Origin of the sequence: Curtobacterium sp. NPDC089689 (assembly GCF_044749145.1) — a bacterium.
Taxonomy (GTDB): Bacteria; Actinomycetota; Actinomycetes; order Actinomycetales; family Microbacteriaceae; genus Curtobacterium.
The window spans coordinates 434,871-490,157 of sequence record NZ_JBIVHJ010000002.1 but is presented as its reverse complement, the minus strand read 5'-3'; the positions used below and the strand labels follow the sequence as shown (position 1 = coordinate 490,157).

Genomic DNA, 55,287 nt, shown 5'->3' with positions numbered 1-55,287 from the left:
GTTGCCGACGACGGGGTTGTCGACCTGCACGGCCGCGACCCGGTACTTCCCGAGCGCACCACCGAGGTCCATCGTCGCGGGTTCGACCCCGACCTTGACCTGCCCGAGCCGCTGCAGTTCGTCCGCCGTCAGCTGCGAGCGGGAGCTGTCCTCGTTGATGACGATGCCGGCCGCCACGCCGCCCGTGCCGTAGTAGGCGGTCAGCGTGCCGGCCGCCTGCCCGAGCGGTGCCAGGGCGTCGTCGTTCGGCCGCTGCCCGTTCTGCCCCTGCTGTCCCTGCCCGAACTTCGTGCTCGCGCGCTCGGTCGCCTTCGACAGCTGGGAGTCGATGGTGCCGGTCTGGATGGACGCGAGCGCGATGATGCTGCCCGCGCCGATCACCGCACTGACGGCCACGACGAGGGCGACGATGCTGAGGACCAGCCGTCGGCGGAGGGTCACTGCGCCGGACCTCAGGACGTCGGCTTGATGACGTACCCGACGCCGCGCACGGTGTGGATCATCGGGGTCTCGCCGGCGTCGATCTTCTTGCGCAGGTAGGAGATGTAGATCTCGACGACGGAGCTCTTGCCACCGAAGTCGTACGACCACACGCGGTCGAGGATCTGCGCCTTCGAGAGCACACGGCGGGGGTTCCGCATGAGGAAGCGGAGCAGCTCGAACTCGGTCGCGGTGAGCTCGATCGGTCGACCGGCCCGCGAGACCTCGTACGACTCCTCGTCGAGCACGAGGTCACCGACGACGATGCGGGAGTCGCCGGCCTCGGAGATCGAGATCTGCGAGCGGCGGATGAGGCCGCGCAGTCGTGCCACGACCTCCTCGAGCGAGAACGGCTTCGTGACGTAGTCGTCGCCGCCGGCGGTCAGGCCGGTGACGCGGTCCTCGACGGAGTCCTTCGCGGTGAGGAACAGCACCGGGGTGTCGTCGTTGTTCTGGCGCAGCCTGCTGAGGACCTGCAGGCCGTCGAGGTCCGGCATCATCACGTCGAGCACCATCGCGTCGGGCTTCCACTCCCGCGCGGTGGTCAGGGCGTCCTGTCCGCCGTTCGCGCTCTTGACGTCCCAGCCCTCGTAGCGGAGCGCCATGGACAGCAGGTCGGTGAGGCTGGCCTCGTCGTCGACGACGAGGATGCGCAACGGGGATCCGTCGGCACGCGTGAGGCGCGGGGCTGCGGCAGGCTGGGAGATGGTCACGTACTCGAGTATCGAGAGTTTCCTATGAGCGCTCTGAGATGCACCGATGCGCCGACTGTGGATCGCTGATCAGCCCGACAGCGCGGACCCGGACGCGCGCTCGGGGAACGCTCCGTACGGTGACGACGTGCTGCACTCCTCTGCCTGGTCCGCGGCTGCGCGCGACGTCGACGTCCGGGACCTGGTCCCACCGGACTGGAGGCACGACTCGCCCCCGGCGGAGCGGCTGGCGGTCGCGCAGGCGGTCGCCGCCACCGCGCCGCTGGTGTCCGCGGGCACGGCGGGCCCGGTCCTCGCGACGCTCGCGGGGCTCGCCGCGGTCGACGTCGCGCTGGCGCGAACCGTCGAGCCGCACCTCGACGCGCTCGGCATCCTGGCCCAGGCCGGCATCGACGCCCCCGAGGGGTCGACGTGGGGGGTCTTCGCCGCCGAGGCACCGGGCGTCCGGGTCACGGCGGAGCTGACCGACGACGGCCTCGCCGTGTTGTCCGGGACGAAGCCGTGGTGCTCGCTCGCGTCGTCGCTCTCGCACGCGCTCGTCACCGCCCACGTCGGTGAGGAGCGGCAGCTGTTCGCGGTCGGCCTCCGGCAGAGCGGGGTGACGGTGCACGACGAGGCCTGGGTCGCCCGTGCTATGCCGGACGTGCCGAGCGGACCGGTCGACCTCGACACGGTGCGGGCGACGCCGGTCGGGGCCCCCGGCTGGTACCTCAGCCGTCCGGGGTTCGCGTGGGGTGGCATCGGCGTCGCGGCGTGCTGGTGGGGCGGTGCGGTCGGGCTCGCCCGCGAGCTCCGGTCCCTCGCTGCGTCCCGACCGGACTCCGAGCTGCTGCAGGCGGCGCTGGGTGCGACGGTCGCCGACCTCGCGGACGCGGAGGACGCCCTCGCCGACGCGGCCGCACGGATCGACGCCGCGGCCGGCACCGACTCGGCCGGGGTCGGCGTGGACTGGTCGTTCGAGGCGCAGGTCGTGCGGTCCCGGGTCCGACGCGCGGTCGACGCCGTCCGACAGCGGGTCGTCGCGACGATCGGGCCGGCGCCGCTCACCGCCGACCCCGCGGTCGCTGCGCGCGTGGCGGACCTCGAGCTCTACGTGCTGCAGGACCACGGCGCGCGCGACCTCGCCCGGGTCGGCCGTGCGGTGCTCGACCGTGGCGGTGTCGCGTGGTGAGCTTCGACCACCGGGAGCCCGGGACCGACCCGGCGCGGTGGACGTCCTTCCTCGACACGGTCCGCGCCGAGCCGGTCGACCCGGGCCGGTTCGACGCCGTGCTCGTGGTCGCGCCGCACCCCGACGACGAGACCCTCGGCGCCGGCGGCCTCGTCGCGACCGCCGGCGACCGGGGGCTGCCGGTCGAGGTGCTGCTCGTCACCCGCGGCGAGCGCTCCCACCCCGACTCCCCCACCACCGGCGAACAGGACCTCGGCGCGCGTCGGGAGCGGGAGTTCCGGGACGCGCTGGCGGCCCTGCACCCGGCAGCGACGGCGACGCCGCTCGGAGTGCCGGACGGCGGTGTCCGGGAGCACGCCGACCTCCTCCGGGCGGCGCTCCGCGACCGGGTCACCGCCGTGCCCGGACGCGTGCTCGTCGTCGCACCGTGGCGGGGCGACGGACACCGGGACCACCGGATCGCGGGCGAGGTCGCGGCCGCCGTCGTGGCCGACGCCCCGCGAGCAGCCCTGCTGGAGTACCCGGTCTGGGCCTGGCACTGGGACGACCCAGACGCCTCCGCGGCACCCTGGGACCGTGCTCGCGCGCTGGCGCTGTCGTCGGACGTGCTCGACCGGAAGCGCGCCGCCCTCGCTGCCCACCGGTCGCAGACCCGGCCGCTCTCGCCGGCCCCGGGCGACGAGGCGATCGTGGACGGGCGCCACGCCGCGCACCACCTCCGGCCGACCGAGTGGTTCTTCGCGGTGGACGCCGCCACGGTGTCCCGCTCGCGGGAGTCCTTCGACGCGCACTACGCCCGCAAGCCCGAGGGCTGGGACTTCGACGGCTCCTGGTACGAGCGTCGGAAGCGCGCGGTGACGGTGGCCGCGCTCCCCCGCGAGCGGTACCGGTCCGCCCTCGAGCTCGGCTGCGCCACCGGGGTGCTCACCGCGACCCTGACCGAGCGGGCCGATCGGGTGCTCGGCACGGACATCTCCGAGGCACCGCTCGCCCGGGCGCGGGTCCGTGCACCGGGGGCCCGGTTCGTGCGGGCAGCGCTCCCCGACGAGTGGCCGGACGGACGCTTCGACCTCGTCGTGCTGTCCGAGATCGGCTACTACCTCGCCCCGGCGGACCTCGACCGCACGATCGACCGGGTCCTGGGCTCACTCGACGACGACGGGGTCCTCGTCGCCTGCCACTGGCGGCACCCGGACGACGAGGCGGTGTCCGACGGGGACACCGTCGACGCCCGGATCGCCGAACGCTGGCCCCGGCCGGCACTCGTCCGACACGTCGAGGAGGACTTCGTGCTGAGCGTCCTGGCCGGCCCCGCGGTGTCCTCGGTCGCCCGGTCCGAGGGGCTCGTCCGGTGACGCGCCTCGACGTGGTCGTCCCCGCGCACGACGAGGAGGACACCATCGCCGCCTGTGTCGACGCGCTCGCGGTCGCGGTGCGCGTGCTCCACCGGGAGCGGCCCGCCGTCGAGGTCGGCGTCACGGTGGTCCTCGACGGGTGCACGGACCGGACCGCGCAGGCCCTGGGGGTCCGGGCCACGGCCGACCCGACCTGGCGGAGCACGACCCTCGACGTCGTCGTCACGGCCCCGGTCGGGGTGGGGCGGGCACGCAGCACCGGGGCTCGCCACGCCCTCCGTACCGGCGGGCCCGACGCCGAGCACTGGCTCGCGCACACGGACGCGGACTCGCGGGTGCACGCGTCGTGGCTCGTCCAGCATGCCGACGCCCTCGCCGCCGGGGCGCACGTGCTCGTGGGTGCCGTCGTCCCGGAGCCCGAGGACCTCGAACCGGCCGTGCTCGCGAGGTGGCGGCTCGCACACCCGCCGGGTGCGACGCTCGGTCACGTGCACGGCGCGAACCTCGGTGTGCGGGCCGATGCCCACCGCGCGCTCGGCGGCTTCGACCCGGTGCCCGAGCACGAGGACGTGCGGCTCGTGGAGCGGGCGCGGGCTCTCGGTCTCGACGTCCGGGCGACGACGGCGTTCCCGGTCGTGACGAGCGGACGGTTCGTCGGCAGGACGCCCGGGGGTTACGCCGAGCACCTCCGCGTCACGTACGGCGACGCCGGCTGAGGCTTCATCGGATCTTCTTGGGATCCGGCAGCGCGGCTCATCGACTGCCTCCCTACGGTCTCCTCGTCCCCAACACCGAGGAGAACCATGTTCCTGACCTACCTCAGGCGCGAGCTCACGAACCGCAGGAAGCAGACGGTCATCATCGCCGTCGGCATGGCGCTCGCCATCGCCCTGGTCGTCATCGTGTCGTCGATCGCGAGCGGCGTGAAGACCGCGCAGTCGAGCGTCCTGTCGTCCGTGTACGGCGTCGGCACCGACATCACCGTCACGAAGACCGAGCAGCCGTCGTCGTCGAGCACCGGACGGCCGTCGTTCGACTTCGGCAGCCGCTCGGGCAGTGACAGCGGCTCGACCGACCTCTCGCAGTCCCGACTCGCGGTCGCCCGCGGGACGAGCACGTTGAACGCGTCGAACCTCTCCACGGTCACGTCGACCGCCGGGGTCAAGGCGGCGACCGGCGTCCTCACGCTCGAGAACACGACCTTCTCCGGCCAGGTACAGCAGAACAGCAGCGGGAGCAGCTCGTCCGGCAGCAGCAGTGGTTCCGACGACAGCGCCGCGCAGCAGGGTCCGCCGAGCGGCGGCGAGGGCGGTGGCTTCGGGGGCGGCTCGTTCGACGTCGACTCGTTCACCGTCACGGGCATCCCGGTCTCCGGCGACACCGTCGGGCCGCTCACGAGCACCGAGACCACGAAGGGCCGGACGTTCACGTCGGCCGACGCCGGCAAGGACGTCGTCGTGCTCGACAGCTCGTACGCGAAGAGCGAGGACAAGACCGTCGGGGACACCCTCGAGATCGGCGGCACGAAGTTCACCGTCATCGGCATCGTGGCCTCGACCGGCTCGTCGAGCACCACCGGGTCGAACACGTACGTGCCGCTCGACACCGCGCAGTCGCTCGCCGACCTCGACGGCAAGGTCACCTCCATCTACGTCTCCGCGGAGTCCTCGTCCGACGTCAGCACGATCAAGACCGCGCTGCAGTCCAAGCTGTCGAGCGCGACCGTCTCGACCGAGGCCGACCTCGCGTCGAGCGTCTCCGGCTCGCTGAGCACCGCGTCCACGCTCGTGTCGAACCTCGGCACGTGGCTGTCGGTCGTCGTCCTCGCCGCGGCGTTCCTCATCGCGATCCTCTTCACCATCTCCGGCGTCACGCGGCGCACGCGGGAGTTCGGCACCCTCAAGGCCATCGGCTGGTCGAACGGCCGGATCACCCGGCAGGTCGCGGGCGAGTCGCTCGTCCAGGGCCTGATCGGCGGAGTGATCGGCGCCGCTGCCGGGCTCGTCGGCATCCTCGTGGTGAACGTCATCGCCCCGACCGTCTCGGCGAGCGCCTCGACGTCGACGCGCGGCGGCGCCGGAGGCGGCGGGTTCCCCGGTGGTGCGGCGACCCAGGCAGCAGGCGGCGGGACCACCGGCGGCGCACCGGCAGGCGGCTTCGGCGGCGGCGGGACCACGGCGAGCACGTCGGACGTCGTGCTGCACGCGCCCGTGACCGTCGAGGTGATCCTCCTCGCCATCGGCCTCGCCGTCCTCGGCGGTCTCCTCGCCGGAGCACTCGGCGGTTGGCGCGCGAGCCGGCTCCGGCCCGCCGAGGCGCTGAGGAGCGTGGGCTGATGCCCGCGCCGCACACCGGCACGCACGCCGTCCGACCCGCACCGCACACCGGCACGCACGCCGTCCGACCCGCACCGCACACCGGCACGCACGCCGTCCGACCCGCACCGCACACCGGCACGCACGCCGTGCCGTCCGGACCGACACCGGCCGCCGCGCCGGCACCCGCCACCCCCGACCCGACAGGAGCCACCGTGACCACCACGACGACCGCAGCGTCCGCGACGGAGGCGAGCCGAGCCTCCCGGCCGATCTACCGCCTGCAGAACGTGAGCAAGACGTACCAGCAGAAGCAGCGCACCGTCACCGCGCTGACGAACGTCGACCTGACGATCCCGCAGGGGCAGCTCGTCGCGGTCCAGGGACCGACCGGCGGCGGGAAGTCGACGCTCCTGCAGATGCTCGGCGCCCTCGACCGGCCGACCGCCGGGAGCGTCATGCTGGGCGAGCACGACGTGGCGAAGCTCGGCGACGGTGCGCTCACCGACCTCCGGGCGACCGAGATCGGGTTCGTGTTCCAGAACTTCAACCTCATCCCGACGTTGACCGCGCTGGAGAACGTCGAGACCGCGTTCGCCGGGGCGCTCGCGAACCGCTCGCGGTCCGAAGTGCGCGATCGTGCGACGGCGGCGCTCCGGGAGGTCGGCCTCGGCGAACGGCTCGACCACCTGCCGGCCGAGCTGTCCGGTGGGCAGCAGCAGCGCGTCGCGATCGCCCGAGCGCTCGTGAAGAACCCGTCGGTGCTGCTGGCGGACGAGCCGACCGGCGCGCTCGACGAGGGGACGCGCGACGAGATCATGGGCCTCATCGAGCGGCAGTGGAAGGAGCGCGGGTTGACCGTGGTCATCGTGACGCACGACTCGTGGGTGGCACGTCGCGCGGAACGCCGGCTGCACATCAAGCAGGGCCAGGTCCGCGAGGTGTAGCGGGCGCGGCCGTGGCGCGGGCCGGGTCTCGGTCTGAGCGACACCTCTCGCGGCGTTCACCGCGAGGAGTGTCGCTCAGACCGAGACTCGGCCGCGCCGCTTGCGAGACTCGGCGCCGCGCTAGCCGCCGACCGGGTAGTCGCAGTACGCGAACCACCGTGAGTCCGGCGACCACGGCGGCACGTTCACGGTCCCCTGGCCGCCGTCGAGCGTGACGAGCGTCTCCGGCAGCACGGCGATCCGCGCGCCCCGTGCGAGGACGCCCGGCAGCAGCCGCAGCTCCACGCGCTGGTCGGCCGGGTGCCCCTGCACGCCCGGCTCGTACGAGAGGTACAGCAGGTGCGCACCGTCCGGGGACAGGTGCGGGAACCAGTTCACCCGGTCGTCGCTCGTGATCTGCACCGGCTCGTCCTGCCCCGGCCAGAGGCTCGCGAGCTGGGCGGTCCCCGGGGTGAAGCGTTCGGTGTTGAACAGCCAGGTTCCGCCGTCGGGTGTGATCGTGCACCCGTCGTCGGGGAACCCGTCGCGTGTGCGGAACGTCGGCTCGCCGGTGGTCGGGTCGACACTGGCGACGTCGGTCGTCCACACGCCCTCGGGGCTGAGCTCACCGACGATGGCTGCGAGGGCGGTCCCGTCCGGCGCGATCCCGTGCAGGTAGAACTTCCGCGTCGTCGGGAGCACGGTCGTCGTGTCGGTGAGCTGCTCCGCGGAACCACCGTCGGGCAGCGGCACCCGGTAGAGCTCCCCGTTCCGTGCGCTCACCACGAGCGAGCCGTCGGAGGGGTCGAGCACGTGGTCGTTGTTGATCTCCTCGACCCCGGGCATCGGCACCGGCACGAGTGCGCCCTCGTCGAGCACGCGGTCGTCGCCCGGGTCGGGCAGCCGCAGCAGCCAGAGGTCGCCGTTCCCGTTCAGCACGAGCGTGCCGTCGTCGAGGACGTTGGGCGCCTCGACGAGCACCGTCTTCGACTCGAACACGAGGCGGCTCGTCCGCGCCGCGACGTCGTACACGTGCACGCGGCTGGTCTGGCCCGGCAGCAGCTGCCGTCCGCGGGGTTCGCTCATGGGTCCATCCTGTCGGGTTCGGGTGGCGGAGGTCGCGGTGCCGGGATCATGTCGCTCTCGCGAGAGCGACATGCTGCCGGCCTCCGCCGGCGGGCATCTGTCGCTTACGCGTCCGAGCGTGGCGGCGGGCTCACGAAAGCGACGGTCTGCGCGCCTCCGCGCCCACCGACCTGTCGCTTTCCGACAGCGACGGGCACCGCGGCAGACGGACGGGAGGGGGGGGGGGGGGGGGGGGCCCCCCCCCCCCCCCCCCTCCCGGGGTGGTCGCGGCTACTTCACCGCGCCGGCGGTCAGGCCGGCCACGAACTGTCGCTGCACGATGAGGAACGCGACCACGACCGGGATCGACACGACGAGCGACGCCGCCATGATCTGGTTCCAGTACACGTTCGTCTGGGTGGAGTACTGCTGCAGGCCGACCGCGAGCGTCGAGCCGTTGCCGTTCGTCATGACCGAGGCGAAGAGGACCTCGCCCCAGGCGGTCATGAACGAGTAGATCCCGACCGCCACGAGCCCGGGACGGGCCGAGGGCAGGATCACCCGGAACAGCGCACCCATCGGTCCGGAGCCGTCGACCATCGCGGCCTCGTCGAGCTCCCGCGGGATGGTCTCGAAGTAGCCTGCGAGCATCCAGATCGAGAACGGCAGCGTGAACGTCAGGTAGGTGATGATCAGGCCGAGCCACGACCCGACGAGCTGGATGCCGAGCGCGTTCCCGAGGTTCGTGAAGATGAGGAACAGCGGGAGCAGGAACAGCACGCCCGGGAACATCTGGGTCGACAGCACCGCGGTGGTGAAGGTGCTCTTGCCCTTGAAGTTCCAGCGCGAGACGCCGTACGCCGCGAACGTGGCGATGATCAGCGAGAACACCGTCGCGACCGTGCAGACCACGAGCGAGTTGATGAAGTACTGCCCCAGCGGCACCGTCGACCACATGTCGATGAACGGCTGGAAGGTGATGTTCGTCGGGATCCACGTGAAGTCGTTCTGCACGTCACCGAGCGGCTTGATCGCCGTCGTGATCATGACGTAGAGCGGGACGACCGTGAACAGGGTCAGCAGGACCAGGGTGACGATCTTGAAGGACTTGGCGCCGACTGTCTCACGCACGGACGGACCTCCGGTTGGTCACGGCGAGGTAGATGCCCGTGACGATGAGCAGGAAGATGAGGAGCAGGACGCTCATCGCGGCACCGGAGCCGAAGTTCCAGGTGATGAACGACGCGTTGTAGATGTGGAAGCTCAGCAGGTCCGCGGCCGGGGGCTGCGCGGTCGAGCCGAACAGGACGAACGGCGTGTTGAAGTCGTTGAACGTCCAGAGGAACATCACGAGCACGAGCGTCACGTTGACCGGACGCACCATCGGCAGCGTGATCGAACGCCACTGGCGGAACGGCTTCGCACCGTCCACCGAGGCGGCCTCGTACACGTCGTTCGGGACGGACTGCAGCCCGGCCATGAGCATGAGGAACGCGAACGGCCAGGTCTTCCAGATCGCCACGACGACGACCGAGATGAAGGCGTTCGACCCGATGAGCCAGAACGGCCCCTGCCCGCCGAACAGCCCGAGCTGGTCGACCAGGACGTGGTTGATCGCACCGGAGTCACGCTGGAACATGAACTTCCAGGTGATGATGCCGGCGTACATCGGCAGCGCGTACGGCACGAGGAAGAGCGTGCGGAACAGGCCACGGCCCTTGAACGGCTTCTGCAGCGCGACCGCAGCGGCCATGCCGAACGTCCACGAGAGCCCGACCACGAGCACGGTGAAGCCGCACGTGATGAGGAACGAGTTGAGGACGCCCTTGCCGATCGCCTGGTCGAAGTCGACGACGACCGAGTAGTTCCGGAAGCCCGCGAACGGCGCGGCACCCCAGTTGGCGATGAAGTACTTGGTGAGCTGGATGAAGGAGATCCAGATGCCCACGAGCATCGGGACGATGTGGATGAGCAGCTCGAAGAGGATCGCCGGAGCCACGAGGGCGTACGGCAGCCAGTGGCGCTTGGGCTTCCGACCCGGCTGGGGCCCCGACAGGGTCGGCGCCTTCGTGTGGGTCAGGTCGATGCGCTCGGATTCAGGCAGGACCGAGGTGGACATGCGGGGCCTTTCGGCGAGGTGGAGGATCGGGTGCGCCGCGCAGGCCGGGGCAGCGGCGGGGAGGCGCGGCGTGCGTGAGCCGATCGGCTCACCCCCGGCGCGTGGCCGGGGTGGGAGGCGCTGGTGCTCGCGTCACGGGGTGGACGCGAGGGGCGGAGGCCCGGGCGCGTCCTGACGGACGCGACCCGGGCCTCCAGGCGGATCAACCGGCAGCCTGGGACACCTGGTCCTGGGCGGTCTGGAGCGCCGACTTGATGTCGCTGTCGGAGACCGTTCCACCGGTCGCGATCTTGGCGAACATGTCGTTCATCGCCTTGCCGACCGTCGACTCGAACTGGTCCTCGGCGGGCACCAGCGGGAGCGGCTTCGCCTTGTTGTTGTAGATGTCGAGGAACGTCTTCGTCTGCTCGTCGGTGACCGAGTCAGCAGCGGAGGCGAGCACCGGCAGGGCCGAGTACGGCTTGTCGAGCGTGGCCTGCGTGTCCGCGCTCGTCATGTACTTGACGAACTTCAGGGCGCCGTCCTTGTTCTTCGTGTTCTTGAAGATGGACAGGTTGATGCCGGCCGGGAACGACGCGATGTCCTTTTCGCCCTGCGGTGCCGGGAAGGGCACCACGCCGAAGTCGTCCTTCGACATGCCGTTCGACGTGATCGTGCTGTTCGCGTTGTTCTGCGTCAGCATCATCGCGGCCTTCTTGTTCGCGAAGTCCGAGACCGCCTGGGTGCCGTTGTCGTACTGCGCGTTCGAGGTGTTGACGACCTTGTCCGACTGCATCAGGTCGAGGTAGCGCTTGATGCCGTCGACGTTCGCCTTCTGCGTGAAGGTCGGCTTGCCGTCCTTGTCGAACCACTCGCCGCCGTTCTGCGCCGAGTTGATGAACGCGAAGTGCGAGTTCTCGGTGTACGAACCACCGGCGATGGTGAAGCCGTACTTGCCGCCCGTGGTGAGCTTCTTGGCGTCGGTGACGAGGTCCTCCCACGTCGTCGGTGCCTCGAGGCCGGCGTCCTTGAACATCTGCTTGTTGTAGTACAGGCCGTACGCGAGGCCGTAGAGCGGGACGCTCGTGACGGTCTTGCCGGGCGCGCCACCGGTGGAGAGCGCGACCTTGCCGAACTTGTCGGCACCGCCGATCGCCTTCATCTCCGAGTCACCGAACTCCTGGAACGCGCCGGTGGCCTGGAGCGAGGTCGCCCATGTGTTGCCGATGTTGACGACGTCCGGGCCCTGGCCCGAGGTTACGGCGGTCTGGATCTTGTTCTGCAGGTCGTTCCAGCCGATGACCTGGAGGTTGACCTTGATCCCGGTCTCCTTGGTGAACTTCTCGAGGACCGGGGTGAGCACCTCCTTGTCGTTCTGGAGGGACGTCCCCTGGTTCGACGCCCAGTACGTGAGCGTCTTGGAGTCGCCGGACGAACCGGAGCCTCCGGAGGAGCAGGCCGCGAGGCCGGTCACGGTGAGTGCCGCGGCCGCGGTGATGGCCAGTGCGCGGATGGCAGTGCGCATGACTCTCTACTTTCTCGTCGTTGAGATGGTGCAGGGATGGTGCTGTCGGGTGCTGCTGTGTGCGGGGTGTCGCCCGGCCGTCAGGCCAGGGTCGACTCCGCGGGGTCCCAACCCTCGGGGAGGGTCGGAGAGGGGTCGACGGTGCTCTCGACGAGCACCGCCTCCCCACGTTCGGCGCTCTCGGCGATGGAGACCATCACGTCGAGGACGTGGAAGGCGAGGGCACCGGGGACCCGGTTGCCGACACCGGCGCGGATGGAGCGGGCGAGGTCGACCACGCCCGTGCCGCGCGAGTAGGTGGAGCCGATCGCGGGGATCGTCTCGGGCTCGTCGGCGCCGGCCGCGTACAGCTCGGTGTCGCCGTCGAAGTTGTTCGGGTCCGGGAACACGATCGTGCCCGTCTCCCCCGCGATCTCGACGAAGCCGGTACGGCCGCGGGTCGACTCGAACGAGAAGACGCTCTGCGCACTCCCGCCGTTCTCGAACTCGATGAGCGCAGAGTGGTTCGTCGGGACCTCGACGGGGAACTCCGTGCCCGCCTTCGGCCCGGAGCCGATGACGCGGGTCGCACGGGCCTTCGACGCGGTGGCCGTGACCTTCGAGACGGGGCCGAACACCTGCACGAGGGTCGTGAGGTAGTACGGGCCGATGTCGAACAGCGGGCCGGCGCCGACCGCGAAGAGGAACTCGGGGCTCGGGTGCCAGGACTCGGGGCCGGGGCTCTGGAACAGCGTCAGGCCGTTGAGGGGCGCACCGATCCGACCGTCGTGCACGGCGCGCAGCGCGGTCTGGAGGCCGGCGCCGAGGAACGTGTCGGGCGCGACGCTGACCGTCGTGCCGGCGGCGACCGCGGCGTCACGGAGCCGGGTGGCGCTCTCCCGGTCGAGGGCGTACGGCTTCTCGCCCCACACGTGCTTGCCCGCGGCGAGGACCTGCAGGGCGACCTCGACGTGGGCGGCCGGGATCGTCAGGTTGACGACGATCTCGATGTCGTCGTGCGCGAGCAGCTCCTCGACCGTGCCGGAGCCCGGGACGCCCCACTTCTCGGCCTGGGCGGCTGCGCGCGGCAGGTCGATGTCGGCGATGAAGTGCACCGCGACGTCGGGGAACACCGTGAGGTTCGAGAGGTACTGGTCCGAGATGACGCCGGCGCCGATGACCCCGACGCCGACCGGACCGGTGCGGCGGGTGGCGCCGGCGGCCGTCGTGGTGTCGGTGGTCGCGGTGCCGGTGCTCTCGGCGCCGGTCGAGGTGTCGGTCATGCGCGGGCCCCCTGCAGGAACGTGTACGAGTCGGCCACGGCCTGGAACACGTCGCCCTCGTGGCCGTCGAGCTCGACGACGTGCAGCGCGTCCGGCGCCGCCGCGAGGATCTCCCGGACCGGCATGATGCCGTCGCCGACCGCGACCTGCTTCTCGTCGTCGTGCGAGCCGTCGCCGTCCTTGACGTGGAGGAACTGCACCTTGTCGCCGTACTTGCCGATGACCGCGACCGGGTCGTCGCCGCCGACCGTCACCCAGTAGGTGTCGAGCTCGAGCACGACGTCGTCGGACAGCGCGTCCGCGAAGACCTCGTAGGCACTCGTGCCGTCGATGCGGTTCGAGAACTCGAACGCGTGGTTGTGGTAGCCGAGGGTCAGGCCGTGGTCGGCGGCGCGGGGCGCGAGGGCGCTCAGCTCGCGGGCGATGGCCTCGACGTCCTCGCGGGTGGTCCAGCGGGACTCGTCGATGTGCGGGTCGATGAGCGTCGTCATGCCGGCGGTGACGCTCGCGTGGAAGATCGCCTCGAGGTCCTGCTCGCCGGCGTCCAGCAGTCGCGCGTGTCCACTCGGCGCGGCGAGCCCGGCGGCAGCGAGCGCGTCGCGCAGCTCCGCGGCACGGTCGACGTAACCGAAGAGTTCGACGTTCGTGTAGCCGATGTCGGCGATGCGCTGCAGCGTGCCGGGCAGGTCGGCCGAGAGGGCGTCGCGGACGGTGTAGAGCTGGACCGAGAGCGGTTGTGTCACCAGGGGTTCTCCTCGTCGAGACGGTGCGGTCGTCACTGACCGAGCGTCACACTATGACCACTTCTGACGGCGGTCAAGCAAAAGTCCCGAACACTTCGACGCACTTCGTTGCGTGTCCTGTTCGATGTGTGCTCTACTCGCCGCATGGTCGACTTGACTCGGACGGCAGCGTCGCCTCCGGTCGGGACGAGCGAGCTCTTCCAGATCCTCCGTGACGGCGTGCCACGGACCCGGGCCGAGCTCGCCGCCCTGACGGGGATGGCACGCTCGACGATCGGCGTGCGCCTCGATGCCCTCATCGAGGTCGGACTCGTCGGACCGGTGGAGACCGCCGCCTCGACCGGTGGACGGCCGCCAGCGCAGGTCGCCCTGGTGCCCCGTGCCCGGCTCGTGGTCGCCGCGGACCTCGGCGCCTCGCACGGACGGGTCGCCGTGACCGACCTCACCGGCGCGCCGCTCGCCTCCCGGGACGCGCGCATCGACATCGCCGCCGGACCCGTGCCGACGCTGTCGTGGCTGGTCTCCGTGATCGACGAACTGCTCGCCGAGGTCGGACGCACCCGCGACGACGTCATCGCCATCGGCATCGGCGTGCCCGGACCCGTGGAGTTCTCCACCGGGCGCCCGGCGAACCCCCCGATCATGCCCGGATGGGACGGCTTCGACGTGCCCGGGTGGCTCCGGCAGCACGTCGCCGCCCACGTCCTCCTCGACAACGACGTCAACATCGCCGCGCTCGGCGAACGGCAGCGCGGCTGGACCGACGTCGACCATCTGCTCTTCGTGAAGGTCGCCACCGGCATCGGCTCCGGCATCGTCTCCGACGGCGTCCTGCAACGCGGCGCCCAGGGCACCGCGGGCGACATCGGCCACGTCCGGGTCGGCCGGGCCGAGGACATCCCGTGCCACTGCGGCAACACCGGCTGCCTCGAGGCCGTCGCGTCCGGTCCGGCGATCGCCCGCGCGCTGCGTGCCAAGGGCCGGGAGGTCCACACGAGCGGGGACGTGATCGACCTCGTCTCGCGAGCCGACCTCGACGCCATCGCCGCGGTCCGGCAGGCCGGGCGGGACATCGGCGAGGTGCTCGCCACCTGCGTGTCGCTCATGAACCCGTCGGTGATCGTGCTCGGTGGGTCCGTCACCCGCGCTGGCGAGCACCTCCTCGCCGGTGTCCGCGAGGTCGTGTACGCCCGGTCGATGCCGCTCGCGACGGAGCACCTCGTGATCGCCCAGTCCCGGGCGGGCTCGCACGCGGCGCTGCACGGGGCGGCGGCCCTCGCGATCGACTACGCGCTCTCCCCCGCGGGCGTCGACGAGCTCGTCGCGTTCGCCGAGGGACGCGCACTGGTGTCCTGACCGCGCGTCGGTTTCCGTCGCGTCGGTGGGCGGGGTGAGAATCGTCGGGTGACGATCGTGCAGCCCACCCTGTGGGGCGACCTGGACCCCGGACTGGAGGCAGTTCCCGCCTCCGCCGCGCCGGCGCCGGGCGTGCACGCGGTCGCATCCTCGGCGGGGGTCACGAACCACGACACGTTCACGGTCCTGCGGGGGCACACCGAGCGCATCGTCGCGCACTCCTCGGACCGGATGGCGTGGCTCCGCGCGCGGGCCATGGGCATCACGGCGACCGACGTCGCCCGGCTCGCCTCGCTCCGTGCGGTCCACGCCGTCGTCGCGGACAAGCGCTACGGCTCCCGGTTCTCGGGCAACGTGTACACCGAGCACGGCCGGGAGCGCGAGCCCGTCATCGCTGCCTGGGTCGCTGCGACGCACGGCATCGAGCCGTCCGCGCACCTCTTCCACGCCGCCGCGAACCGTGCACACCTCGCCACACCCGACGGCGTCGGGCACGACGGTGACGGGCGACTCGTGCTCGCCGAGATCAAGACGACCGCGAAGGGCTGGCGGGGCATCCCCCGGCACTACCTCCGGCAGATCTGGTGGCAGCAGTACGTGCTCGGGGCCGACCGCACCCTGTTCGTCTGGGAGCGCCACGACGACTTCGTCCCCGCGCACGACGAGCCCGAGTGCCGCTGGGTCGACCGCGACGACGACCAGATCCGGGTCCTCATCGACCTCGCCGACCGGGTGCTCGACACCCTCCGCCGCGACCGGGTCTAGACCTTCACGATCCGGAGTCGGCTCATCCCCACGACGAGCACGCCCATCAGCGCGATGAAGACCGCGACGCCGAGGCAGTACAGCGCGACGACGCCGTACCCGAGCGACGGGTTCAGGAACGGGTACGGCACCCACCCGTCGGTCGCGCCGCGGACCAGGACGACCACGAGCCAGACGGCCGGGTAGATCAGGAACCACCACACGTGCCGGAGCAGCAGCCTGCCCCGGTCCGAGAAGAGCAGCCAGTCGAGCACGGAGTAGAGCGGGATCCACTTGTGGAGGACGTCGTTCGACCACGGCACGGTGTTCTCGACTGCGGCTCCGGTGAGCAGCGTGTTGTACACGACCCCCGTCGTCGCGATGTAGACCGTGGCGGCCCCGCGGAACACCGACAACCGGAGCGGCTCACGCTTCGACCGGAACGCCACGACGAGCGTCACGGCGAGGGCGACCGCGATGACGATGTTCGACTGGATCGTGAAGTACCCGAAGAAGTTGAACGGGTTGTACTCCGGCGACCGGGAGCTGACGAGCCACTGCGCGAGGATCGCGGAGGCGGTGGCGATGACCGCGATGAGCCGGAGGGCGTTGACGAGCGTGCGCACGTCGCCACGCTATCGGGACATCGCCCCGAACGACGAGAAGACCCGCACCGAACCGGTGCGGGTCTTCTCGAACGAGTCAGACGACTCAGATGCTGTTGACGTCCAGCGGGATGCCCGGGCCGAAGGTGGTCGCGACGGACCCCTTCGTGATGTAGCGGCCCTTCGAGGAGCTCGGCTTGAGGCGGACGATCTCCTCGAGCGCGGCCGAGATGTTCTCGTCGAGCTGCTCCGGCGTGAACGAGGCCTTGCCGACGACGAAGTGCACGTTGGCGTGCTTGTCGACGCGGAACTCGATCTTGCCGCCCTTGATGTCGTTGACGGCCTGCGCGACGTTCGGGGTCACGGTGCCGGTCTTCGGGTTCGGCATGAGGCCACGCGGGCCGAGGACCTTGCCCAGACGGCCGACCTTGCCCATGAGGTCCGGGGTCGCGACGGCCGAGTCGAAGGCGGTGTAGCCGTCGGCGACCTTCTGGATGAGCTCGTCGCCACCGACCTCGTCGGCACCGGCGGCGATGGCGGCCTCAGCAGCAGCACCGACCGCGAAGACGATGACGCGGGCGGTCTTGCCCGTGCCGTGCGGCAGGATGACCGTGCCGCGGACCATCTGGTCCGCCTTGCGCGGGTCGACGCCGAGCTTGAGCGCGACCTCGACGGTGGAGTCGGTCTTCGCCGAGCCGGTCTCCTTCGCGAGGGCGACGGCCTCGGTCGGGGTGTAGAACTTGTCGGCCTCGATCTTCGCGGCCGCGGCCTGGTAGGCCTTGGACTTCTTCGCCATGGTGTTCTCCTCTGGGAGCTACGTGGTTGACGAGCCGGCGAGGCTCTCCCACGGAAGGGTGTTGGGGGTGTGGATCAGGCCTCGACCGTGATGCCCATCGAGCGCGCGGTGCCGGCGATGATCTTCGCGGCCTGCTCGATGTCGTTGGCGTTCAGGTCGGCCTGCTTGGTCTCGGCGATCTGACGGACCTGGTCCATCGAGATCTTGGCGACCTTGACCGTGTGCGGGGTCGCGGACCCCTTCTGCACACCCGCAGCCTTCTTGATGAGCTCGGCGGCCGGCGGGGTCTTGAGGACGAACGTGAACGAACGGTCCTCGTAGACGGTGATCTCGACCGGCACGACGTTGCCACGCTGCGACTCGGTCGCGGCGTTGTACGCCTTGCAGAACTCCATGATGTTCACGCCGTGCTGACCGAGCGCAGGACCGATCGGCGGGGCCGGGTTGGCGGCGCCCGCGTTGATCTGCAGCTTGATCAGGCCCGTGACCTTCTTCTTCGGTGCCATGACTTGTTTCCTCCTGGAATCGAACGCACGGGGATCCGTGCACTCTCCCGCGGGCCCGGCCGTTCCGGACCGCGGTGAAGCCCCACACGCTCAGCGTGCGGGGCCAAACCTCGGTAGCTTACTACAGCTTGGTGACTTGGTCGAAGCTGAGCTCGACCGGGGTCTCGCGCTCGAACAGCGAGACGAGGACGGTGAGCTTGCCGCTCTCCGGCTTGATCTCGGAGATCGAGCCCGGCAGGCCCGCGAACGAGCCTTCCTTGATGGTGATCGTCTCGCCGATCTCGAAGTCGACCTCCGCCTGCGGCTGGGCCTGCGCGGCACCGCCGGACTTCGCGCCGCCCTTGGCCGGAGCGGCCTCGGCGACCTGGACGAGCGACTTCAGCATGCCGAAGGCCTCGTCGAAGCGGAGCGGGGTCGGGTTGTGGGCGTTACCGACGAAGCCGGTGACACCCGGGGTGTGGCGGACGACCGACCACGAGTCCTCGTTGAGGTCCATGCGGACGAGCACGTACGAGGGGATCCGGACGCGGGTGACCAGCTTGCGCTGCCCGTTCTTGATCTCGACGACGTCCTCCATCGGGACCTCGACCTGGTAGATGTAGTCCTCCATCGACATCGAGACCATGCGGTTCTCGATGTTCGACTTCACGCGACGCTCGAAGCCCGCGTAGGAGTGGATGACGTACCACTTGCCGGGCTTCATCCGCAGCTCGGCCTTGAAGGCCTCGTACGGGTCGACCTCGGCGGGCTCGTCTGCGTCGAGGGCCTCGTCGGCGGCGAGGGTCTCGTTCGCCTGCGCGGCGGACTCCTCCTCGAGCTCGACCTCTTCCTCGTCCTCGACCGCTTCGACGGCGGCCTCGGCCTCGTCGGCGGAGTCGATCTCGAGGGCGTCGTCCACGACCGCGTCGGCCTCGGGGTCGCGCGACTCCTGCAGGGCGGTGAGTGCCTCGTCGAGTCCGGCGTCGACCGTGCCGTCGTCGGGCTCGTCGCTCAGACCGAGGGACTCGTCGTCGGCGTCCTCGACCGAGATCGCACGCTCCTCAGCGGACTCGGCAGCGAGCTGCTCGCCGGTCTCGACGTCGCCTTCCTGGTTCTCCTCGACCTCGGAGGACTGCTCGGCAGCCGTCGCGAGGTCGATGTCGTCGCGGGAGTTGTCAGACAATGTCGATTCTTTCCGTTCGGTGGTGCGGATCGGGTTGGCGAGCGATCAGCCCGGCCTGCGGTCGGTCGGACCGGATCAGGCGGTCGGACCGTTGCCGAAGACGTAGCCGACGCCGAGCCCGAACACGAAGTCGAGGACCGACACCAGGACCATCATCACGATCACGAAGACCAGGACGACGCCGGTGTAGCTGAAGAGCTCCTTGCGGGTCGGCGTGACCACCTTGCGGAGCTCGCCGATGACCTGACGGATGAACAGGGCGATGGCAGCGAACGGCCCGCGACGCGATGCGCGGTCCTGCTTCGCCTTGGCGACGACGTCGTCCGCCGTCGCTTCCACGTCTTTGCTCGCCAACTTCTACCCTTCCAGATGTGCAGGGCGGACAGGACTCGAACCTGCAACCTGCGGTTTTGGAGACCGCTGCTCTACCAATTGAGCCACCGCCCTTCGGAACTCGGTTCGTCACCGATCCGCGTTCCGGTGGTCGAGTGTACGGGAGTCCGTCACACGGTGTCCACTTGACGGATGCTCCGGCGTGCCGCGCCGATAGGCTTGGCCCTGTGAGCACCGCAGCCGAAGGCCCCGAGTCCACCGCCAACCCCGCCGCCCCGCAGCAGCGCATCGCGTCGCGCATCGCAGCCATCGCCGAGTCCGCCACCCTCAAGGTCGATGCGAAGGCCAAGGCGCTCAAGGCCGCGGGTCGGCCGGTCATCTCGTTCGCCGCGGGTGAGCCCGACTTCGCCACGCCGCAGCACGTCGTCGACGCCGCCGTCGCCGCCGCGCAGGACCCGAAGAACCATCGCTACACGCCCGCCACGGGACTGCCCGAGCTGAAGCAGGCGATCGCCACCAAGACCGCTCGCGAGTCGGGCGTGTCGGTCGACCCGTCACAGGTCATCGTGACGAACGGCGGCAAGCAGGCGGTCTACCAGGCGTTCCAGACGATCGTCGACGAGGGCGACGAGGTCCTCCTCCCGGCCCCGTACTGGACCACCTACCCGGAGGCCATCCGGCTCGCGGGCGGGGTCCCCGTCGACGTGTTCGCCGGCAGCGACCAGGACTACCTCGTGACGGTCGAGCAGCTCGAGGCCGCGCGCACCTCGAAGACCAAGGCGCTGCTGTTCTGCTCGCCGTCGAACCCGACCGGCTCCGTGTACTCGGCGGAGCAGACGAAGGCGATCGGCGAGTGGGCGCTCGAACACGGCATCTGGGTCATCAGCGACGAGATCTACCAGGACCTCGTGTACGACGGCGTCCGCTTCACGGGCATCCTCGACGCGGTCCCTGCTCTCGCCGACACCACGATCCTCGTCAACGGCGTCGCGAAGACCTACGCGATGACCGGTTGGCGCGTCGGCTGGTTCATCGGCCCGGTCGACGCCGTCAAGGCCGCCTCGAACCTGCAGTCGCACCTGTCGAGCAACGTCTCGAACGTCTCGCAGCGGGCAGCGATCGCCGCACTGGACGGCCCGCAGGAGCCCGTCGCGGCCATGCGGGAGGCGTTCGACCGCCGTCGTCGGGCCATCGTCGACGGCCTCAACGCGATCCCGGGCTTCGTCACGCCGACGCCGAAGGGCGCCTTCTACGTCTACCCGGACGTCACGGCGCTGCTCGGCCGAGAGTGGGCTGGCTCCACGCCGACGACCACGCTCGAGCTCGCGGACCTCATCCTCGAGCACGCTGAGGTCGCGGTCGTCCCCGGCGAGGCCTTCGGCCCCTCCGGCTACCTGCGGCTGTCGTACGCGCTGGGCGACGACGACATCGCCGAGGGCGTGTCGCGCCTGGCGAAGCTCTTCAGCTAGTCCCGGACACGACGACGGCCAGCCTCCGAGGAGGCGGGCCGTCGTCGCCCTGGAGGCACGGGTCGGCTCGGGCGGTCAGCCGGCGGCGAGCAGGTCCCCCACCACGACGGGCTCGGGTACGAGCGTGACGCCGAAGCGGTTGAGCACCGTGATCTGCACGTACCGCGCCAGCTCGGCGACCTGCGCCGCGGACGCTCCCCCGCGGTTCGTCAGCGCCAGCGTGTGCTTCGACGAGATCGCCGCGCGTGACCCGGGGACCGCGTACCCGCGGTGGACGCCGGCGTGCTCGATGAGCCACGCGGCGCTGAGCTTCACGTCGTCGCCGGCGGCCCAGCGCGGAGCATCGGCGGGCAGGGTCTCGGCGAAGGCCGCGGAGACGATCGGGTTCGTGAAGAACGACCCGGCACTCCAGGTGTCGTGGTCGTCGCCGTCGAGCACCATGCCCTTCGACCCGCGGAGGCGGAGGACCTCGTCGCGGACGGTCGCCGGTGCCACCCGGGCACCGAGTTCGACTCCGAGGGACCCAGCGAGCTGTGCGTAGCGGACCGGGACGCCGTCGTCGGACGCGGCGCCGAGCCGGAACTCGACCGTGAGCACCACGCCCCGTCGCCCGTGCTTCAGTGTCGACGAGCGGTAGCCGAGCGCCAGCTCGGCCGCGGGCACCCACGCGCGCTCCCCCGTCGACGCGTCGAGGAACTCGATGCGGGTGAGCACGTCGGACAGCTCGACCCCGTAGGCGCCGATGTTCTGCACGGGGGCGGCACCGACCGTGCCCGGGATGCCGCTCAGTGCCTCCAGGCCGGCCCATCCGTTCGTCACCGTCTGCGCGACGAAGGCGTCCCACGGTTCACCGGCCGCGACGCGGACGGTGACGCCGTCGACGTCGATCTCGTGGTCGATGCCGCGTGTGCGGACGAGCACGACCGTGCCGTCGAAGCCCGGGTCGGCCACGAGGAGGTTGCTCCCACCACCGACGACGAGCCAGTCGTCGTCCTGCCAGGCGGTGCGGGTGTGCTCGACGAGCTCCTCGGTGGTCGTCGCGGTGAGCAGGGTGCTCGCAGGACCGCCGACGCGGAGCGTCGTGAGGTCGGCGAGCAGGGCGTCCGTCACGGTCAGCGGAACGCCACCGTGACCTGCGCCTTGCCGAGCACGGTCTGCCCGGCGGCGGTCACGGTGAGGTCGATGCGTTGCGGGCGCCCGTCGTCGTCGACGGTGCCGACCTTCGCGACGACGCCGACGGTCGCGCCGTCCTGCGGGTCGACGACCACGGGACGGGTGAAGCGGACGCCGTACCGCGTCACCCAGCCGTGGTCGCCGAGCCACTCGGCGACGGGCTGGACGGCGAGGCCCATCGTGAGCATGCCGTGCGCGAGGACGCCCGGGAGCCCGACCGACGCGGCGACGTCGTCACGGTAGTGGATCGGGTTGAAGTCGCCGGAGGCGCCGGCGTACCGGACGAGCGAGTCGCGCGTGAGGTGCACCTCGCGCTCGGCGACGACGGTGCCGACCTCGAGCGAGGTCGCGGGTGCGGTGGTCATGCGTCGTCTCCTCGGACCACGAGGGTGGAGGTCGCCGTGACGACGTGCTCCCCCGCGGCGTCGTTCATCGTGCTCTCGGCGGTGACCATGGCGTTGCCGCCGAGGGTCTTCACGCTCGTCACGGTCAGCGTGGCGGTCAGTTCGTCGCCGGCCACGATCGGGCGGTCGTACGTGAAGGCCTGCTCCCCGTGCACGACCCGCGAGAAGTCGATCCCGGCGTCCGGCTCGGCGAGGAGCTGGGCGAGCGTGGCCTCCTGCACGACGACGGCGAAGGTCGGCGGTGCGACCACGTCGTCGTAGCCGGCGGCACGGGCGGCCTCCGGCTCGTGGTGGATCGGGTTCGTGGCGAAGACGGCGCGGGAGAACTCGCGCACCTTCTCGCGACCGACCAGGTAGGGCTGGGCCGGCGGGAACGTCCTGCCGACGAGCTCGGGGTTCACAGACACGTCCGGCAGTCTACCGAGCGCGGTCCGACACCGGATGTCCATGAGGATGCATCGGCTATGCTGCAGGAGCGACGTCGGGGGGTGTCGCGCGAGCTCGGGGAGGGAGCAGCCATGGAGGCACGGACGGAGTACGCCGTACACACCGGGGACCGGCGAGCGGCGATGGAGATCGCGAGCGCGGCCCTGCGCCGGAGCGGACACGAGGTGACGACCACCGGTGGGACGATCACGGCGCGGAGCGGGAGCCGCTTCCTCACGACGCTGCTCGGTGCGCTCGTCCACCCCTCGCGGCAGTTTCGGCACTACGAGCTGTCGACGACGGTGACCGGAGCGTCCACGACGATCACGGTGCGTCCGCTCCACCACGGCACCGCGGTCGCGGGCGGGGCGATCGGGGCGGAGCGTCGGCGCGCTGCGTGGCGGCAGGTGACGAGCGCGGTCGAGGGGGCCCTGCGCTCCGCCGGGGTGCTCGTCGACCGGACGGACCACGGCGCGCACTGAGCCGGCGCGCACTGCGGCAGCGCGCACTGCGGCGGCGCGCACTGCGGCGGCGCGCACTGGGGCGGCTTGCACTGCGGCGGCGAACGCCGGGAACAGGAGAGGCCCGACGCGAACGCGCCGGGCCTTGCTGTAGCGAGGGCGGGACTTGAACCCGCGACACCACGATTATGAGCCGTGTGCTCTAACCAACTGAGCTACCCCGCCGGAGATCCGGAGGCGACACTCGCTCCGGGTCGGAGCCCCGAGTCAGGATTGAACTGACGACCCCTTCCTTACCATGGAAGTGCTCTACCACTGAGCTATCGGGGCGATGTGCCGCGAACGGCACCACACGAGAGTAGCAGACTCGCGACGGTGGTCCGGAACCGGGCTCGACGCCCGGGCGTGCCGCCGCGGAGGCCGCTAGTCCGCGTTCTCCTCGAGCCAGGTCAGCGGGTCCACCGGGACGCCGTCGACGTGGATCTCGAGGTGCAGGTGGGGGCCGGTCGAGTTGCCGGTGCTGCCCACCTCGCCGAGCTCGTCACCGACCGAGACCTGCTGCCCGGTGACGACCTTGAACGTGTTGTCCTTCATGTGGCCGTAGACGCTGACGAACTGCTTGCCGTCGACGTCGTGGGTCACCCAGACGTCATTGCCGAAGCCGCCGTCGTTCGCCTGGACCTTCGTCACGACGCCGTCCGCGATGACCCGGATCGGGGTGCCCTCACCCGGCGCGAAGTCGACGCCCATGTGGTTCGTCGAGCAGAACGAGCAGCCGGCGACCTGGCGTCCACCGAAGCCCGAGGTGATCGGGACACCGGTGAGGAAGGGCCACTGGATCGTGCCGTCGGCGTCGTTCGTGAACGCCGACGCATCCGTGTTGGCGTACTGCGTGGCATCGGAGACCGTGTACTGGTCACGGGTGGTCGAGCCGTCCGCGGCCTGCCCGACGCTCATCGACTGGGCGCTCCCGGAGGCGACGGACCGCGCCGAGGTCGAGCCGGCCTCCGGCGTGTAGAGCGCCTGCGCCGGGAGGGAGGTCGAGACGACCAGACCAGCGACGAAGAGCAGGGCCCCGACCGCGGTGACGCGCGAGGCGGTGCGACGGAACGCCGCGCCGGCAGGGGCTGGAGCGGCCGTCGGTGCCGGGGCGGCAGGACGGCGGGCCGGACGTACGCGCGCGGTGGCCCCGGCGCGGCGCGACGACACGGGAGCGGTGGTGGACCCGGCGCGGCGCGAGGCCCGGGACGGCGATGCCGGAGCGGCGCGCTCGGCGGCCGGCGCGACGACCGGGGACGTCGGCGCAGGCGGGGTCGTCGGCCCGGCGTCGACGACGGGCAGCACCGGCGACGTCGGCGCGAGGTCGACCGGGGACGCGGGCGCGCGGTCGACCGGGGACGCCGGGGCGACCGCGTCGACGGGGGCACCGACGATCGCGGCGAACTCCTCGGTCGTGCCGATCGGCGTCGTGCGTGCAGCGGCTCGCTCGGCCTCGATGCGCGCTCGTCGGGTCAGGTGGACGACCGGGGTGGGTGCGTCGACGGTGACGTCGGTCGGTGCGGGCGTGGTGGAGGCGTCGGGCATGCGTTCGGTGCTGATCCTGATCGGGGGAAGAGTGGGGGCCGTTGGTAACGAGCCGGTAACGGAACCCCTGAACGGTAGCAAAGGACAACACTGCCCGCCAGTCGTGTCCCCCGGCTCGGCACTCCCCCAGTCCGAGGGCGGGAAGCCGCTCAGGCCGGCGTGACCCCGAGGGCTGCGGCCTCGGCACGGTGCAGCAGGGCCTCGAGCTCGTCGGCCACCGCGGCGCTCGCGAACAGGAACGACCGCGTGTCCCCCGCCTGCCACGAGCGGACCTCGGCCCCCGCCGCCGCGGCCACGATCGACCCGGCGGCCATGTCCCACGGGTTGATCCCACGTTCGTAGTAGGCATCGACGGTGCCGTCCCCCACCGCGCAGCAGTCGAGCGCCGCCGATCCCCCACGACGGACGTCCCGGACGCTCCCGATGAGCTCCGCGAGCACGGCGACCTGGCCGCGGCGACGCTCTGCCGTGTACGCGAACCCGGTCGACAGCAGCGTCTCGGCGAGCGACGCGGGCGATGCGGCCACGATCGGCGCGCCGTCACGGGTCGCCGGACCTCCGGGCACGGCTCGGAACACCGTCCCGGTGGCCGGTGCGACGACGACGCCCGCGATCGGCTCCCACGTCGCGGGGTCCGGAGCACCGCGCACGACGCCGATGCTCACTGCGTAGTCGGGGCGTCCGTAGAGGTAGTTGACGGTGCCGTCGATCGGGTCGACGACCCAGGTGACGCCGCTCGTCCCGTCCGTCCCGCCCGCCTCCTCGCCGAGGACCGCGTCGTCCGGGCGCGCCTCGGCGATCCGGCGGCGTACGAGGTCCTCGACCTCCCGGTCCGCGGCGGTGACCACGTCGACCACGCTCGACTTCCGGTCGGCGACCTCGACCCCCTCGGCGCGTCGGCGGGCGGCGAGCGCGGCGGCCTCACGGGCGATGGACTCGGCGAGGTCGGCGAACGCGGACGGCGAGGGTTCAGGAGCCATGCACCCATCTTGCCGGGGAACGACGAAGCCCCCTCCGAGGAGGGGGCTTCGATCACGTGGCAAGTGAGGGATTCGAACCCCCGAAGGCTACGCCGGCTGATTTACAGTCAGATCCCTTTGGCCGCTTGGGTAACTTGCCATCGCGCACCCAGCCCGTGTGATCACCAACCGGAGGCGCGCAGAACAGCATAGCCGATGTGCGGGGGTGGTCGTGACCACCCCGTCGCGCGCAGCCGGTCCGCGCTCCTGAACCGTCCCTCCCGGCCGCCGATAGGCTGTCCCGCATGGCAGACAGTTCCTTCGACGTGGTGAGCAAGGTCGACAAGATGGAGGCGGAGAACGCCGTCAACCAGGCGGCCAAGGAGATCGAACAGCGCTACGACTTCAAGGGCGCCGGCGCATCGATCGCGTTCAGCGGTGAGGACGTCCTCATCAAGGCGAACTCCGAGGAGCGGGCCCGCGCCGTCCTCGACGTGCTGCAGTCCAAGGCGATCAAGCGCAGCATCAGCCTCAAGAGCCTCGACGCCGGCGACCCCTTCCCCTCGGGCAAGGAGTTCCGCATCGAGGTGAAGTTCAAGAACGGCATCGAGCAGGACGTCGCGAAGAAGATCGGCGCGTTCCTTCGCGCGCAGGCGCCGAAGAGCGTGAAGAGCCAGATCCAGGGCGACGAGCTCCGGGTGTCCTCCAAGAGCCGCGACGACCTCCAGAACACCATCCAGCTGCTCAAGGGCGAAGAGTTCGACGTCCCGCTGCAGTTCGTGAACTTCCGCTGACGCCCGCGTCCGCCTGACCCGACACCGACGACGTCACCGTGGAGCACTGGCTCTCCGTCGCGATCACGATCCTGCTGGTCCTGCTCGACCTCGCGATCCGTGTCTTCTCGATCATCTACGTCCCGATCAACCGGAAGCCGCAGACCGCGACGGCCTGGCTGCTCGCGATCTTCCTGATCCCCTACATCGGGTTCATCGTGTTCCTGGTCATCGGGTCGACGAAGCTCCCACGCGACCGCCGCGACAAGCAGGCGGAGATCAACCAGTACATCCTCGACCAGACCGAGGGCATGGACCGCGTCCGCAAGGACCATCCGTGGCCGCCGTGGCTCGAGAGCATCGTCACGCTGAACCGCGGACTCGGGTCGATGCCCCTCGTGGGCGGCAACTCGGCGGAGCTCTACCCGGACTACGAGGAGTCGTACGCCGAGATGACGCGCGCGGTCGACCAGTCGCGCCGGTTCGTGCACGTCGAGTTCTACATCGCGACGCTCGACGACACGACCCGACCGTTCTTCGAGGCCCTCGCCCGTGCGCAGTCCCGCGGCGTGACCGTGCGGTTCCTCCTCGACCACTGGGCGAGCCGCGGCTACCCGGACTACAAGGACACGCTGGCGTTCCTCGACCGCGCCGGCATCGAGTGGCACCTCATGCTGCCGCTCAAGCCGCTGCAGGGGAAGTTCCAGCGCCCCGACCTCCGGAACCACCGCAAGATCATGGTGATCGACGGCTCGGTCGCGTTCACGGGGTCGCAGAACCTCATCGACAAGTCCTACGACCTCGAGTCGCACAAGAAGCGGCACATGGCCTACAAGGACCTGTTCGCCCGGTTCGAGGGACCGGTCGTCGCGGGGCTCAACGCCCTGTTCGTGACGGACTGGTACAGCGAGACCGACGAGCTGCTCCTCCGCGAGAGCGACCCGGTCCAGCGCGCTGACCGCGGCGACGCCCTCGACTGCCAGGTGGTGCCGTCCGGTCCGGGCTTCGACGGCGAGAACAACCTGCGCCTCTTCAACGCGTTGCTGTACTCGGCGCAGCAGAAGGTGTCGATCACGTCGCCGTACTTCGTCCCCGACGACTCGATGCTCTACGCCATCACGACGACGGCCCAGCGCGGGGTCGAGGTGGAGCTCTTCGTCGGCGAGATGGGCGACCACGCGATGACCTGGCACGCGCAGCGCTCCTACTACGAGGGGCTGCTCCGCGCCGGGGTGAAGATCTGGCTGTACCGGGCGCCGACGATCCTGCACGCGAAGCACTTCACGATCGACGACGAGGTCGCCGTGATCGGGTCGAGCAACATGGACATGCGGTCGTTCAGCCTCAACCTCGAGGTGTCGGTGATGGTCCGCGGCAGCCGCTTCGTCGACGCACTCCGCGGGGTGCAGGGCGCCTACAAGGAGCACAGCTTCGAGCTGACGCTCGACTCGTGGGTGGACCGGCCGCGCCGGTCGAAGGTGCTCGACAACGTCGCGCGGCTCACGGCGGCGCTCCAGTAGGCACGGCCGGGAGGCACGGGTCGGCCCTGGTGGGTCGGCCCGCCCCGGTGCGCGGTCTCGATGGGCACGTCGCTGCGTCGAACCGCGGAAGCGACGTCGAACCGCGTCCGGGTCCTGGTTCGACATCGGGTTCGTGGTTCGACGGCGGCCGTGGTTCGACGGCGGCCGGGGGCGGTGGTTCAGCGGGTGAGCGGGACGGTTCCGGTGAGTCGGGCGAGCAGGCGCTCGAGCGGCCCACGACCGAGGAACGTGCGCCACGTCATCGCGAAGAGCACCGAACCGATCGCGAACCATCCCCAGGCGGCGGCGCTCTGCGGGTACTCGGGCAGGAACGCGAGCACGACGAGGTGGAACGCGTACACCGAGAGGGGCATCGCACCGACGGCGACGAGCGGGAACGCGATCCGCTGCACCGTCCGGCCGCGACTGTCGACGAGCAGGCAGCACAGCGCTGTCACCGCGACCGCGACCCCGGCGGTCGCGACGACGTCGACGACCGAGGACGAGTGGTCCCGCGGCGACAGGAACTCCTGCGCGAGGGCCTGTCCCGGCGTGCTGCCCTCCGGCGCGTACGGCACGCCGGGGAACGACGCCCACGCCGCGTCCGACGGAACCGGAGCGAGCAGACTGCCGACGACGTAGGCCGCAACGGCGACCAGCACGCCGGACGCGAGGAGCGCAACCTGGGTGACCCGCGCGCCCAGACCGCCGGCCCGGACCACCGCGAGCCCGACCAGGACGTACGCCAGGAAGGTGACCACCGGGTAGACCAGACCGAGCTGGACCTCCCACATGCCCGCCTCCGCGTACAGGGGCAGCACCGCGAGCGCGGCCACGGGCGAAGCGACCGCGCACACGCCCGCGAGCGCGAGGAGCCAGCGGGCGCGCACCCGGAGCACCGGGATCGCGAGCAGGAAGAGCACGCCGTAGGTCGGGAGGATCACGTACACGGGCGTGCCCAGCGCCATCAGCAGGAGGCCGATCCCCACCACCGCGACGGCGCGGATCGCCAGACGGGCTCGCACCCGACCGATGAGCGGCGGACCGGGCGGGCGGGTCCGACCGCTCGTGAGGCCGATCGACACGCCGGCGAGGACGGCGAAGAGCGACGAGGACCGGCCGTGCGCGACGGCGACCCACGTCGACGGCTCCGACCAGTCGACGCCGTCCGGGACGTCGCCGACGTGCGTGGCGATCATGCCGAGCAGGGCGATCGCCCGGGCGACGTCGACACCCTGCAGTCGGGGCCCCGACGCGGGCACGCCCCGCACCGCGTCGGGCGGTACGGGGCGTGCTGCGGTGGTCACGGCGAGCGGTCCGTCAGCTGGTCGGGGCGGCGGCCCGGCCGAGCGAGACGTCGACCATCTCGTCACGCGGGACGACCTTGATGCGCTCGCGGCCGGCCGCTGCGCCGAGCGCGAGCTCGTGCTCGTCGAGGTTGTGCCAGCCGTCGAGGTCCGTGTAGGCGACGCCGCGCTCGCGGAGCAGGGCCGGGACGGCCTCGGCGGAAGGGTCCTCGGGCGTCCACCAGGAGGCCTGGTCGTTGACGATGTGCTGCACGGTCTCCATCGCGTCGGACTTCGTGTGCCCGATGAGGCCGACCGGTCCGCGCTTGATCCACCCCGTCGCGTAGACGCCGGGGAGCTGCTGGCCGTCCTCGCCGAGGACCTGGCCCTCGCGGTTCGGGATGATCCCCTGGCGCTCGTCGAACGGCAGGCCGGGGAGGGGCGAGCCGAAGTACCCCACCGCGCGGTAGGCGGCCTGGATCGGGATCTCCCGGATCTCCCCCGTGCCCTCGACACCGCCCTCGCCGTTCGGCCGGGTGCGCTCGTACCGGATCGCGGCGACGTGGCCGTCCGCGTCACCGACGAGCTCGAGGGGCTTCGCGTAGAAGTGCAGGTGCAGACGACGGCTGGCCTGCCCGACCTCCCGCTCGCGCCACTGGTTCAGGACGCGGTTGATCACCATGACCTGCTTGTTCGTCTGGATCGCCGCGAGCGAGGCCTCGTCGTGGTCGAAGTCCTCGTCGTACACGACCATGTCGACGTCGCGGACCTCCCCGAGCTCGCGGAGCTCGAGCGGCGTGAACTTCACCTGCGCCGGACCGCGGCGGCCGAACACGTGGACGTCGGTGACGGGGCTCGTCTTGAGTCCCTCGTACACGTTGTCCGGGATCTCGGTGGGCAGGAGGTCGTCGGCGTGCTTCGCCAGGATCCGCGAGACGTCGAGGGCGACGTTGCCGTTGCCGATCACCGCGACGCTCTCCGCCGTGAGCGGCCAGGTGCGCGGGACGTCGGGGTGGCCGTCGAACCAGCTCACGAAGTCGGCGGCGCCGTACGAGCCCTCGAGGTCGATGCCGGGGATGTCGAGGTCGGCGTCCTTGATCGCGCCCGTCGAGAACACGACCGCGTTGTAGTGCTTCTTGAGGTCCTCGAGCGTGATGTCCTCGCCGAAGCGGACGTTGCCGAACAGCCGGACGACGCCGCGGTCGAGCACGTCGCGGAGGGCGTTGATGATGCCCTTGATGCGGGGGTGGTCCGGCGCGACCCCGTACCGGACGAGCCCGTACGGCGCGGGGAGCTGCTCGAAGAGGTCGATCGACACGTCGTGGCCGTGCGCCTCGCGGAGCAGGATGTCCGCGGCGTAGATGCCGGCGGGGCCGGCGCCGACGATGGCGAGTCGGAGGGTGGGCACTGATCGTCTCCAGTTCGTTCGGGTGGGGTGCTCCCGGGGTCGTGCGGCTCGTCGGTGCCGGTGGGCGCCGTCGAGCGGGTGTCAGCGGCTGCGGTCGACGACGGACTCCGCGAACCGGGTGAGCGCCTTCTTCACGGTGCCGTCGGGCAGCGGAGCGAGCGCGTCGACGGCCTCCTCGGCCCAGCGGACCGCGACGGCCCGGGTCGTGGCGGTCGCCTCGTGGTCGCGGAGGGCGGCGACCGCGGACTGGTAGGCCTCGGTGTCCACGGCGTCGTCGTCGGCGTCCCGGACGTCGTCCTCGATCCGGCGGAGCACGGCCGCGGCGTCGGGGTCGGTCGCGGCGAGCGCCCGGAGGTGGAGCAGCGGCAGCGTGTCGACGCCGGCACGGAGGTCGTTCCCCGCGATCTTGCCGGTGCGGTCGCCCGCCGGAGCCAGGTCGATGACGTCGTCCACGAGCTGGAAGGCCACGCCGACCTTCTCGCCGAAGACCGCGACCGGCTCGAGGTAGGCCCGGTCCGCCCCGGAGAAGAGGACACCAGCACGCGCGGCGGTCGCGATGAGCGAGCCGGTCTTGTCGCTGAGCACCTGGATGTAGTGCGCGACGGCGTCCTCGCCCTCGCGCGGGCCGGTCGTCTCGTGCAGCTGCCCCAGGCAGAGCCGCTGGAAGGTCTCGGCCTGCATCCGGATGCCCTCGACGCCGAGGTCGGCCGTGATGAGGCTCGCACGGGCGAAGAGCAGGTCCCCGGTGAGGATCGCGACGTTGTTGCCGTAGGTCACGTGCGCCGCGGGGACCCCGCGACGGACGGGCGCCTCGTCCATGACGTCGTCGTGGTACAGCGACGCGAGGTGGGTGGTCTCGATGCTCACGGCGGCCTTCACCACCTCGTCCGTGACGCCGCGGCCGAGCTGCGCGATGAGGAGCGTGAGCGTCGGCCGGATGCGCTTGCCACCGGCGGCGAGCAGGTACCGGCTCGTGGTGTCGGCCAGCGTGTCGGCCGAGTGCATCGCGGCCTCGAGCGCATGCTCGACGACCTCGAGCCCGTCGTCCACCGCGGTGATGAACCGTCGGTCGGCGGGGGACGCGAACAGCCGTTCGCCGATGCCCAGCGAGGCGCGGAGACTCGGTGCGCGACGTGCGACCGGGACGCTCGGGTTCAAGTGCTGCTCCGTACTCGGGGAGGGGATGGTTCAGCCGTCGTGGTCGGCGGCGTCGGTGCCCGGCTGGACGCGCGGCTGCTCACCGGTGGCCTGGTGGTCACGGCGGGCCTTCGCGCGACGGGCGACCGAGGCGCGGACCGTGCCCGCGACGGGCTTGCGGCCGCGGTGCAGTGCGACGATACCGGCCGTGAGGTTCCGGTAGGCGACCATCGTGAAGCCGACGCCCCGGAGCCACTGGCTGAGCACCTGCTGCTCGGGCCACGCGTCGATCGACTCCGCGAGGTAGCGGTAGGCGGCGGGGTTGCTCGACGACAGCTTCGCGACGCCGGGCAGCACCCGCTTGAGGTAGGTGCCGTACCCGAAGCGCAGGAGCGCGAGCGGCGGCGTGGAGAACTCGCAGATGACGACGCGGCCGCCGGGCTTGAGGACGCGGAGCATCTCGCCGAGCGCCTGCTGCGGGTCGTTGACGTTGCGGAGGCCGAAGGAGATCGAGACGGCGTCGAACGTGTCGTCGTCGAAGGGCAGCTGCTCGGCGTCCCCCTCGACGAACGTGATCTCGGGGTGGCGCTCACGGCCGACGCGGATCATGCCGGCGGACAGGTCGAGCGCCGTGACCTCCGCACCCTTCTTCGCGAAGGCCGCCGAGCTCGTCCCGGTGCCGGCGGCGATGTCCAGCACCTTCTCGCCCGGCTGCGGGTCGACCGCCCGGACCGTCGCGACGCGCCACAGCGGGGCGTTGCCCGCGGAGAGGATGTCGTTCGTGAGGTCGTACTTCGCCGCGACGTCGTCGAACATGGCCGCCACTTCGTCCGGCCGCTTGTTCAGGTCCGCTCTGCTCACCCGACCAATCCTAGAGGTCCGTGCCGGTGCGTTCCCGTGAGCGTGCGGCGCGTGGCCCGGACGCGACCGGCAGGGGTGCTGCGCGTACGATCGGTGCGTGCCCCGAACCACCACGGCCGCCCCGCCGCTGACGGTCTCGACCCGGATCCTCGACGACCCGGGCGACGTCCTCCGCCACACCCTGCACGACGCCCCGCTGGCCTTCGTCCGTGGTGGTGACGGGATCGTCGGGATCGGTGAGGCGCTGCGGTTCGAGTTCACGGGGCCGTCCCGGATGCGCGACGCCTCGGCCCTCTGGCGGGACGTCGTCGCGTCGGCCGAGGTCGACGACCCCGTGCAGCTCCGCGGCTCCGGCCTCGTCGCCTTCGGTGCCTTCGCGTTCGCGGACGACTCCGCCGACACGAGCGTGCTCATCGTCCCCCGCGTGGTCATCGGCCGTCGTCGCGGCAAGGCCTGGCTGACCGCCGTCGACACGACGCCCGCCCCGGCACCGCTGGCGTTCCGCCGGACCTCGGTGCCGGTCCCCCGCGTGGGCGGTCGCGTCCGGGTGGCGCTCACGCCCGGACGCATCGACGAGGACACCTACGCCCGCTCGGTCGCCGAGGCCGTCCGCCGCATCGGCGCCGGCGACGCCCGGAAGGTCGTCCTCGCCCGTGACCTCGTCGGCACGCTGCCGGAGGACGCCGACCAGCGCGCGCTCCTCCTCGACCTCGCCGAGGCCTACCCGCAGTGCGTGACCTTCGCCGTCGACGGGATCGTCGGAGCGACGCCCGAGACACTCGCCCGCACCGACGGCACGCGGGTGTCCGCGCGGGTGCTCGCCGGCAGCGCCGCACGCGGTGACGACCCGGTGTCGGACCGCGCCGCCGCCGAGGCCCTCGCGTCGAGCACGAAGGACGTCGAGGAGCACGCCTTCGCGATCGAGAGCCTGCTCGCCGCCCTCCGTCCCCTCGCCACCGACCTCCGCGCCGACCCGGAGCCGTTCCGGTTGCAGCTGCCGAACCTCTGGCACCTCGCGACCGACGTGCAGGCGACCCTGCCCGCGGGGACGACGTCGCTCGACGTCGCCGACGCCCTGCACCCGACCGCAGCCGTCGCGGGCACCCCGACCGACGTCGCCGTGCGGCTGGTCTCGGAGCTGGAGGGCGTCGACCGCGGACGCTACGCCGGGCCGGTCGGCTGGCTCGGCGCGAACGGCGACGGCGAGTGGATGCTCGCGCTCCGCAGCGCCCGCATCACCCCGGACCGGACGGTGCGGGCCTGGGCCGGTGCGGGCATCGTCGCGGGGTCGGTCCCGGAGCGCGAGGTCGCCGAGACCGCGTTGAAGTTCCGTCCGATCACCGACGCCCTCGCCTGACGGCCGGGCCACCCGCAGGACGGGAGGCGCGTGGCGGGCCGGCGCCGTGCCTCCAGGCCGTCACGACCCGCGCCCGACGGACGCGACCAGCGAGGCCACGCGGCCCACGCCGCTCAGTCAGCCAGCGGCACCTCGACGACGAGCCGCTCGGTCGGGTCCGTCAGCACCTGCTCGAGGTCGCCCCACGTCGCCGCACGCCGGTACTCCCACCCGAGCCCGGTGACCACCCGCTCGACGTCCACGTGCTGCGGCGTGCTCATCATGCGGGTCATGTCGGCCTCGGGCGTGGTGGCAGCGACCTCGAGCCCCCGGAAGATCGCCCCGCCGCCGTCGTTGCCGACGACCACCTGCACCCGGTGCGTGCGCTCCGCGGTCCCGGTGACGAAGGCCCCGAGGTCGTGCAGGAACGTGAGGTCCCCGACGAGCACGCGGGTCGTGCCGATCGAGGCGGACGACCGCTCGAGCGCCGCCGCGATGCCGAGCGCGGTCGACACGGTGCCGTCGATGCCTGCGAGTCCGCGGTTGGCGTGCACACGCAGCTTCTTGCCCGGGACCCGTCCGTCCGCGACGCGGATGAGCTGTGACGCGCCGAGCACGAGCCGGTCGTGCGGCCAGGTGACGCCCCACACGGCCTCGGCGAGCATCGCTCGGTCGACGGGGCGTCGGCGGAGCGCCACCTCGTCGCGGAGGAACCGGTTCCGCTCGGCGCGGTCGGGCGACCGCTTCGCGTCCAGGTCGGGTGCGGCGTCGCCCTCGCCGAGCAGCGCGCGGCTCGCGACCACCCAGCGGCCCACCCACGCGCGGTGCGCCGGGGTGGTGCGGCCGGTCACGTGGACGCCGGACACGACCGTGGTCGCCGCGTCCGGCCGGGAGGCACGGGCCGGGTCGTAGACGTCGGCTCCCGGTGCGCGGACCACGATCGTCTCGACGTCGGCCCGCTGCAGCAGCGTGGGGACCTCGCGGCTGAGCGTGGGGTGTCCGAGCACGACGGCGCGACGGACGGCGCCGCCGAACGCCGGGTCCTGCAGGAGCTGCCGGTAGGCGACGACGAGGTGCCGACCGAAGTGGGCCCCGCTCGACACCTCGGCGATGAGCGGTGCACCGAGCTCCCAGGCGATGCGTTCGGCGTCCTCACCGGCGTCGTGCCCGGCGATGACGACGGTCGCGGGCTCCTCGTCCGGTGTCAGCTCGGCGACGGGCAGGCCGGTGTGCTGTCGGCGCGCAGCGTACGCGGTGTCGACCTCGTCGTCGGGCACGGCCGCGACCGCACCGTCGGCGAGCCCGGCGGACAGGGGCTCGCGGAGGGCGACGTTGAGCTGCACCGGTCCGGGCTGGCCCTCGTGCCCGGACGCGGCGGCGACGGCCTGTCGGGCGAGCTCGCGAGTCGTGCGGTGGAGTTCGTCGGCGGGGGTGTCCGCGACCGGAGCCTGCACGTCGCGGACGAACGACACCGCGGGTCCGAAGATCCCCGGCTGGACGGTCGTCTGGTTGCTGCCGATGCCGCGGAGCTCGTCCGGGCGGTCGGCGCTCAGGACGATCATCGGGACGCCGGAGTGGTGCGCCTCGAGGACGGCCGGGTGCAGGTTCGCGACCGCCGTGCCGCTGGTCGTGACGACGGCGGCGGGGCGGCCGGTCTCGACCGCGAGGCCGAGCGCGAAGAACCCGGCCGTCCGCTCGTCGAGCCGCACGTGCACGGTGGCGCCACCAGCGCGCTCGAGTGCGACGGCCGCGAGCGCGAGGGCCTGCGACCGGGAGCCGGGGCTGACCACGACGTCCGTGACACCCGCACGCGCGAGTTCCTGCAGGAGCGCGACGGCGAAGTCGGTCGCCGGGCTGCGGCGCACGCCGGCGGTGTCGGCCGGCGCGCTGCTGGCCGGGTCGCGGTCAGCCGTCCTGGCGTCCGTCGTCGTCCCGGGCGTCCCGGTCGTGGAACTGGTCTTCGAGGTCTCGGAGGGTTGCGTCGTCCTGGTCCTTATCCGTGCGGGACCGCTCCGGGGGCGTGGGTCCGCCGCCGAGGAAGTCCGGGTCGTCTTCGGGTCCACGGTACCGCTGCGCGGGGCCCGGACCGGCGGGTGCCCGACCGAGCAGGAGCCAGAGGACACCGCCGACGACGGGGAGGACGATCACGAGCAGGACCCACACGCCGCGGCTCAGGGAACGCACGCGCTGGCGGGGCATCGTGGCGCAGTCGATCGCCGTCCACACCGTGAACGCCACGGCGGCGACGACGACGACGAGCCACAGTCGGACCATGCACGGAGTCTAGGCACGGCGCCTGTACAGCACCTGCCATCCGGAGCTTCGTACACTTGTCGCGTGAAAGCGTGGCTCCTCTACACCCTGGCCCGTCTCGGCGTCTTCGCGGCCGCCCTCGTGCTGCTGCTCGCCCTGACGCCGATGCGCTGGTACTGGGCCACGATCGTCGCAGCACTCGTGGGGCTGCTGGTGTCGTACATCGCCCTCGGGAAGCTCCGCCACCGGGTCGCACTGAGCCTGGCCGAGCGTCGACCGGGGCCGGCACACGACGCCGACACCGACTTCGAGGACGACTTCGTCGACGCCGCCGACGGTGAGGCCCCGCGCGAGCAGCCCGTCTCCGACGCCGATCGGCACGCCACCCGTCGCGACGACGCCTGACGCGCCCGCGGCGCCGCGGGCGCGTCGTGTTCGTGGAGCGAGCGCCGTCCGCACGACCGGAGTCACCCCGAACCGCGCGTTCCGCTGGTCCGGGGTGACTCCGGTTGTGCAACCGTGATTCGCGTCGCGGCGGCATCGCGTCGCGGCGGGCATCGCGGCGGGCGCACTCGCCCGTCGCGCTACGGCTGGACGGCGAGCGTGATGCCGAGCACCACGCCGTACGCGAGCGACGCGAACGACGAGAGCTGCAGCGCCGTGATCAGCTCGCGCGGCTTCCGCGTCGAGACCCCGATCACGAGGGCCGGGAGCGCGAGCAGCAGCGAGAAGTACGTCAGCCCGGTGCGGAAGTAGAGCAGCACGAACCAGAGCAGCACCACGTACGGGAGCATCAGGAACAGGCCGTACAGCGTGCGCGCGACCGTCCGGCCGAGCACCACCGCGAGGGTCTGCTTGCCGGCCGCCCGGTCCTCGTCGATGTCGCGGATGTTGTTCACCATGAGCACGGCGCAGGCGAAGAACCCGGCAGCGACGGCCGCCGCCCAGCCGCTCGTCGTCACCTGCTGGATCTGCGTGTACTGGGTCCCGAGCACGGCGACGAGGCCGAAGAACACGAACACGAACACCTCGCCGAGGGCGTTGTAGCCGTAGGGCCGCTTGCCGCCGGTGTAGAACCAGGCGGCGACGATCGCGGCCGCCCCGACGAGCAGGATCCACCAGAGGCCGGTCAGCACCACGATGACGAGTCCTGCGACGGCGGCGAGGCCGAAGAACGTCAGCGCGACGGTCAGCACCGTGCGGGGCTTCGCGATGCCGGCGCCGGTCAGTCGAGCGGGTCCGACCCGGTACTCGTCCGTCCCGCGCACGCCGTCGGAGTAGTCGTTGCTGTAGTTCACGCCGATCTGCAGGAACAGTGCCACGGCGAGGGCGAGGATGGCGATCGCGAGGTGCCCGTCCTTCGTCAGGTAGTCCCCGAAGTCGCCGGGGTCACCGCTGTCCACGAACGCGACGGCCGTGCCGAGCACCACCGGGACCACGCCGAGCGTCAGGGTCCGCAGGCGGGCGCCGCCGATCCAGTCGCGGGCGGTCGCCTTCCGCTGTCCGCCCCGCTGCAGGCCTGCGGCCTTCGCGGGGTTGCCACTCCGGCCCTTGGGACGGCTCTGCTGCTTCGATCGTGCCACGGCCGATCATCGTACCGGCGATCACCATGAGGACGACGACCGTACGTGCGCCCACGGCGTGGGTACCGGACGGGAGGCACGGATCGCCGGACCGGGTCGACCCGCCCGATCAGGTGGCCGGGTCGACGAGCGCGCGGAGCGCCCGGCGGTCCGGCTTGCCGGTCGCGAGCATCGGCAGGCGGTCGACCACCACCACGTCGGCCGGTCGGGCGGCGCGGCCGAGCACGGCGCCGACGGCTTCGCGGACGGTGTCGAGGTCCAGCGGACGGTCGGTCACCACCACCGGCACCTCGCCCCACTCCCCCGAGGTCCGTCGTGTGACGACCGCGCCGTCCTGGCCCGGCAGTCCGCGGACGATCCGTTCGACGGCGCCGAGCGGGACCTTCTCGCCGCCGGAGATCACGACGTCGTCGAGCCGACCGGTCACGCGGACCCGGCCGTCGACCACCGCGCCGGCGTCGCCCGTGCGGTACCAGCGCTGCCCGTCGAGCTCGGTGAACGCCCGCGACGTGCGCTCCTCGTCGCCGAGGTAGCCCTCGGCCAGCACCGGTCCCGCGAGCAGCAGTTCGCCGTCGTCGACCGTCGCGTGCACGGGGCCCAGCGGCGTGCCGTCGTACACGCACCCGCCGCTCGTCTCGCTCGCGCCGTAGGTCGTCACGATCCGCACCCCGGCGGACCGGGCACGCTCGCGCAGCGGCTCGGGCGTCGCCTGCCCGCCGACGAGCACCGCGTCGAAACCCGCGAGGGCCGCGGTGGCCCGCTCGTCGTCGAGCACCCGGGCGAGCTGGACCGGCACGAGCGAGGTGTACCGGTTCGGAGCCGAACGGTCGGTCACGAGCCGGTCCGCGGCGTCGGCGAAGGCCGCCGGGTCGAAGTGCCCTGGAGGCACGAAGACCGGCGTCGTCCCCGCGGTGATCGACCGCGTCAGGACGTTGATCCCGGCGATGTAGTGCACCGGCAGGGCGAGCAGCCAGTGTCCCGGTCCGCCGAGCGCCGCGTCGGTGGCGGCGGCCCCGGCGAGCAACGCCTCGGACGACAGCGCCACCCGCTTGCCCGTACCCGTGGACCCGCTCGTCTCGACCACCAGGGCGACCCGCCTGGGGACGTCGGCCGGAGGCGGCGTCGGCAGCGCTGGAGCACCTTCGGCGACGGGGAGCAGGGCGGGACCGCCGGCGAGTGCTGCCTCCAGGCCGCGCAGCACCGTGGAGGGGTCGGATGTGCCGAGCACGACGAGCGGGCGGGGCATCAGTAGTGCCAGGGGAAGGAGGTCCACTCGGGCTTGCGCTTCTCGAGGAACGAGTCGCGGCCCTCCACGGCCTCGTCGGTGCCGTAGGCGAGGCGCGTGGCCTCGCCCGCGAACACCTGCTGCCCGACCATGCCGTCGTCGACCGCGTTGAACGCGTACTTGAGCATCCGGATCGCCGTCGGCGACTTGCCGAGGACGATCTCGCCCCAGCGGATCGCCTCGCGCTCGAGGTCCTCGTGCGGGACGACCGCGTTCACGGCGCCCATCTCGTACGCGCGCTGGGCGGAGTACTCCTGGGCGAGGAAGAAGACCTCGCGGGCGAACTTCTGCCCGATCTGCTTCGCGTAGTAGGCGCTGCCGTACCCACCGTCGAACGACCCCACGTCGGCGTCGGTCTGCTTGAACCGGCCGTGCTCGGCGCTCGCGATCGTGAGGTCGCAGATCGCGTGCAGGGAGTGCCCGCCACCGGCCGCCCAGCCGGGCACCACCGCGATGACGACCTTCGGCATCATGCGGATGAGCCGCTGGACCTCGAGGATGTGCAGGCGCCCCATCGACGCCTGCGCCGCAGCCGGGTCGACGCCCTCGGGCGGTGCGCCCTCGTCGCCGACGTACTGGTAGCCGCTCCGGCCACGGATGCGCTGGTCACCGCCGGAGCAGAACGCCCAGCCGCCGTCCTTCGGGCTCGGGCCGTTGCCGGTGAGCAGCACGACACCGACCCGAGGGTCCTGCCGTGCGTCGTCGAGGGCACGGTAGAGCTCGTCGACCGTGCGGGGGCGGAAGGCGTTCCGGACCTCGGGACGGTCGAACGCGACGCGGACGATCCCCTGCGAGACGTGCTTGTGGTACGTGATGTCGGTGAAGTGCTCCGCGATCGGAGCCTCGGTCCAGACGTCGGGATCGAACAGGTCGGAGACGGGGGCAGGCATGCCTCCAACGTACCGCCGGGCTACCGGTGCGCTGCCCGTGGTCTGCCGATGGTCTGCGGTGCTCCGCGGGTGCTCCACCGGTCAGGTCGCGCTGCCGCCCATGTCCGTGAGGAGCTCCGGCGCCACGACGACGATCAGGACGATGAGGATCACCGGGTTGGCGAGGAACGCCACCACGACACCGATCGCCCCGTACCAGCGGCCGAGCGAGCCGACCGCCGCGATAAACCCGAGGACCGCGGCGACGAGGGTCAGGAACACCGTCACGAAGCAGATGCCGAACGCGAAGGTGGTGTCGCCGCCGACGAACACGGCGAAGGCGCTCGCGTCGATGGCGGCGCAGACCACGGCGAGGCCGAGGGCGATCTTGCCGACCAGGGGGTTGCGACGACGACGGGTGGCACCGCTGGCGGTGCGGACGTCCACGGTGTTCCGCTGCATGAGCCGGGCGAACTCGTCGGTCTGACCGGTCGAGCGCGCGGCTCCGGTCGAGCGGGCCTGGACGGCACCACCACGCTGCAGCTGGGTCTGCGTCCGGGCGGCGGAGCGGGCCTGCGTTGTCCGCTGCTGTTCGGCTGCTCGGGGTTGCGCTGCCCGTTGCGGCTGCGCTGCCCGCTGTTGCTGCGTCGTCCGCTGCTGCTGGCCCGTCCGCTGCTGCTGGCCCGTCCGCTGCTGCTGCGCTGCGGTGGCGCGCTGCTGCGGAGTCGCACCGCGTGGTGCTGCTCCTCGCTGCGGATCCGGCGACACCGAGCCTCCCTCTACGTCGGTCGTCCGGCGGGCTCGGGCCCCGCCGACGTCTGCGCCGACCGAGGCCGACCGTCGCATGCTAGTGCGCCGCGCTGGCGGTCCCCTCCGAACAACCGGGGGGCACCCTGGACGCCCCTGGGAGGATGGTCATCGTGCTCCCCGACCTCGCTGAACTCCTCGCCGACGCCCACGTGGTGTCCCTACCGATGCGCGTCCGGTTCCGCGGGATCACCACCCGCGAGGCCGTCGTCCTCCGCGGCCCCGAGGGGTGGACGGAGTTCTCGCCCTTCGTCGAGTACGACGACGCCGAAGCAGCCGCGTGGCTCCGTGCCACCGTCGACTTCGGGTGGACCGCGCACGAGGCAGCGTCCGACTCCGTGCCGGTGAACGCCACCGTGCCCGCGATCCGTGCCGCGCAGGTCGCCGAGCTGCTCGCCCGCTACCCCGGCTGCACGACCGCCAAGGTCAAGGTCGCCGAGCCCGGCACGACCCTGGACGACGACGTCGCACGCGTCGCCGAGGTCCGACGGGTGATGGGCCCGGACGCCGCCGTCCGGGTCGACGCGAACGGCCTCTGGTCCGTCGAACAGGCAGCCGTCGCGCTGGAGCGGCTCGCGGTGTTCGACCTGCAGTACGCCGAGCAGCCGGTGGCGAGCGTCCCGGAGCTCGCCGAGCTGCGGTCGCGGATCGACGGCCTCGGCGTCCGGATCGCGGCGGACGAGAGCGTCCGCAAGGCCTCCGACCCGCTCGCCGTCGCCCGGGCCGGGGCCGCCGACGTCCTCGTGGTGAAGGCGCAGCCGCTCGGTGGCGTGACGGCCGCTGCTGCGATCGTCGCCGATGCCGGGCTCCCCTGTGTGGTCTCGAGTGCGCTCGACACCTCGGTCGGACTCGGGATGGGTGCGTTCCTCGCGGCACGCTCGATGGCCCCCGGGTTCGCGGCCGGCCTCGGGACGGCGGCGATGTTCGCGGCGGACGTCTCGGCCGACGCGCTGCTCCCCGTCGACGGGCGGATCGCGGTGCGGCGGGTCGACGTCGACCGGGGCTCGCTCGAACGGCACGCGGCGTCGCCCGAGCGGACCGCGTGGTGGCTCGACCGCGTCCGTCGTGTGCACGCCGTGCTCGCCGCCTGACCGGCACGCGGCTCGCGGGGCCGGTCACGACACCCCGCTCACGACCGACCACCGGTCGCGGAACGTCGATGTCCGGACGCCGGTGCGACCGTTCGTGACCGCGTGAGCGCGCACAGCCGGGGAGTCGTGACCGGATCCCGCCGACGGCCGGACTGAGCGCGCCGAACGCACGCACAGGACGACGGGAGGCGCGGTGCCAGCTGGCACCGCGCCTCCCGTCGGGTGGCGCGTCAGCGCCCCACACTCACAGGCCCGAGTAGCTGTGCAGGCCCTTGAAGAAGACGTTGACGACGGAGAAGTTGAACATCACCGCACCGAAACCGATGAGCGCCAGCCACGACGAGCGTGCGCCACGCCAGCCGCGGGTCGCCCGAGCGTGGATGTAGCCGGCGTAGAGGACCCAGATGATGAAGGTCCAGACCTCTTTCGTGTCCCAGCCCCAGTAGCGGCCCCAGGCCCGCTCGGCCCAGATCGCACCGGCGATGAGCGTGAAGGTCCAGAGGACGAAGCCGACGAGGATGACCCGGTAGCTGAGGACCTCGAGCCGGTCGGCGTCGGGCAGCGTCTCCATGAAGCGCAGCTTCTTCGAGACCGGACGGCCCTGGCGGTAGGTCTGCACGAGCTGCGACACCGCGAGCCCGGCACCCAGGGCGAAGAACCCGGTGCCGGCGATGGCGACGAACACGTGGATGACGAGCCAGTACGACTGGAGCGCGGCCACGAGCGGGACGACGGGGACGTAGTAGTTGACCGTCGCGACGCCGAGCAGGATGAGCGTGAGACCGGAGATGAACACGCCGAGGAACTTGAGGTTCTGCCAGAGCTGCACCCCGAGGAAGATCAGCACGATGAGTGCCGTCCCCGTGAGGGAGAACTCGAACATGTTGCCCCACGGCACGCGGTCCGCAGCGATGCCCCGGAGCACGACGGCGCCGATGTGCAGGATGACCCCGAGGATCATCATCGCCATGCCGACGCGCTCGAACTTCGTCCCGCGCTTCGTCGGGTCGGCCGGGGTGCCGGCGTCCACCTTCTCGAGCACGACCGTGCCGCCGCGGACCGTCGCGACGGTCTCGGCGGGGGCAGCGGCGGACGGGGCCGCAGCGGTGGCCTCACCCGCTGCGACGTTGCCCGCGCGCTTCGCCATGTCGAGCGCGAACGCGATGAACGCGATGACGTACACGGCCATCGCCGAGTACGTCAGGACGACCGAGTAGCTGGCCAGAGTCGCGGTCATGTTCACTGGGGCATCCTAACGCCGAGGTCTGACACGTGCCGCTTGGCGATCTCCGCGACCGCACGTTCGAGGTTGGGGTCCTCACCGCGGGCGAGCCCCGCGTACTCGAGGTCGTACTCGCCGTGCTCGGCGCCCTGCCGCGGGACGGCCTTCACCCACACGCGGCGGCGGGGCACGAACAGCGAGGTGAGGAGGCCCAGGGTCGAGAGCAGCGCGAAGCCGCCGACCCAGAGCTGCGACGGGTCGTGGTGCACGTCGAGGGAGACGTAGCGCTTCACCCCGTCGAACGTGATCGACCCGGCGCCGTCCGGGAGCCGCTTCGTCTGGCCCGGCTTCAGCTGGACCGAGGCCGTGTCCGCGCGGGTGCCCGCGATCTCCTTCAGCCCGCTGGTGTCGAGCGTGTAGACGCTCTGCGGGACGCCGTCGTCGAGACCGAGGTCGCCCGTGTAGACCTGCAGGCTGAGCAGCGGGTTCTCGGTGTCCGGGTACGTGCTGGTGAACGCGCCCGTCGACATCTCCTGCGCCGTCGGGTAGAAGAAGCCCTGGATCCCGAGCTGGTCGGGCTTCGCGTCCGGCACCTTGATGACGCCGACCGACGTGTAGTTCGCGTCCTGCGGCAGGAACGGCACGACGTCCTTGAACGCCACGTTGCCCTTGCCGTCCCGGACCGTCACCTGCATCGCGTAGCCGTTGCCGAGCAGGTACACGTTCGTCCCGCCGATCGAGACCGGGTCGTTCACGCCGAGCCGCTGGGTCTTCGTCTGGCCGCTCTTCGTCGTCGTCGTGACGGTGGCGTCGTAGTCGAGCGCCTGTCCGAGGGCGTTGAGGTTCTTCTCCTCGTACTTCGTCACGAACTTGTCGAGCTTGAGGTTGTAGCCCTGCAGGTCGGACTGCTGGAACCACCGTCCGGGGTTGAAGGAGTCGTACGCCACGAGGCTGTTCGAGAAGGTCTGACCCTCGACGAGCAGGCGCTGACCGGTGAACCCGAAACCACCGCCGACGCCGACGGCGAGGAGCACCCCGACGAGGGCGGCGTGGAAGACGAGGTTGCCGGTCTCACGCAGGTAGCCGCGCTCCGCGCTCACCGAGTCGCCGAAGCGCTCGACGCGGTAGCCGGAGCGCTTGAGGACGGCCATGGCGCGCGTCACCGCGTGGTCGACGGACGGGAGGCTCGTGGCGGCGTCCGCGCCGTCGGCCCCCGTCCCGACGCTGGTCGCGTCCACCGGCACCGACTGGAAGCCCGCGAGTCGGCCGAGCCGGACTGGGGTCTTCGGCGGCCGGGTGCGCAGCGCCTGCCAGTGGTGCTTCGTGCGCGGGACGATGCACCCGATCAGCGACACGAACAGGAGCAGGTAGATCGCCGAGAACCACACGGACGTGTAGGTGTCGAAGACCTGGAGCTTGTCGAGCACCGGGTAGAGCGCGGGGTGGTCCGACTTGTACTGCACGACGCCGTTCGGGTCGGCGGTGCGCTGCGGGACGAGCGAGCCCGGGATGGCCGCGAGCGCGAGCAGCATCAGCAGGAACAGCGCCGTGCGCATGCTCGTCAGCTGACGCCAGAAGAACCGGAGGTACCCGACGAGGCCGAGCTTCGGCTGCGCGACGTCGGCGCCACCCGACGCCGTCCGCTCGCGTGGCGCCGGGGCGCTGTCGACGTGGTCGGAGGGCCGCTGCGGGTCGGAGACGAGGTCGGTGCCCTCCTGCGCGTCGGTCGCCGCGTCCTGCGCGTCGGCGCCGTCCTGCGCGGCGGCGCCGTCCTGCGCTGCCGTGCCGTCGTGGTCAGACTGCCGGGACAAAGCTCTGGATCACCGCCCCGAGGCTCGACATGACGGCCGACCAGATGCCGGTGACCATGAGCAGACCGATGACGATCAGGATCGCTCCTCCGATGATGTTGACGGTGCGCATGTGGCGCTTCACGGCGCGGATCGCCCCGGTCGCCCAGCCGGCACCGAGCGCGACGAGGACGAACGGGATGCCGAGGCCGAGGCAGTACGCGACACCGAGCCACATCCCCTGCCAGGCGCTGCCCGACTGCACGCTGAGCAGGTTGATCGCGGCGAGGGTCGGGCCGAGGCACGGTGTCCAGCCCAGGCCGAACACGATGCCGAGCAGCGGCGCGCCGACCAGCCCGGTCGCGGGCGTCCAGCTCGGCTTGATCGTGCGCTGCATGAAGGTGAAGCGGCCCACGAAGACGAGCCCCATGAGGATGACGACGACGCCGAGCACCTGCGTGATGAGGTCGCGCCACCGGACGAGCCAGAACCCGAGCGCGCCGAAGACGGTCGTGTAGGCGACGAAGACCGCGGTGAACCCGAGGATGAACAGCAGCACACCGAGGACGACCCGCCCCTTGCGCTGCCCGCCCTCCGCGACGCCGCCGACGTACCCGAGGTAGCCCGGGACGAGCGGCAGGACGCACGGCGAGAGGAACGACACGAGTCCCGCGAGCGCCGCAACGGGCAGCGCGACGGCCATCTGGCCGCTGAGGATCGCGTCGGCGAAGGGGTTGCTGGCCACGGTCAGGAGGCCTTGGCCTTCCCGGTCAGCTCGTCGCTGACCAGGGTGTCGAGGATGCCGGGGCCGTCCACCGCGCCGAGGACGCGGGCAGCGACGCGGCCTTCCTTGTCGAGGACGATCGTGGCGGGGACCGCGTTCGGCGCGACCTGACCGGACATCGCCAACTGCATGGAGCCCGTGCCGGCGTCGAGCACGGTCGGGTAGTCGGTCCCGAACGTGCGCTCGAACGCCTCGGCGGTGGCCTGCTCGTCGCGGACGTTCACGCCGATGAACTGGACCTGGTCGGTGGAGTACTTCGCCTCGACCGTGTTGAGGTACTTCGCCTCGGCACGGCACGGCGGGCAGCTGGCGTACCAGAAGTTGACGACGACGACCTTGCCCTTGAGGGCCTTCGACGACAGTCGCGCCCCGGTCATGCTCGTCACGTCGAACGAGATCGGGTCGGTGCGCTTGTCCACGGCGACCTCGGTCACCGCGCCGTTGCCGGAGATGTAGTTCTGCGTGGTCCCGTTGCCGTACTGCTTCGTGAGCGCGTCGTTGCTCGACGAGCACCCGGCGAGGGCGAGCGCGGCGATGACCGCCGTCGCCGCCACCGTCGCGAGTCGCTTGCTGGTGGTCCTCACACTGCTCCTTCGTCGATCGCGGTCTCCCGGAGCCGTTCGGCAGGGTCCGCGTACCCGACCTCGGCGAAGCGACCGGTCGGCGTGGCGGGCACACGCTCGAGGGTCGTGATGCTGGAGAGGTCACACCGCCGCTGCCGCGGGTCGTGCCACAGGTGCTCTCCGGCGAGACGACGGTGCACCATCCAGATGGGCAACTGGTGACTGACGAGGACGACGTCGCCCTCGTCGACGCTCTCCCAGGCCGTGGCGACGGCCGCGAGCATGCGGTTGGCGATCGACTCGTAGGCCTCGCCCCAGCTCGGGCGGAAGGGGTTCGCGATCCACGGCCACTCGGCCGGACGCCCGATCGAGCGCTTCGTGAACCCCGGGGGCTGCCCCTCGTACCGGTTCGTCGGCTCGATGAGGCGCTCGTCGAGGGCGACCTCGAGTCCGTAGGCGTCCGCCCAGGGCGCCGCGGACTCCTGCGTGCGCTGCAGCGGTGAGGCGACGATGCGCCGGACGTCGACACCAGCGTCGTGCCACGCCGTTGCCGACGCGGCCGCCATCTGCTTGCCGAGGTCGCTCAGCCCGAAGCCCGGGAGCCGCCCGTAGAGGACACGGCCGGGGTTGTGCACCTCGCCGTGACGGACGAGGTGGACTCGGGTCGCGGGCATGGCCTCCAGTCTAGGTCGCCCGGACGCTCCCACCCCCCGCCCAGGGGATTCACGGCTGCGGGGACGTTCAGCCGAGCGTTCAGCCGAGGTGGCCGGACAGGCGCCCGTGGATGGCGACCGAACCGGTGTTGAGGTTCTCCACCCGGACGGTCGAGCCGTGCTGCGCGTACCGCTGTTCGACGCCGTCGAGCGCGGCCACGGTGCTCGCGTCGAAGACGTGCGCGTCGGTCATGTCGACGACGACGTGCTCGGGGTCCTCGGCGTAGGAGAACCGGGTCACGAGGTCGTTCGAGCTCGCGAAGAAGAGCGCGCCCCGCACCCGGTACCGGACGGTGCGCTCGTCCACGGGCTCGCGGACGACCGTCACCACGTGGGCTGCTCGGCGGGCGAAGACCAGCGCGGCAGCCACGACCCCGACGAGTACGCCCGTCGCGAGGTTGTCCGTCACGACCACGACCACGACCGTCAGCACCATGACGACGGTCTCGCCGAGCGGCATCCGACGCAGGGTGTTCGGCCGGATGCTGTGCCAGTCGAAGGTCGCGACGCAGACCATGACCATGACCGCGGTGAGCGCCGCCATCGGGATCTGCGCCACGAGGTCGTGCAGGACGATGGTCAGCACGAGCACGGAGACGCCCGCGACGAACGTCGAGATCCGGGTCCGAGCGCCGGCGGTCTTCACGTTGATGACGGTCTGGCCGATCATCGCGCAGCCGCCGGTCCCGCCGAAGAACGCCGACGCGATGTTCGCGACACCCTGCCCCCACGACTCCCGCCACCCGCTCGACCCGGTCTCGGTGATCGCGTCGACGAGCTGGGCGGTGAGCAGGGTCTCGATCAGCCCGACCACCGCCATGCCGACGGCGTACGGCGCGATGATCTGCAGCGTCTCGAACGTGACCGGGACCGTGACGCCGTTGAACCCGGGGAGTGCCGTCGGCAGGGCACCCTCGTCGCCGACGGTCGGCACCGCGACGCCGAACACGATCGTGATCGCGGTGATCACGACGACCGCGACGAGGGGCGCGGGGACGGCCTTCGTCAGGAACGGGAAGCCGACGATCACCGCGATGCCGAGGGCCGTCAGCGGCCACACCACGAACGGTACGTCGCGGCCGAACAGGTTCGGCAACTGTGCGGTGAAGATGAGGATCGCGAGGGCGTTCACGAACGCCACGTTCACGCTCCGCGGGATGAACCGCATGAGCCGCGCCACCCCGAGCAGACCGAGGACGATCTGGACGACGCCGCCGAGGAGGACCGCGGGCACCAGGTAGGCGATGCCGTGGTCGCGGACGAGCGGAGCGATGACCAGCGCGACCGACCCCGCGGCGGCGGACACCATCGCCGGACGGCCGCCGACGATCGCGATCACGACGGCGATCACGACGCTGGAGAACAGACCGACCGCGGGATCGACGCCGGCGACGACCGAGAAGGAGATCGCCTCCGGGATGAGGGCGAGTGCCGTCACGACGCCGGCGAGGACCTCACGGGTGAGCAGGCGTGGGGAACGGAGTGCCCCGAGGACGGTGGCGGGCGTCGGGGCGTGCAGGATCGCGGTCATCGTCCGCAACCCTACCCTCACGTGAGGGTAGGGTCGGTACGCTGGACCCGTGGAGACGATGCACATCGGGGAGCTGGCCGACCGGGCCGGCATGTCCCTGCGCACGATCCGGCACTACGACGAGGTCGGGCTGCTCGTGCCGAGCGGACGCACCACCGGTGGGTTCCGCGTCTACACCGCGGAGGACCTCGAACGACTGCTGGTCATCCGTCGCATGAAGCCCCTGGGGTTCACCCTCGACGAGATGGCGGAGCTGCTGCGGGTCGTCGATGCGCTCCGCACCCGGGCGACCGATGACGAACCGGCCCTGGCCGCACGGTTGGACGAGTTCCTGGAGGACGCGCGGGCCCGACACGCGAAGCTCGTCGAGCGCGCCGGCATGGCCGAGGAGTTCATCGGCACGCTCGGTTCACTCCGCGCTTCGCTCCCCTGAGCCGGCCACCACGTCGCCCTCGGCCAACACCCTCGCGCGCATCGCACGACGTGCCAGGTCCATCCGGAGCTCTCCCTCCTCGACGTGCAGTTGCCATTCGATCGAGCGTCGCTGCGCCCACTCCCACAGGTCCTCACCCGGGTCGGGTCCGACATCAGGACGCGGGTGTGCTCCGGTCCGCGGCTCCGGCCGGACCAGTTCGCTCCACGCTCGGCGTAGTCGACCGGTCACCTTCGTCCCCTTCCGTCGATCAAGAGTTCCTCCAACACCTTCGCAGCCGGTTCCTCACCGCGAGGCACCTTCTGCATCTCGTACATCGCCTTCGCGAGACCTCGACCGATCTCGCGCCGTCCGACATCGCGGTCCGAGATGAGCTCGAACACCACTGTGAGTCGACTCCACTAGCGGTCACGCTCTTCTCGCGCGACGTTCCGCCGCCACCGCAGGACGACCCAGACGCCCCCGACCACTGCGACGACCAACGTCAGCCCGGTGGTCACGACCGCCGCGACCGCCGTCGCCACCGCCGCAGGCGGCCAGGCCGCGAGCCCCTCCGTCCCTGCCGTCACGGGACCTCCCCGAACTCGCGACCCGGCCACGTCGACGACGCTACGGATCCGCACGCGGCGATCCGTGCCTCCCGGCAGACCTGTGGAGGGACGGAGCCGGCCCACCCGCTGTGGAGGAGCGGCCACGGAGCGAGCCGGTTAGACTCGACCCCCGTGATCGAACGCACCCGCATCGCCGAACTCGCCGCGCTCCCCGACGGCCCCGTCTCCGTCGCCGGATGGGTCGAGACCGTCCGAGACCAGAAGAAGGTGCAGTTCGTCGTCCTCCGCGACGAGACCGGCGCCGCGCAGCTCGTCAACCCCGCCACTCGTGAGGCCGAGGACGGCGACGACGCGGCGCAGGCAGCACTGGCGATCACGAACGAGATCTCCGGGCTCGCCCACGGCACGTTCGTGCACGTCCAGGGCACGCTGAAGCACGACGAGCGCGTCAAGCTCGGCGGGCTCGAGGTCAAGGTCGGTTCGCTCGAGGTCGTGAGCGCCGCCATCCCCGAGACGCCGATCGCGGACGACTCGTCGCTCGACAAGCGGCTCGACTGGCGCTTCCTCGACCTCCGCAACCGCAAGCAGAACCTCATCTTCCGCATCCAGACGACGATGGAGCACGCGTTCCGCTCGTACTGGGTCGACCGCGACTACATCGAGATCCACACGCCGAAGCTCATGGCCTCCGCCTCCGAGTCGCGCGCCGAGCTCTTCCAGCTCGAGTACTTCGAGACCACCGCGTACCTGGCGCAGTCGCCGCAGAACTTCAAGCAGATGGCCCAGCCGGCCGGGTTCGGCGCCGTGTTCGAGATCGCCGACGCCTTCCGCGCCGACCCCTCGTTCACGAGCCGGCACGCGACCGAGTTCACGAGCGTCGACGCCGAGATCTCCTGGGTGGAGTCGCACCAGGACGTCATGGCCATGCACGAGGAGGTCCTCGTCGCCGGCTTCACCGCCGTCAAGGAGAAGTACGGCACGGAGATCGAGGACGTCTTCGGCTTCGAGTTCGTCGTGCCGACCGCTCCGTTCCCACGCGTGACCCTGGCCGAGGCCCGCAAGATCGTCGCCGACAGCGGCTACGACGTGGTGCGCGCCGACGGCGACCTCGACCCGGAGGGCGAGCGTCGCGTGAGTGCCTGGGCGAAGGAGACGCACGGCTCCGAGTTCGTGTTCGTCACCGACTACGACGCGTCGATCCGGCCGTACTACCACATGCGCCACGAGGACGACCCGACGCTCACGAACAGCTACGACCTGCTGTTCAACGGCGCGGAGATCTCCACCGGCGCCCAGCGCGAGCACCGGGTCGACCGGCTCGCGGCCCAGGCCGAGGAGAAGGGTCTCGACACCGCCGAGATCGACTGGTACCTCGACTTCTTCCGCTACGGCGTCCCGCCGCACGGCGGCTTCGGCATGGGCCTCGCCCGAGTGCTGATGCTCGCGCTGCACGAGCCGTCGATCCGCGAGGTCACGTACCTCTTCCGCGGACCGACGCGCCTCACCCCGTAGGCGGAGCCGCCCGCGCGGACGCTGCACACGAGAACGGCCCCCTCCCGATCGGGAGGGGGCCGTTCCGGTCCGGAAGGGTCGGCGCGATCAGCCGGGAGGCGCGGCTCAGCTCCGCCAGTCGATGGCGGCCCGCCCCGTGACCAGTCCGCGGATCTCCGCTGCCGCGGCCTGGTGGTCCGGGTGGACCTGGTACGCGTCGAGCCCGTCGAGGTCGTCGAAGGTCGCGACCACGGCGAGGTCGGAGTTCTTGTCGGGGTAGGCGACGTTCTCGACGACCTCGAGCGAGCGGATCGACGACACGGTGCCGACGAGCCCCGTGAGGAGTTCGCGGACGCGGGCGATCGAGGCGTCGCGGTCGACGTCCTCGCGGAGGGTCCAGGCGACGACGTGGTGGATCATGCGGAGGCCTCTGCCTTCTCGAGGGCACGGCGCAGCCGATCGGCGTCGACGTGCCAGTTGCTGTGGACACGCCCGTCGACCAGGACGACCGGGATGTCCTCGGCGTACTCCTCGCGGAGGGCGTCGTCGTCGAGGATCGACCGTTCCTGCAGTGTCACACCGGGATGTTCGGCGACGACCCGCTCGACGATGGGTCGGGCGTCGTCGCAGAGGTGGCATCCGGGTTTCGTCAGGAGGGTCACGGCGGGCATGGGGTCAGCGTACCCGGCGGCGTCCGAAGCCCTCCGGCGTGCGCGGCGTACACAGGCCGGCCGTGACGTGCTGGGGAACACGAAAGCCCCGGCGGACCGGGGCTTCGGGTGCAAGTACTCGACTTACTTCTTGTTGCGACGCTGGTGACGCGTCTTGCGAAGGAGCTTGCGGTGCTTCTTCTTCGCCATGCGCTTGCGGCGCTTCTTGATGACAGAACCCATAGTGGACCTCGCTCGGAACGATGCTGATGTGTGGACACCGCGCCCGTCGGGACCGCGGAAAATCAACCCGGCCGAGTCTAGCGGAGCGCGCCGGTCCTGTCGAACACAGCGGCCGCACCCGGCGCGGTGGGGTGCTCAGCCGACGTCGGCGATGCCCCCGCGCAGGACGTCGGCGACCGCCGACTCCGGGACGCGGAAGGACCGACCGAAGCGGATGGCCGGGAGCTCCCCGGCGTGCACCATGCGGTAGACGGTCATCTTCGAGACGCGCATCATCTCCGCGACCTCGGCCACGGTGAGGAAGCGCACGTCGTCGAAACTGCCGGTCATGATCCGCCTTCGGGAGACTCGTGCGGGACGACGGGCGTCTTACGCACGGGTTGGGTGTGGCCTGTGTGGTCTCTGATCACTGTAGAGGCCGGTGGGAACACCTGTCCAGGCACACGGTCACGACTCGGCTACGGTCGTCGACGAGCCCGCGGCACGGACGCCGACGAGCCCGCGGCACGGACGTCGACGAGCGCGCAGCACGGACGCCGACGAGCCCGCGGCACGGACGTCGACGAACGGGCGCGCTCAGTCCTCGTCGCCGCGACGGGTGAAGCGCTTCCGGCCGCGGTCGACCACGCGCTCCCAACCCTGCTGCGCCCCCGTGAGCGCCGCCGAAGCCCGGTAGGACGCCTCGGCCATCACGCGACCGAGCTCCGTGCCGACCTCGACCGTGGCCTTGCCCGCGGCGCCGTTCCGTCGCACCGAGACCGGTTGTCCGTCCGGCGTCCACGCGGTCGTGGCCGGGGTGCCGTCGGCGTCGACCGCGCCCGTGAACGACAGCACCCACTCCTCGACCGGCAGCAACGGCTCCGGGTCGAGGCGGTAGAAGCGGTGCTGCCCCTCCTCGCGACTGGACACGAGGCCGATGTCGCGGAGCACCCGGAGGTGCTTCGACACGGTGGGCTGGCTGACGCCGAGCTTCTCGACGAGCTGACCGACGCTGAGCTCCCCACCGGTGACGTCGGAGCCGTACGCGGCGAGGAGTGCTCCGAGCAGCTCGCGTCGGGTCGGGTCCGCCACGACGGAGAAGATGTCGGCCATGGGACAAGGCTATCCGCCCCGTCACGGATGTACCATGCCATCCGACCCGCCCATGTCCCCGGAGGCATACGACGATGCTGGACCACACGGAAGAGTTGCGCGTGGGCCCGTCGACCTCGCGGCGTCGCCTGAGCCAGGTCGGAGCGGTCCTCCGAGCGAGTCCGTCGCGGCTGGCGATCCTCGTGTTCCTGGCGCTGATCTTCGTCTTCACGTCGCTCTTCATGACGCCGTGGGCCGCCGCGGACGGGCGCCCCACACACTTCTCCGACGCGCTCTTCACGGCGGCGTCCGTGGTGTGCGTCACCGGGCTCGCGACCGTCGACATGGCGACGCACTGGTCGGTGTTCGGCAAGGTCGTCATCGTCGTCGGCACCCAGATCGGCGCGGTCGGGGTGCTCACGTTCGCGTCGATCCTCGGCCTCGTGGTGACCCGGCGTCTCGGTCTCCGGGCGAAGCTCATGGCCGCCGGGGACTCGAACCCGCTCCGCACCCACCACGGCGCCGTACCGGAGGGGCAGGCCGTGCGGCTCGGTGAGGTCGGCACGCTGCTCGCGACGGTCGCGGTGAGCACGCTGACCATCGAGATCGCGGTCGGCCTGCTGCTCCTGCCGTCCGTGCTCGTCGCGGGCTACCCGTTCTGGACCGCGGTCGGCGACGCGTTCTACTACGCCGCGATGGCCTTCACGAACACCGGCTTCTCCCCCAACGCCGAGGGACTGGCGCCGTTCGCGAACGACTACTGGTTCCTGACGCTCATCATGATCGCGGTCGTCGCGGGCTCGATCGGGTTCCCGGTCATCCGGACGATCACGAAGCAGTTCCGCACGCCGCGCCGCTGGTCCCTGCACGTCAAGCTCACCCTCGTCACGAGCGCCGTGCTGCTCGTCGTCGGCGCGGTCGTCTACACGGCGCTCGAGGCGTCCAACAAGGCGACACTCGGCGAGGCCGGTGCCGGACACACGGCGTTCCAGGCGCTGTTCTTCTCGACCATGACCCGCTCGGGCGGCTTCGCCACCATCGACGTCGAGCAGATGCACGGAGCGAGCCTGCTCGTCACGGACATGCTCATGTTCATCGGCGGGGGCTCGGCCTCGACCGCCGGCGGCATCAAGGTGACGACACTCGCGGTGCTGTTCCTCGCCGCTGTGGCCGAGGCCCGTGGCCGGCAGAGCATGGAGGCGTTCGGCCGTCGGATCCCGAGCGACGTGCTCCGTGTCGCGGTCGCCGTCGTGCTCTGGGGCGCGACGATCGTCGCCGTCGCCACGATCGCCCTGCTGCAGATCACACGCGACTCGCTCGACCGCGTCCTCTTCGAGGTCATCTCGGCGTTCGCCACGTGCGGGCTCTCGTCCGGCATCTCCGCCGAGCTCCCGGAGGCGGGCAAGTACGTGCTCGCCGCCACGATGTTCCTCGGCCGGGTCGGTACAGTGACGATCGCCGCAGCCCTCGCCGCCAGCCAGAGCCGGCAGTTGTTCCGCCGTCCCGAGGAGAGGCCGATCGTTGGCTGACCGCACCCGTGCACCGTTGCCGTCCACCCACCCGCTCGCGGGTGCCGTCAGCCACGACGCCCCGGTCCTGGTGATCGGGCTCGGTCGCTTCGGTGCCGCGACCGCGGGGCAGCTCGAGCGGCAGCACCGCGAGGTCCTCGTGGTCGACACGGACGCGGGGCTCGTGCAGAAGTGGTCCGACCGGGTGACGCACGCGGTCCAGGCGGACGCCACCGACATGGACGCCCTCCGCCAGATCGGCGCGCAGGACTTCGCGATCGCCGTCGTCGGGGTCGGCTCCGACCTGGAGTCGAGCGTGCTCATCACGGCGAACCTCGTCGACCTCGGCATCCCGCAGATCTGGGCGAAGGCCATCAGCCGCTCGCACGGCGTGATCCTGTCCCGCATCGGCGCGAACCACGTCGTCTACCCGGAGCGCGAGGCCGGCGAGCGGACGGCGCACCTGGTGTCCGGTCGCATGCTCGACTTCATCCAGTTCGACGAGGACTTCGCCGTCGTCAAGATGTTCCCGCCGCGGGCCGTGCGCGGGAAGGACCTCGCCACGACGGTCATCCGCACGCGCTTCGGTCTCACGGTGCTCGGCATCAAGACGCCGGGTCAGGCGTTCGTGCCCGCCACGCCCGAGAGCATCATCGGCGAGGACGACGTCATCATCGTCTCCGGCGCCACGGCCGACCTGGAGCGCTTCGCAGCGGTGGAGTGAGCTGGTCGGGTCGCGGTTCCTCGACCGGTCCCGTGACGGCCGGGAGGCGCGGGGCGGGCCCCCCCCCCCCCCCCCCGCCCCCCGGGGGGGGGGCCCCCCGCCCCCCCCCCCCCCCGCCGCGCCCCCCCCCGCCCCCCCCCTCGCCGCCCGCCGCGCCGGCCCCACCGTCCGCG

Annotated in this window: 59 protein-coding genes and 4 tRNA genes (1 of these 63 cut by a window edge); 18 read left to right on the top strand and 45 right to left on the bottom strand. The window is 71.4% G+C overall.

Translation table 11 applies throughout. The annotated features are described in order from the left end of the window. On the bottom strand, window positions 1-441 hold the 5' portion of the coding sequence (locus ACIPYW_RS10635; RefSeq protein WP_400413164.1) for a sensor histidine kinase. Its footprint begins 1,092 nt before the window's first position; only the first 441 of its 1,533 coding nucleotides appear in the window; its start codon is at window positions 439-441; its stop codon lies beyond the left edge, outside the window. 11 nt (window positions 442-452) lie between these two features. Continuing rightward, window positions 453-1,193: a response regulator transcription factor gene (locus ACIPYW_RS10630; RefSeq protein ID WP_290131238.1), complete on the bottom strand. Its 741-nt coding sequence runs from the start codon at window positions 1,191-1,193 to the stop codon at window positions 453-455. Between the two features lie 127 nt (window positions 1,194-1,320). On the opposite strand from ACIPYW_RS10630, the gene ACIPYW_RS10625 reads away from it, so the two are divergent. The 5 genes from ACIPYW_RS10625 (at window position 1,321) to ACIPYW_RS10605 (ending at window position 6,981) form a co-directional block, all read left to right on the top strand. Further along, window positions 1,321-2,364, top strand: a complete 1,044-nt coding sequence (locus ACIPYW_RS10625; protein ID WP_400413162.1) for an acyl-CoA dehydrogenase — start codon at window positions 1,321-1,323, stop codon at window positions 2,362-2,364. After that, entirely contained in the window at window positions 2,361-3,719 is a 1,359-nt protein-coding gene (locus tag ACIPYW_RS10620) for a PIG-L family deacetylase (RefSeq protein WP_400413160.1), read from the top strand. Before ACIPYW_RS10625 ends, ACIPYW_RS10620 begins: the two co-directional genes overlap by 4 nt. After that, complete coding sequence (locus ACIPYW_RS10615) at window positions 3,716-4,435, top strand: glycosyltransferase (RefSeq protein ID WP_400413157.1); 720 nt, start codon at window positions 3,716-3,718, stop codon at window positions 4,433-4,435. The genes ACIPYW_RS10620 and ACIPYW_RS10615 overlap by 4 nt, the downstream gene beginning before the upstream one ends. Window positions 4,436-4,522: 87 nt before the next feature. After that, entirely contained in the window at window positions 4,523-6,055 is a 1,533-nt protein-coding gene (locus tag ACIPYW_RS10610; protein ID WP_400413156.1) for an ABC transporter permease, read from the top strand. A gap of 251 nt (window positions 6,056-6,306) precedes the next feature. After that, entirely contained in the window at window positions 6,307-6,981 is a 675-nt protein-coding gene (locus ACIPYW_RS10605; RefSeq protein ID WP_400413604.1) for an ABC transporter ATP-binding protein, read from the top strand. A gap of 120 nt (window positions 6,982-7,101) precedes the next feature. On the opposite strand, the gene ACIPYW_RS10600 is transcribed toward ACIPYW_RS10605, so the two are convergent. The 6 genes from ACIPYW_RS10600 to ACIPYW_RS10575 all read right to left on the bottom strand — a co-directional run bounded on the left by ACIPYW_RS10600 (window position 7,102) and on the right by ACIPYW_RS10575 (window position 13,653). Then, window positions 7,102-8,046 (bottom strand): TolB family protein, encoded by a 945-nt coding sequence (locus ACIPYW_RS10600; RefSeq protein ID WP_400413155.1) that lies wholly within the window; start codon window positions 8,044-8,046, stop codon window positions 7,102-7,104. Window positions 8,047-8,316: 270 nt separating this feature from the next. Further along, window positions 8,317-9,156 (bottom strand): carbohydrate ABC transporter permease, encoded by an 840-nt coding sequence (locus tag ACIPYW_RS10595; protein ID WP_290131232.1) that lies wholly within the window; start codon window positions 9,154-9,156, stop codon window positions 8,317-8,319. Continuing rightward, window positions 9,149-10,144, bottom strand: coding sequence for a carbohydrate ABC transporter permease (locus tag ACIPYW_RS10590; protein ID WP_290131231.1), 996 nt, complete (start codon window positions 10,142-10,144; stop codon window positions 9,149-9,151). Before ACIPYW_RS10590 ends, ACIPYW_RS10595 begins: the two co-directional genes overlap by 8 nt. Window positions 10,145-10,346: 202 nt before the next feature. Continuing rightward, window positions 10,347-11,648, bottom strand: a complete 1,302-nt coding sequence (locus ACIPYW_RS10585) for a sugar ABC transporter substrate-binding protein (protein WP_290131230.1) — start codon at window positions 11,646-11,648, stop codon at window positions 10,347-10,349. Window positions 11,649-11,728: 80 nt separating this feature from the next. After that, window positions 11,729-12,910, bottom strand: a complete 1,182-nt coding sequence (locus ACIPYW_RS10580; RefSeq protein WP_400413151.1) for a Gfo/Idh/MocA family protein — start codon at window positions 12,908-12,910, stop codon at window positions 11,729-11,731. After that, window positions 12,907-13,653: a sugar phosphate isomerase/epimerase gene (locus tag ACIPYW_RS10575; protein WP_290131228.1), complete on the bottom strand. Its 747-nt coding sequence runs from the start codon at window positions 13,651-13,653 to the stop codon at window positions 12,907-12,909. The genes ACIPYW_RS10580 and ACIPYW_RS10575 overlap by 4 nt, the downstream gene beginning before the upstream one ends. A gap of 144 nt (window positions 13,654-13,797) precedes the next feature. Between ACIPYW_RS10575 and ACIPYW_RS10570 the strand changes: the two genes are divergently transcribed. Together ACIPYW_RS10570 and ACIPYW_RS10565 are read left to right on the top strand one after the other, a co-directional pair. Next, window positions 13,798-15,009 (top strand): ROK family transcriptional regulator, encoded by a 1,212-nt coding sequence (locus ACIPYW_RS10570; protein ID WP_290131227.1) that lies wholly within the window; start codon window positions 13,798-13,800, stop codon window positions 15,007-15,009. 48 nt (window positions 15,010-15,057) lie between these two features. Next, window positions 15,058-15,774 carry a YqaJ viral recombinase family protein gene (locus tag ACIPYW_RS10565; protein ID WP_400413150.1) on the top strand — a complete coding sequence of 239 codons (717 nt, stop codon included), beginning with the start codon at window positions 15,058-15,060 and terminating at the stop codon, window positions 15,772-15,774. Here ACIPYW_RS10565 and ACIPYW_RS10560 read toward each other — a convergent pair. From ACIPYW_RS10560 to ACIPYW_RS10535, 6 genes are all read right to left on the bottom strand, one after another. Next, window positions 15,771-16,379 carry a Pr6Pr family membrane protein gene (locus ACIPYW_RS10560; RefSeq protein WP_400413147.1) on the bottom strand — a complete coding sequence of 203 codons (609 nt, stop codon included), beginning with the start codon at window positions 16,377-16,379 and terminating at the stop codon, window positions 15,771-15,773. The genes ACIPYW_RS10565 and ACIPYW_RS10560 overlap by 4 nt on opposite strands. 85 nt (window positions 16,380-16,464) lie before the next feature. Continuing rightward, window positions 16,465-17,154, bottom strand: a complete 690-nt coding sequence (gene rplA / locus ACIPYW_RS10555; protein ID WP_022834225.1) for a 50S ribosomal protein L1 — start codon at window positions 17,152-17,154, stop codon at window positions 16,465-16,467. A 74-nt stretch (window positions 17,155-17,228) separates the two neighbouring features. Then, window positions 17,229-17,660, bottom strand: a complete 432-nt coding sequence (gene rplK, locus ACIPYW_RS10550) for a 50S ribosomal protein L11 (RefSeq protein ID WP_022906459.1) — start codon at window positions 17,658-17,660, stop codon at window positions 17,229-17,231. 121 nt (window positions 17,661-17,781) lie between these two features. Further along, a complete protein-coding gene (nusG, locus tag ACIPYW_RS10545) occupies window positions 17,782-18,822 on the bottom strand; it encodes a transcription termination/antitermination protein NusG (RefSeq protein ID WP_400413143.1) in 1,041 nt (346 codons plus the stop codon). A 75-nt stretch (window positions 18,823-18,897) separates the two neighbouring features. Then, complete coding sequence (gene secE, locus ACIPYW_RS10540) at window positions 18,898-19,161, bottom strand: preprotein translocase subunit SecE (RefSeq protein WP_400413601.1); 264 nt, start codon at window positions 19,159-19,161, stop codon at window positions 18,898-18,900. Window positions 19,162-19,196: 35 nt separating this feature from the next. Continuing rightward, window positions 19,197-19,269: transfer RNA gene (locus ACIPYW_RS10535), tRNA-Trp, on the bottom strand. Window positions 19,270-19,442: 173 nt separating this feature from the next. Here ACIPYW_RS10535 and ACIPYW_RS10530 point away from each other — a divergent pair. After that, the gene (locus ACIPYW_RS10530; protein WP_400413599.1) at window positions 19,443-20,624 is read left to right on the top strand and encodes a pyridoxal phosphate-dependent aminotransferase; all 1,182 of its coding nucleotides are present in this window, start codon (window positions 19,443-19,445) and stop codon (window positions 20,622-20,624) included. 75 nt (window positions 20,625-20,699) lie between these two features. Here the strand turns inward: ACIPYW_RS10530 and ACIPYW_RS10525 are convergent, their stop codons facing one another. From ACIPYW_RS10525 to ACIPYW_RS10515, 3 genes are read right to left on the bottom strand one after another with little or no spacing between them, the layout of a single operon-like run. Next, window positions 20,700-21,740, bottom strand: coding sequence for a UDP-N-acetylmuramate dehydrogenase (locus tag ACIPYW_RS10525; RefSeq protein WP_400413597.1), 1,041 nt, complete (start codon window positions 21,738-21,740; stop codon window positions 20,700-20,702). Further along, the gene (locus tag ACIPYW_RS10520) at window positions 21,737-22,162 is read right to left on the bottom strand and encodes a MaoC/PaaZ C-terminal domain-containing protein (RefSeq protein ID WP_400413141.1); all 426 of its coding nucleotides are present in this window, start codon (window positions 22,160-22,162) and stop codon (window positions 21,737-21,739) included. The genes ACIPYW_RS10525 and ACIPYW_RS10520 overlap by 4 nt, the downstream gene beginning before the upstream one ends. Next, window positions 22,159-22,608 carry a MaoC family dehydratase N-terminal domain-containing protein gene (locus ACIPYW_RS10515; protein ID WP_079236588.1) on the bottom strand — a complete coding sequence of 150 codons (450 nt, stop codon included), beginning with the start codon at window positions 22,606-22,608 and terminating at the stop codon, window positions 22,159-22,161. Before ACIPYW_RS10515 ends, ACIPYW_RS10520 begins: the two co-directional genes overlap by 4 nt. 111 nt (window positions 22,609-22,719) lie before the next feature. Here ACIPYW_RS10515 and ACIPYW_RS10510 point away from each other — a divergent pair, with 111 nt between their 5' ends. Then, window positions 22,720-23,109 carry a hypothetical protein gene (locus ACIPYW_RS10510; RefSeq protein ID WP_400413139.1) on the top strand — a complete coding sequence of 130 codons (390 nt, stop codon included), beginning with the start codon at window positions 22,720-22,722 and terminating at the stop codon, window positions 23,107-23,109. A gap of 130 nt (window positions 23,110-23,239) precedes the next feature. Here the strand turns inward: ACIPYW_RS10510 and ACIPYW_RS10505 are convergent. The 5 genes from ACIPYW_RS10505 to ACIPYW_RS10485 form a co-directional block, all read right to left on the bottom strand. Further along, window positions 23,240-23,313: transfer RNA gene (locus ACIPYW_RS10505), tRNA-Met, on the bottom strand. A 33-nt stretch (window positions 23,314-23,346) separates the two neighbouring features. Next, window positions 23,347-23,418, bottom strand: a tRNA-Thr gene (locus ACIPYW_RS10500). A gap of 93 nt (window positions 23,419-23,511) precedes the next feature. Continuing rightward, window positions 23,512-24,672, bottom strand: a complete 1,161-nt coding sequence (locus ACIPYW_RS10495; RefSeq protein WP_400413136.1) for a M23 family metallopeptidase — start codon at window positions 24,670-24,672, stop codon at window positions 23,512-23,514. Window positions 24,673-24,821: 149 nt separating this feature from the next. After that, window positions 24,822-25,652, bottom strand: coding sequence for an inositol monophosphatase family protein (locus ACIPYW_RS10490; RefSeq protein WP_400413134.1), 831 nt, complete (start codon window positions 25,650-25,652; stop codon window positions 24,822-24,824). 57 nt (window positions 25,653-25,709) lie between these two features. Continuing rightward, window positions 25,710-25,791 (bottom strand) — tRNA-Tyr (locus ACIPYW_RS10485). Between the two features lie 145 nt (window positions 25,792-25,936). Between ACIPYW_RS10485 and ACIPYW_RS10480 the strand changes: the two genes are divergently transcribed. Both ACIPYW_RS10480 and cls read left to right on the top strand, forming a co-directional pair. Further along, entirely contained in the window at window positions 25,937-26,425 is a 489-nt protein-coding gene (locus ACIPYW_RS10480; RefSeq protein ID WP_242088468.1) for a YajQ family cyclic di-GMP-binding protein, read from the top strand. A gap of 38 nt (window positions 26,426-26,463) precedes the next feature. Beyond that, a complete protein-coding gene (cls, locus tag ACIPYW_RS10475; RefSeq protein WP_400413133.1) occupies window positions 26,464-27,924 on the top strand; it encodes a cardiolipin synthase in 1,461 nt (486 codons plus the stop codon). Window positions 27,925-28,103: 179 nt separating this feature from the next. Here cls and ACIPYW_RS10470 read toward each other — a convergent pair whose 3' ends face one another. The 4 genes from ACIPYW_RS10470 to ACIPYW_RS10455 form a co-directional block, all read right to left on the bottom strand. Then, complete coding sequence (locus ACIPYW_RS10470) at window positions 28,104-29,231, bottom strand: heparan-alpha-glucosaminide N-acetyltransferase domain-containing protein (RefSeq protein WP_400413130.1); 1,128 nt, start codon at window positions 29,229-29,231, stop codon at window positions 28,104-28,106. A gap of 13 nt (window positions 29,232-29,244) precedes the next feature. Next, window positions 29,245-30,618, bottom strand: coding sequence for an FAD-dependent oxidoreductase (locus tag ACIPYW_RS10465; protein WP_400413127.1), 1,374 nt, complete (start codon window positions 30,616-30,618; stop codon window positions 29,245-29,247). Between the two features lie 81 nt (window positions 30,619-30,699). Beyond that, on the bottom strand, window positions 30,700-31,776 hold the full coding sequence (locus ACIPYW_RS10460) for a polyprenyl synthetase family protein (RefSeq protein WP_290131212.1): 1,077 nt from the start codon (window positions 31,774-31,776) through the stop codon (window positions 30,700-30,702). Between the two features lie 30 nt (window positions 31,777-31,806). Further along, window positions 31,807-32,616 carry a demethylmenaquinone methyltransferase gene (locus tag ACIPYW_RS10455; protein WP_400413123.1) on the bottom strand — a complete coding sequence of 270 codons (810 nt, stop codon included), beginning with the start codon at window positions 32,614-32,616 and terminating at the stop codon, window positions 31,807-31,809. 97 nt (window positions 32,617-32,713) lie between these two features. On the opposite strand from ACIPYW_RS10455, the gene ACIPYW_RS10450 reads away from it, so the two are divergent. After that, window positions 32,714-33,973 carry an isochorismate synthase MenF gene (locus tag ACIPYW_RS10450; protein ID WP_400413121.1) on the top strand — a complete coding sequence of 420 codons (1,260 nt, stop codon included), beginning with the start codon at window positions 32,714-32,716 and terminating at the stop codon, window positions 33,971-33,973. A 113-nt stretch (window positions 33,974-34,086) separates the two neighbouring features. Here the strand turns inward: ACIPYW_RS10450 and menD are convergent, their stop codons facing one another. Together menD and ACIPYW_RS10440 are read right to left on the bottom strand one after the other, a co-directional pair. After that, window positions 34,087-35,817, bottom strand: coding sequence for a 2-succinyl-5-enolpyruvyl-6-hydroxy-3-cyclohexene-1-carboxylic-acid synthase (gene menD / locus ACIPYW_RS10445; protein WP_400413119.1), 1,731 nt, complete (start codon window positions 35,815-35,817; stop codon window positions 34,087-34,089). Window positions 35,818-35,857: 40 nt separating this feature from the next. After that, a complete protein-coding gene (locus ACIPYW_RS10440; protein ID WP_400413116.1) occupies window positions 35,858-36,226 on the bottom strand; it encodes a PLDc N-terminal domain-containing protein in 369 nt (122 codons plus the stop codon). 63 nt (window positions 36,227-36,289) lie between these two features. On the opposite strand from ACIPYW_RS10440, the gene ACIPYW_RS10435 reads away from it, so the two are divergent. Continuing rightward, window positions 36,290-36,610 carry a DUF4229 domain-containing protein gene (locus tag ACIPYW_RS10435; RefSeq protein ID WP_400413114.1) on the top strand — a complete coding sequence of 107 codons (321 nt, stop codon included), beginning with the start codon at window positions 36,290-36,292 and terminating at the stop codon, window positions 36,608-36,610. 179 nt (window positions 36,611-36,789) lie between these two features. On the opposite strand, the gene ACIPYW_RS10430 is transcribed toward ACIPYW_RS10435, so the two are convergent. The 4 genes from ACIPYW_RS10430 to ACIPYW_RS10415 form a co-directional block, all read right to left on the bottom strand. Next, complete coding sequence (locus ACIPYW_RS10430; RefSeq protein WP_400413111.1) at window positions 36,790-37,788, bottom strand: 1,4-dihydroxy-2-naphthoate polyprenyltransferase; 999 nt, start codon at window positions 37,786-37,788, stop codon at window positions 36,790-36,792. A gap of 109 nt (window positions 37,789-37,897) precedes the next feature. Further along, window positions 37,898-39,034, bottom strand: coding sequence for an AMP-binding protein (locus ACIPYW_RS10425; protein ID WP_400413109.1), 1,137 nt, complete (start codon window positions 39,032-39,034; stop codon window positions 37,898-37,900). Then, a complete protein-coding gene (locus ACIPYW_RS10420; RefSeq protein ID WP_290131204.1) occupies window positions 39,034-39,963 on the bottom strand; it encodes a 1,4-dihydroxy-2-naphthoyl-CoA synthase in 930 nt (309 codons plus the stop codon). Before ACIPYW_RS10420 ends, ACIPYW_RS10425 begins: the two co-directional genes overlap by 1 nt. Window positions 39,964-40,044: 81 nt before the next feature. Continuing rightward, the gene (locus tag ACIPYW_RS10415) at window positions 40,045-40,710 is read right to left on the bottom strand and encodes a hypothetical protein (protein ID WP_400413106.1); all 666 of its coding nucleotides are present in this window, start codon (window positions 40,708-40,710) and stop codon (window positions 40,045-40,047) included. 143 nt (window positions 40,711-40,853) lie between these two features. On the opposite strand from ACIPYW_RS10415, the gene ACIPYW_RS10410 reads away from it, so the two are divergent. Further along, window positions 40,854-41,840 (top strand): o-succinylbenzoate synthase, encoded by a 987-nt coding sequence (locus tag ACIPYW_RS10410; RefSeq protein ID WP_400413103.1) that lies wholly within the window; start codon window positions 40,854-40,856, stop codon window positions 41,838-41,840. Window positions 41,841-42,084: 244 nt separating this feature from the next. Here the strand turns inward: ACIPYW_RS10410 and ccsB are convergent, their stop codons facing one another. The 6 genes from ccsB to ACIPYW_RS10380 form a co-directional block, all read right to left on the bottom strand. After that, a complete protein-coding gene (gene ccsB / locus ACIPYW_RS10405; RefSeq protein ID WP_400413100.1) occupies window positions 42,085-43,077 on the bottom strand; it encodes a c-type cytochrome biogenesis protein CcsB in 993 nt (330 codons plus the stop codon). Window positions 43,078-43,079: 2 nt separating this feature from the next. After that, on the bottom strand, window positions 43,080-44,873 hold the full coding sequence (locus tag ACIPYW_RS10400; protein WP_400413098.1) for a cytochrome c biogenesis protein ResB: 1,794 nt from the start codon (window positions 44,871-44,873) through the stop codon (window positions 43,080-43,082). Continuing rightward, window positions 44,857-45,555: a cytochrome c biogenesis CcdA family protein gene (locus ACIPYW_RS10395; RefSeq protein WP_400413594.1), complete on the bottom strand. Its 699-nt coding sequence runs from the start codon at window positions 45,553-45,555 to the stop codon at window positions 44,857-44,859. Before ACIPYW_RS10395 ends, ACIPYW_RS10400 begins: the two co-directional genes overlap by 17 nt. A 44-nt stretch (window positions 45,556-45,599) precedes the next feature. Next, entirely contained in the window at window positions 45,600-46,220 is a 621-nt protein-coding gene (locus ACIPYW_RS10390; protein ID WP_400413095.1) for a TlpA family protein disulfide reductase, read from the bottom strand. Beyond that, window positions 46,217-46,873: a histidine phosphatase family protein gene (locus tag ACIPYW_RS10385; RefSeq protein WP_400413092.1), complete on the bottom strand. Its 657-nt coding sequence runs from the start codon at window positions 46,871-46,873 to the stop codon at window positions 46,217-46,219. The genes ACIPYW_RS10390 and ACIPYW_RS10385 overlap by 4 nt, the downstream gene beginning before the upstream one ends. A gap of 79 nt (window positions 46,874-46,952) precedes the next feature. Further along, a complete protein-coding gene (locus ACIPYW_RS10380; protein WP_400413090.1) occupies window positions 46,953-48,443 on the bottom strand; it encodes a SulP family inorganic anion transporter in 1,491 nt (496 codons plus the stop codon). A 58-nt stretch (window positions 48,444-48,501) separates the two neighbouring features. Between ACIPYW_RS10380 and ACIPYW_RS10375 the strand changes: the two genes are divergently transcribed. Beyond that, window positions 48,502-48,876: a MerR family transcriptional regulator gene (locus ACIPYW_RS10375; protein WP_400413592.1), complete on the top strand. Its 375-nt coding sequence runs from the start codon at window positions 48,502-48,504 to the stop codon at window positions 48,874-48,876. 227 nt (window positions 48,877-49,103) lie between these two features. Here the strand turns inward: ACIPYW_RS10375 and ACIPYW_RS10370 are convergent, their stop codons facing one another. Both ACIPYW_RS10370 and ACIPYW_RS10365 read right to left on the bottom strand, forming a co-directional pair. Continuing rightward, window positions 49,104-49,259 carry a hypothetical protein gene (locus ACIPYW_RS10370; protein WP_400413087.1) on the bottom strand — a complete coding sequence of 52 codons (156 nt, stop codon included), beginning with the start codon at window positions 49,257-49,259 and terminating at the stop codon, window positions 49,104-49,106. 18 nt (window positions 49,260-49,277) lie between these two features. Then, on the bottom strand, window positions 49,278-49,445 hold the full coding sequence (locus ACIPYW_RS10365; protein ID WP_400413085.1) for a hypothetical protein: 168 nt from the start codon (window positions 49,443-49,445) through the stop codon (window positions 49,278-49,280). Window positions 49,446-49,598: 153 nt separating this feature from the next. Between ACIPYW_RS10365 and aspS the strand changes: the two genes are divergently transcribed. Then, window positions 49,599-50,939: an aspartate--tRNA(Asn) ligase gene (gene aspS / locus ACIPYW_RS10360; protein ID WP_400413082.1), complete on the top strand. Its 1,341-nt coding sequence runs from the start codon at window positions 49,599-49,601 to the stop codon at window positions 50,937-50,939. A 105-nt stretch (window positions 50,940-51,044) separates the two neighbouring features. On the opposite strand, the gene ACIPYW_RS10355 is transcribed toward aspS, so the two are convergent. The 5 genes from ACIPYW_RS10355 to ACIPYW_RS10335 all read right to left on the bottom strand — a co-directional run bounded on the left by ACIPYW_RS10355 (window position 51,045) and on the right by ACIPYW_RS10335 (window position 52,903). Continuing rightward, window positions 51,045-51,338, bottom strand: a complete 294-nt coding sequence (locus ACIPYW_RS10355) for a Dabb family protein (protein ID WP_290131195.1) — start codon at window positions 51,336-51,338, stop codon at window positions 51,045-51,047. Further along, a complete protein-coding gene (locus ACIPYW_RS10350; RefSeq protein WP_400413079.1) occupies window positions 51,335-51,589 on the bottom strand; it encodes a glutaredoxin family protein in 255 nt (84 codons plus the stop codon). Before ACIPYW_RS10350 ends, ACIPYW_RS10355 begins: the two co-directional genes overlap by 4 nt. 123 nt (window positions 51,590-51,712) lie before the next feature. After that, window positions 51,713-51,811 (bottom strand): 30S ribosomal protein bS22, encoded by a 99-nt coding sequence (locus ACIPYW_RS10345; protein ID WP_003792170.1) that lies wholly within the window; start codon window positions 51,809-51,811, stop codon window positions 51,713-51,715. Window positions 51,812-51,946: 135 nt separating this feature from the next. Beyond that, on the bottom strand, window positions 51,947-52,141 hold the full coding sequence (locus ACIPYW_RS10340) for a helix-turn-helix domain-containing protein (RefSeq protein ID WP_022902482.1): 195 nt from the start codon (window positions 52,139-52,141) through the stop codon (window positions 51,947-51,949). A gap of 246 nt (window positions 52,142-52,387) precedes the next feature. Then, a complete protein-coding gene (locus ACIPYW_RS10335) occupies window positions 52,388-52,903 on the bottom strand; it encodes a helix-turn-helix transcriptional regulator (protein WP_290131193.1) in 516 nt (171 codons plus the stop codon). A 74-nt stretch (window positions 52,904-52,977) separates the two neighbouring features. Between ACIPYW_RS10335 and ACIPYW_RS10330 the strand changes: the two genes are divergently transcribed. Beyond that, complete coding sequence (locus ACIPYW_RS10330; protein ID WP_400413075.1) at window positions 52,978-54,411, top strand: TrkH family potassium uptake protein; 1,434 nt, start codon at window positions 52,978-52,980, stop codon at window positions 54,409-54,411. 16 nt (window positions 54,412-54,427) lie between these two features. Then, window positions 54,428-55,114, top strand: a complete 687-nt coding sequence (locus ACIPYW_RS10325; protein WP_290134208.1) for a TrkA family potassium uptake protein — start codon at window positions 54,428-54,430, stop codon at window positions 55,112-55,114. Window positions 55,115-55,287: the final 173 nt, after the last annotated feature.

What these genes read in the sequence shown, in the direction of transcription:
- ACIPYW_RS10610 (WP_400413156.1), top strand. Translation starts at nt 4,523, where the DNA reads ATGTTCCTGACCTACCTCAGGCGCGAGCTCACGAACCGCAGGAAGCAG.
- ACIPYW_RS10600 (WP_400413155.1), bottom strand. Translation starts at nt 8,046, where the DNA reads ATGAGCGAACCCCGCGGACGGCAGCTGCTGCCGGGCCAGACCAGCCGC.
- ACIPYW_RS10590 (WP_290131231.1), bottom strand. Translation starts at nt 10,144, where the DNA reads ATGTCCACCTCGGTCCTGCCTGAATCCGAGCGCATCGACCTGACCCAC.
- ACIPYW_RS10585 (WP_290131230.1), bottom strand. Translation starts at nt 11,648, where the DNA reads ATGCGCACTGCCATCCGCGCACTGGCCATCACCGCGGCCGCGGCACTC.
- ACIPYW_RS10580 (WP_400413151.1), bottom strand. Translation starts at nt 12,910, where the DNA reads ATGACCGACACCTCGACCGGCGCCGAGAGCACCGGCACCGCGACCACC.
- ACIPYW_RS10570 (WP_290131227.1), top strand. Translation starts at nt 13,798, where the DNA reads ATGGTCGACTTGACTCGGACGGCAGCGTCGCCTCCGGTCGGGACGAGC.
- rplA (WP_022834225.1), bottom strand. Translation starts at nt 17,154, where the DNA reads ATGGCGAAGAAGTCCAAGGCCTACCAGGCCGCGGCCGCGAAGATCGAG.
- rplK (WP_022906459.1), bottom strand. Translation starts at nt 17,660, where the DNA reads ATGGCACCGAAGAAGAAGGTCACGGGCCTGATCAAGCTGCAGATCAAC.
- ACIPYW_RS10520 (WP_400413141.1), bottom strand. Translation starts at nt 22,162, where the DNA reads ATGACCACCGCACCCGCGACCTCGCTCGAGGTCGGCACCGTCGTCGCC.
- ACIPYW_RS10510 (WP_400413139.1), top strand. Translation starts at nt 22,720, where the DNA reads ATGGAGGCACGGACGGAGTACGCCGTACACACCGGGGACCGGCGAGCG.
- ACIPYW_RS10495 (WP_400413136.1), bottom strand. Translation starts at nt 24,672, where the DNA reads ATGCCCGACGCCTCCACCACGCCCGCACCGACCGACGTCACCGTCGAC.
- ACIPYW_RS10490 (WP_400413134.1), bottom strand. Translation starts at nt 25,652, where the DNA reads ATGGCTCCTGAACCCTCGCCGTCCGCGTTCGCCGACCTCGCCGAGTCC.
- ACIPYW_RS10480 (WP_242088468.1), top strand. Translation starts at nt 25,937, where the DNA reads ATGGCAGACAGTTCCTTCGACGTGGTGAGCAAGGTCGACAAGATGGAG.
- ACIPYW_RS10440 (WP_400413116.1), bottom strand. Translation starts at nt 36,226, where the DNA reads ATGGTCCGACTGTGGCTCGTCGTCGTCGTCGCCGCCGTGGCGTTCACG.
- ACIPYW_RS10425 (WP_400413109.1), bottom strand. Translation starts at nt 39,034, where the DNA reads ATGCCCCGCCCGCTCGTCGTGCTCGGCACATCCGACCCCTCCACGGTG.
- ACIPYW_RS10420 (WP_290131204.1), bottom strand. Translation starts at nt 39,963, where the DNA reads ATGCCTGCCCCCGTCTCCGACCTGTTCGATCCCGACGTCTGGACCGAG.
- ACIPYW_RS10410 (WP_400413103.1), top strand. Translation starts at nt 40,854, where the DNA reads ATGGTCATCGTGCTCCCCGACCTCGCTGAACTCCTCGCCGACGCCCAC.
- ccsB (WP_400413100.1), bottom strand. Translation starts at nt 43,077, where the DNA reads ATGACCGCGACTCTGGCCAGCTACTCGGTCGTCCTGACGTACTCGGCG.
- ACIPYW_RS10395 (WP_400413594.1), bottom strand. Translation starts at nt 45,555, where the DNA reads ATGGCCGTCGCGCTGCCCGTTGCGGCGCTCGCGGGACTCGTGTCGTTC.
- ACIPYW_RS10385 (WP_400413092.1), bottom strand. Translation starts at nt 46,873, where the DNA reads ATGCCCGCGACCCGAGTCCACCTCGTCCGTCACGGCGAGGTGCACAAC.
- ACIPYW_RS10380 (WP_400413090.1), bottom strand. Translation starts at nt 48,443, where the DNA reads ATGACCGCGATCCTGCACGCCCCGACGCCCGCCACCGTCCTCGGGGCA.
- ACIPYW_RS10375 (WP_400413592.1), top strand. Translation starts at nt 48,502, where the DNA reads ATGCACATCGGGGAGCTGGCCGACCGGGCCGGCATGTCCCTGCGCACG.
- ACIPYW_RS10355 (WP_290131195.1), bottom strand. Translation starts at nt 51,338, where the DNA reads ATGATCCACCACGTCGTCGCCTGGACCCTCCGCGAGGACGTCGACCGC.
- ACIPYW_RS10350 (WP_400413079.1), bottom strand. Translation starts at nt 51,589, where the DNA reads ATGCCCGCCGTGACCCTCCTGACGAAACCCGGATGCCACCTCTGCGAC.
- ACIPYW_RS10345 (WP_003792170.1), bottom strand. Translation starts at nt 51,811, where the DNA reads ATGGGTTCTGTCATCAAGAAGCGCCGCAAGCGCATGGCGAAGAAGAAG.
- ACIPYW_RS10340 (WP_022902482.1), bottom strand. Translation starts at nt 52,141, where the DNA reads ATGACCGGCAGTTTCGACGACGTGCGCTTCCTCACCGTGGCCGAGGTC.
- ACIPYW_RS10335 (WP_290131193.1), bottom strand. Translation starts at nt 52,903, where the DNA reads ATGGCCGACATCTTCTCCGTCGTGGCGGACCCGACCCGACGCGAGCTG.
- ACIPYW_RS10330 (WP_400413075.1), top strand. Translation starts at nt 52,978, where the DNA reads ATGCTGGACCACACGGAAGAGTTGCGCGTGGGCCCGTCGACCTCGCGG.